The sequence below is a fragment of the Flavobacterium sp. N1719 genome (assembly GCF_025947045.1).
GTDB classification, from domain to species: domain Bacteria; phylum Bacteroidota; class Bacteroidia; order Flavobacteriales; family Flavobacteriaceae; genus Flavobacterium; species Flavobacterium stagni.
Genome location: NZ_CP109993.1, coordinates 2,249,185 through 2,306,855, shown reverse-complemented (window position 1 = coordinate 2,306,855; position 57,671 = coordinate 2,249,185). Strand labels below are relative to the sequence as shown.

Annotated in this window: 52 protein-coding genes and 1 pseudogene (2 of these 53 only partly in view); 30 read left to right on the top strand and 23 right to left on the bottom strand. The window is 38.2% G+C overall.

Annotated features, from left to right (window positions below; all coding sequences use genetic code 11):
* The 4 genes in view from OLM45_RS09810 to OLM45_RS09795 are tightly spaced (at most 8 nt apart) and all read left to right on the top strand, a layout consistent with a single transcriptional unit that may run on beyond the window.
* Positions 1 to 631 carry the end of a glycoside hydrolase family 32 protein gene (locus OLM45_RS09810; RefSeq protein WP_264509782.1) on the top strand. It extends 842 nt beyond the left edge of the window, so the window shows 631 of its 1,473 coding nt (coding positions 843-1,473); its start codon lies off the left edge, out of view; its stop codon occupies positions 629 to 631.
* A gap of 8 nt (positions 632 to 639) precedes the next feature.
* A complete protein-coding gene (locus OLM45_RS09805) occupies positions 640 to 1,962 on the top strand; it encodes a sugar porter family MFS transporter (protein WP_264509781.1) in 1,323 nt (440 codons plus the stop codon).
* A 3-nt stretch (positions 1,963 to 1,965) separates the two neighbouring features.
* Positions 1,966 to 2,853: a carbohydrate kinase family protein gene (locus OLM45_RS09800; RefSeq protein WP_264509780.1), complete on the top strand. Its 888-nt coding sequence runs from the start codon at positions 1,966 to 1,968 to the stop codon at positions 2,851 to 2,853.
* The gene (locus OLM45_RS09795) at positions 2,850 to 3,521 is read left to right on the top strand and encodes a GDSL-type esterase/lipase family protein (protein WP_264509779.1); all 672 of its coding nucleotides are present in this window, start codon (positions 2,850 to 2,852) and stop codon (positions 3,519 to 3,521) included. The genes OLM45_RS09800 and OLM45_RS09795 overlap by 4 nt, the downstream gene beginning before the upstream one ends.
* Before the next feature lie 56 nt (positions 3,522 to 3,577).
* Here OLM45_RS09795 and acs read toward each other — a convergent pair whose 3' ends face one another.
* The 12 genes from acs to OLM45_RS09735 all read right to left on the bottom strand — a co-directional run bounded on the left by acs (position 3,578) and on the right by OLM45_RS09735 (position 19,629).
* The gene (gene acs, locus OLM45_RS09790; RefSeq protein WP_264509778.1) at positions 3,578 to 5,485 is read right to left on the bottom strand and encodes an acetate--CoA ligase; all 1,908 of its coding nucleotides are present in this window, start codon (positions 5,483 to 5,485) and stop codon (positions 3,578 to 3,580) included.
* 138 nt (positions 5,486 to 5,623) lie between these two features.
* On the bottom strand, positions 5,624 to 7,519 hold the full coding sequence (locus OLM45_RS09785) for an acetate--CoA ligase (RefSeq protein WP_264509777.1): 1,896 nt from the start codon (positions 7,517 to 7,519) through the stop codon (positions 5,624 to 5,626).
* A 20-nt stretch (positions 7,520 to 7,539) separates the two neighbouring features.
* Positions 7,540 to 7,902, bottom strand: a complete 363-nt coding sequence (locus tag OLM45_RS09780; protein ID WP_129461207.1) for a response regulator transcription factor — start codon at positions 7,900 to 7,902, stop codon at positions 7,540 to 7,542.
* Positions 7,903 to 7,907: 5 nt separating this feature from the next.
* Positions 7,908 to 10,592, bottom strand: a complete 2,685-nt coding sequence (locus OLM45_RS09775; RefSeq protein ID WP_264509776.1) for an ATP-binding protein — start codon at positions 10,590 to 10,592, stop codon at positions 7,908 to 7,910.
* A complete protein-coding gene (locus OLM45_RS09770) occupies positions 10,585 to 10,779 on the bottom strand; it encodes a hypothetical protein (RefSeq protein ID WP_264509775.1) in 195 nt (64 codons plus the stop codon). The genes OLM45_RS09775 and OLM45_RS09770 overlap by 8 nt, the downstream gene beginning before the upstream one ends.
* 65 nt (positions 10,780 to 10,844) lie before the next feature.
* Complete coding sequence (locus tag OLM45_RS09765; RefSeq protein ID WP_264509774.1) at positions 10,845 to 11,069, bottom strand: DUF6814 family protein; 225 nt, start codon at positions 11,067 to 11,069, stop codon at positions 10,845 to 10,847.
* 11 nt (positions 11,070 to 11,080) lie between these two features.
* Positions 11,081 to 12,619 (bottom strand): MFS transporter, encoded by a 1,539-nt coding sequence (locus OLM45_RS09760; RefSeq protein WP_129461211.1) that lies wholly within the window; start codon positions 12,617 to 12,619, stop codon positions 11,081 to 11,083.
* A gap of 28 nt (positions 12,620 to 12,647) precedes the next feature.
* Positions 12,648 to 13,919 (bottom strand): hypothetical protein, encoded by a 1,272-nt coding sequence (locus OLM45_RS09755; RefSeq protein ID WP_264509773.1) that lies wholly within the window; start codon positions 13,917 to 13,919, stop codon positions 12,648 to 12,650.
* 98 nt (positions 13,920 to 14,017) lie between these two features.
* Positions 14,018 to 14,437 (bottom strand): terminase gpP N-terminus-related DNA-binding protein, encoded by a 420-nt coding sequence (locus OLM45_RS09750; RefSeq protein WP_264509772.1) that lies wholly within the window; start codon positions 14,435 to 14,437, stop codon positions 14,018 to 14,020.
* Positions 14,438 to 14,658: 221 nt separating this feature from the next.
* Entirely contained in the window at positions 14,659 to 16,848 is a 2,190-nt protein-coding gene (locus OLM45_RS09745) for an ATP-binding protein (protein WP_264509771.1), read from the bottom strand.
* Between the two features lie 223 nt (positions 16,849 to 17,071).
* The gene (locus OLM45_RS09740; protein WP_264509770.1) at positions 17,072 to 18,298 is read right to left on the bottom strand and encodes an aromatic hydrocarbon degradation protein; all 1,227 of its coding nucleotides are present in this window, start codon (positions 18,296 to 18,298) and stop codon (positions 17,072 to 17,074) included.
* Positions 18,295 to 19,629 (bottom strand): DUF4270 domain-containing protein, encoded by a 1,335-nt coding sequence (locus tag OLM45_RS09735; RefSeq protein ID WP_264509769.1) that lies wholly within the window; start codon positions 19,627 to 19,629, stop codon positions 18,295 to 18,297. Before OLM45_RS09735 ends, OLM45_RS09740 begins: the two co-directional genes overlap by 4 nt.
* 234 nt (positions 19,630 to 19,863) lie before the next feature.
* On the opposite strand from OLM45_RS09735, the gene OLM45_RS09730 reads away from it, so the two are divergent.
* The 14 genes from OLM45_RS09730 (at position 19,864) to OLM45_RS09665 (ending at position 33,571) form a co-directional block, all read left to right on the top strand.
* The gene (locus tag OLM45_RS09730) at positions 19,864 to 20,688 is read left to right on the top strand and encodes a hypothetical protein (protein WP_264509768.1); all 825 of its coding nucleotides are present in this window, start codon (positions 19,864 to 19,866) and stop codon (positions 20,686 to 20,688) included.
* Positions 20,689 to 20,703: 15 nt separating this feature from the next.
* Complete coding sequence (locus OLM45_RS09725) at positions 20,704 to 21,699, top strand: Kelch repeat-containing protein (protein ID WP_264509767.1); 996 nt, start codon at positions 20,704 to 20,706, stop codon at positions 21,697 to 21,699.
* 9 nt (positions 21,700 to 21,708) lie between these two features.
* Complete coding sequence (locus OLM45_RS09720; protein WP_264509766.1) at positions 21,709 to 22,011, top strand: DUF4907 domain-containing protein; 303 nt, start codon at positions 21,709 to 21,711, stop codon at positions 22,009 to 22,011.
* The gene (locus tag OLM45_RS09715) at positions 22,004 to 23,089 is read left to right on the top strand and encodes a sensor histidine kinase (RefSeq protein ID WP_264509765.1); all 1,086 of its coding nucleotides are present in this window, start codon (positions 22,004 to 22,006) and stop codon (positions 23,087 to 23,089) included. Before OLM45_RS09720 ends, OLM45_RS09715 begins: the two co-directional genes overlap by 8 nt.
* 1 nt (position 23,090) lies before the next feature.
* Positions 23,091 to 23,822 (top strand): LytR/AlgR family response regulator transcription factor, encoded by a 732-nt coding sequence (locus tag OLM45_RS09710; RefSeq protein ID WP_264509764.1) that lies wholly within the window; start codon positions 23,091 to 23,093, stop codon positions 23,820 to 23,822.
* Positions 23,823 to 23,931: 109 nt separating this feature from the next.
* Complete coding sequence (locus OLM45_RS09705) at positions 23,932 to 24,540, top strand: flavin reductase family protein (RefSeq protein WP_264509763.1); 609 nt, start codon at positions 23,932 to 23,934, stop codon at positions 24,538 to 24,540.
* A 1-nt stretch (position 24,541) separates the two neighbouring features.
* The gene (locus tag OLM45_RS09700; protein WP_264509762.1) at positions 24,542 to 26,827 is read left to right on the top strand and encodes a bifunctional salicylyl-CoA 5-hydroxylase/oxidoreductase; all 2,286 of its coding nucleotides are present in this window, start codon (positions 24,542 to 24,544) and stop codon (positions 26,825 to 26,827) included.
* 6 nt (positions 26,828 to 26,833) lie between these two features.
* Positions 26,834 to 28,432 carry an AMP-binding protein gene (locus tag OLM45_RS09695; protein ID WP_264509761.1) on the top strand — a complete coding sequence of 533 codons (1,599 nt, stop codon included), beginning with the start codon at positions 26,834 to 26,836 and terminating at the stop codon, positions 28,430 to 28,432.
* Positions 28,433 to 28,541: 109 nt separating this feature from the next.
* A complete protein-coding gene (locus tag OLM45_RS09690) occupies positions 28,542 to 28,961 on the top strand; it encodes an acyl-CoA thioesterase (RefSeq protein ID WP_264509760.1) in 420 nt (139 codons plus the stop codon).
* A 4-nt stretch (positions 28,962 to 28,965) separates the two neighbouring features.
* The gene (locus OLM45_RS09685; RefSeq protein WP_264509759.1) at positions 28,966 to 29,613 is read left to right on the top strand and encodes a hypothetical protein; all 648 of its coding nucleotides are present in this window, start codon (positions 28,966 to 28,968) and stop codon (positions 29,611 to 29,613) included.
* Entirely contained in the window at positions 29,603 to 30,574 is a 972-nt protein-coding gene (locus OLM45_RS09680; RefSeq protein WP_264509758.1) for a carbon-nitrogen hydrolase family protein, read from the top strand. Before OLM45_RS09685 ends, OLM45_RS09680 begins: the two co-directional genes overlap by 11 nt.
* Positions 30,575 to 30,629: 55 nt before the next feature.
* Positions 30,630 to 31,745: a cupin domain-containing protein gene (locus OLM45_RS09675; RefSeq protein WP_264509757.1), complete on the top strand. Its 1,116-nt coding sequence runs from the start codon at positions 30,630 to 30,632 to the stop codon at positions 31,743 to 31,745.
* Positions 31,746 to 31,767: 22 nt separating this feature from the next.
* A complete protein-coding gene (locus tag OLM45_RS09670) occupies positions 31,768 to 32,676 on the top strand; it encodes a fumarylacetoacetate hydrolase family protein (RefSeq protein WP_264509756.1) in 909 nt (302 codons plus the stop codon).
* Between the two features lie 142 nt (positions 32,677 to 32,818).
* Positions 32,819 to 33,571 (top strand): Asp/Glu racemase, encoded by a 753-nt coding sequence (locus OLM45_RS09665; protein ID WP_319799972.1) that lies wholly within the window; start codon positions 32,819 to 32,821, stop codon positions 33,569 to 33,571.
* Positions 33,572 to 33,619: 48 nt separating this feature from the next.
* Here the strand turns inward: OLM45_RS09665 and OLM45_RS09660 are convergent, their stop codons facing one another.
* Positions 33,620 to 34,255 (bottom strand): matrixin family metalloprotease, encoded by a 636-nt coding sequence (locus OLM45_RS09660; protein WP_264509755.1) that lies wholly within the window; start codon positions 34,253 to 34,255, stop codon positions 33,620 to 33,622.
* A 73-nt stretch (positions 34,256 to 34,328) separates the two neighbouring features.
* Positions 34,329 to 35,348, bottom strand: coding sequence for a serine hydrolase (locus OLM45_RS09655; protein WP_264509754.1), 1,020 nt, complete (start codon positions 35,346 to 35,348; stop codon positions 34,329 to 34,331).
* A 212-nt stretch (positions 35,349 to 35,560) separates the two neighbouring features.
* On the opposite strand from OLM45_RS09655, the pseudogene OLM45_RS09650 reads away from it, so the two are divergent.
* The 4 genes and pseudogenes from OLM45_RS09650 (at position 35,561) to OLM45_RS09635 (ending at position 39,199) form a co-directional block, all read left to right on the top strand.
* Positions 35,561 to 37,112 (top strand): annotated as a pseudogene (locus tag OLM45_RS09650) (PglZ domain-containing protein).
* 5 nt (positions 37,113 to 37,117) lie between these two features.
* Complete coding sequence (tsaE, locus tag OLM45_RS09645) at positions 37,118 to 37,528, top strand: tRNA (adenosine(37)-N6)-threonylcarbamoyltransferase complex ATPase subunit type 1 TsaE (protein ID WP_264509753.1); 411 nt, start codon at positions 37,118 to 37,120, stop codon at positions 37,526 to 37,528.
* Positions 37,529 to 37,564: 36 nt separating this feature from the next.
* Positions 37,565 to 38,758, top strand: coding sequence for an alanine dehydrogenase (locus OLM45_RS09640; RefSeq protein WP_264509752.1), 1,194 nt, complete (start codon positions 37,565 to 37,567; stop codon positions 38,756 to 38,758).
* A gap of 45 nt (positions 38,759 to 38,803) precedes the next feature.
* Positions 38,804 to 39,199, top strand: coding sequence for a DUF4258 domain-containing protein (locus OLM45_RS09635; RefSeq protein ID WP_129461236.1), 396 nt, complete (start codon positions 38,804 to 38,806; stop codon positions 39,197 to 39,199).
* A 34-nt stretch (positions 39,200 to 39,233) separates the two neighbouring features.
* Here the strand turns inward: OLM45_RS09635 and OLM45_RS09630 are convergent, their stop codons facing one another.
* Entirely contained in the window at positions 39,234 to 40,274 is a 1,041-nt protein-coding gene (locus tag OLM45_RS09630; protein WP_264509751.1) for a PLP-dependent cysteine synthase family protein, read from the bottom strand.
* A 79-nt stretch (positions 40,275 to 40,353) separates the two neighbouring features.
* Entirely contained in the window at positions 40,354 to 42,411 is a 2,058-nt protein-coding gene (locus tag OLM45_RS09625) for a S9 family peptidase (protein ID WP_264509750.1), read from the bottom strand.
* Positions 42,412 to 42,536: 125 nt separating this feature from the next.
* On the opposite strand from OLM45_RS09625, the gene OLM45_RS09620 reads away from it, so the two are divergent.
* Positions 42,537 to 42,860, top strand: coding sequence for a YbaB/EbfC family nucleoid-associated protein (locus OLM45_RS09620; protein WP_264509749.1), 324 nt, complete (start codon positions 42,537 to 42,539; stop codon positions 42,858 to 42,860).
* A 3-nt stretch (positions 42,861 to 42,863) separates the two neighbouring features.
* Here OLM45_RS09620 and OLM45_RS09615 read toward each other — a convergent pair whose 3' ends face one another.
* Positions 42,864 to 43,889 (bottom strand): threonine aldolase family protein, encoded by a 1,026-nt coding sequence (locus OLM45_RS09615; protein ID WP_264509748.1) that lies wholly within the window; start codon positions 43,887 to 43,889, stop codon positions 42,864 to 42,866.
* 48 nt (positions 43,890 to 43,937) lie between these two features.
* Here OLM45_RS09615 and prfB point away from each other — a divergent pair.
* A protein-coding gene (gene prfB, locus OLM45_RS09610) for a peptide chain release factor 2 (protein ID WP_264509747.1) occupies positions 43,938 to 45,036 on the top strand; the annotation gives its coding sequence in 2 pieces (ribosomal slippage) (positions 43,938 to 44,000 and positions 44,002 to 45,036; 1,098 coding nt in all).
* Positions 45,037 to 45,062: 26 nt separating this feature from the next.
* Here prfB and OLM45_RS09605 read toward each other — a convergent pair.
* The 4 genes from OLM45_RS09605 to OLM45_RS09590 all read right to left on the bottom strand — a co-directional run bounded on the left by OLM45_RS09605 (position 45,063) and on the right by OLM45_RS09590 (position 49,260).
* The gene (locus tag OLM45_RS09605) at positions 45,063 to 45,830 is read right to left on the bottom strand and encodes a dienelactone hydrolase family protein (RefSeq protein WP_264509746.1); all 768 of its coding nucleotides are present in this window, start codon (positions 45,828 to 45,830) and stop codon (positions 45,063 to 45,065) included.
* A gap of 108 nt (positions 45,831 to 45,938) precedes the next feature.
* The gene (locus OLM45_RS09600) at positions 45,939 to 47,168 is read right to left on the bottom strand and encodes an OprO/OprP family phosphate-selective porin (RefSeq protein WP_264509745.1); all 1,230 of its coding nucleotides are present in this window, start codon (positions 47,166 to 47,168) and stop codon (positions 45,939 to 45,941) included.
* A gap of 111 nt (positions 47,169 to 47,279) precedes the next feature.
* The gene (locus OLM45_RS09595; RefSeq protein ID WP_264509744.1) at positions 47,280 to 48,605 is read right to left on the bottom strand and encodes an inorganic phosphate transporter; all 1,326 of its coding nucleotides are present in this window, start codon (positions 48,603 to 48,605) and stop codon (positions 47,280 to 47,282) included.
* 10 nt (positions 48,606 to 48,615) lie between these two features.
* A complete protein-coding gene (locus tag OLM45_RS09590) occupies positions 48,616 to 49,260 on the bottom strand; it encodes a DUF47 domain-containing protein (protein WP_264509743.1) in 645 nt (214 codons plus the stop codon).
* A 172-nt stretch (positions 49,261 to 49,432) separates the two neighbouring features.
* Between OLM45_RS09590 and OLM45_RS09585 the strand changes: the two genes are divergently transcribed.
* The 4 genes from OLM45_RS09585 to OLM45_RS09570 all read left to right on the top strand — a co-directional run bounded on the left by OLM45_RS09585 (position 49,433) and on the right by OLM45_RS09570 (position 55,082).
* Positions 49,433 to 51,061 carry an acyl-CoA carboxylase subunit beta gene (locus OLM45_RS09585; protein WP_129461246.1) on the top strand — a complete coding sequence of 543 codons (1,629 nt, stop codon included), beginning with the start codon at positions 49,433 to 49,435 and terminating at the stop codon, positions 51,059 to 51,061.
* A 274-nt stretch (positions 51,062 to 51,335) separates the two neighbouring features.
* A complete protein-coding gene (locus OLM45_RS09580; protein ID WP_264509742.1) occupies positions 51,336 to 52,985 on the top strand; it encodes an RluA family pseudouridine synthase in 1,650 nt (549 codons plus the stop codon).
* Positions 52,986 to 53,023: 38 nt separating this feature from the next.
* Positions 53,024 to 53,452, top strand: a complete 429-nt coding sequence (locus OLM45_RS09575) for a hypothetical protein (RefSeq protein ID WP_264509741.1) — start codon at positions 53,024 to 53,026, stop codon at positions 53,450 to 53,452.
* A gap of 4 nt (positions 53,453 to 53,456) precedes the next feature.
* Positions 53,457 to 55,082 carry a M1 family metallopeptidase gene (locus OLM45_RS09570; protein ID WP_264509740.1) on the top strand — a complete coding sequence of 542 codons (1,626 nt, stop codon included), beginning with the start codon at positions 53,457 to 53,459 and terminating at the stop codon, positions 55,080 to 55,082.
* A 27-nt stretch (positions 55,083 to 55,109) separates the two neighbouring features.
* Here the strand turns inward: OLM45_RS09570 and OLM45_RS09565 are convergent, their stop codons facing one another.
* Both OLM45_RS09565 and OLM45_RS09560 read right to left on the bottom strand, forming a co-directional pair.
* A complete protein-coding gene (locus OLM45_RS09565; protein WP_264509739.1) occupies positions 55,110 to 56,153 on the bottom strand; it encodes an AMP-binding protein in 1,044 nt (347 codons plus the stop codon).
* Positions 56,134 to 57,093 carry a CPBP family intramembrane glutamic endopeptidase gene (locus OLM45_RS09560; RefSeq protein ID WP_264509738.1) on the bottom strand — a complete coding sequence of 320 codons (960 nt, stop codon included), beginning with the start codon at positions 57,091 to 57,093 and terminating at the stop codon, positions 56,134 to 56,136. The genes OLM45_RS09565 and OLM45_RS09560 overlap by 20 nt, the downstream gene beginning before the upstream one ends.
* 54 nt (positions 57,094 to 57,147) lie before the next feature.
* Here OLM45_RS09560 and arsC point away from each other — a divergent pair, with 54 nt between their 5' ends.
* Both arsC and OLM45_RS09550 read left to right on the top strand, forming a co-directional pair.
* Positions 57,148 to 57,489, top strand: a complete 342-nt coding sequence (arsC, locus tag OLM45_RS09555; protein WP_264509737.1) for an arsenate reductase (glutaredoxin) — start codon at positions 57,148 to 57,150, stop codon at positions 57,487 to 57,489.
* Between the two features lie 93 nt (positions 57,490 to 57,582).
* Positions 57,583 to 57,671: the start of an outer membrane beta-barrel family protein gene (locus OLM45_RS09550; RefSeq protein ID WP_264509736.1), read on the top strand. Its footprint extends 2,398 nt past the window's final position; the window shows 89 of its 2,487 coding nt (coding positions 1-89); it begins with the start codon at positions 57,583 to 57,585; its stop codon lies off the right edge, out of view.

The window sequence follows — 57,671 nt, the reverse complement described above, 5'->3', positions numbered from 1 at the left end:
AGCCGTCACTTTTTCCAATGTACCCGATAACCAACGTATTCTTTTAGGATGGATGAGTAATTGGCAATATGCCACCAAAGTGCCCACTGAGGTTTGGCGAAGTGCCATGACAGTGCCGCGTCAACTCGAATTGGTCGCTTCAAAAAATCAATTTTTCCTAAAGCAATCCCTATTGCCTGTTTTCCAATACAATCAAAACGAATTGTATAAAGCCATCATTGCCTCTTTGCCTTTTGAGAAAAAGCGATTGGAATTGGAACAAGCTGAAATTTCATTTGCTACTGAGGCATCCGACTTTAGAATCACTCTTTTAAATAGTGCTAAAGAACAATTTCAGATCACTTTTGCCAATGGCGTAATTCAAACGGATCGATCCCAATCGGGACAAGTTGGATTTAGTGCAATTTTTGGTACAAAAATCCAAACCATGGCGGTGCCTGAAAAGATTACTTCCGTTCAAATGCTATTGGATGCATCGTCGATTGAACTGCTTATTAATGACGGGAAATATTCCATGACCAATTTATTTTTCCCTATTCAACCCTATTCGGATATTTCAATCACTTCGAATTCAGTTCAAAAAATCAAAAATTTAACCATCAACGCAATTCCTTCTATTTGGAAAAAATAACTATCACTATGAATTATCGTAAAATATTTTATTGGTCCATTGTCGTGGCCTTGGCCGGATTTCTGTTCGGATTTGATACTGTTGTGATTTCAGGTGCTGACAAACAACTTCAAACCTTATGGAATAGCTCCAATTTATACCATGGTTTGGTGGTCATGTCATCAGCACTTTGGGGAACTGTTGTTGGAGCAGTTTTCGGTTCGTGGCCCACCAATCATTGGGGACGTAAAAAAACATTAGTTGCTATCGGTGTGCTCTTTTTGCTTTCGGCTGTGGGAACTTGTATGGCAAATGATCCCGTTTCTTTTGCGGTATTTCGGTTTTTAGGCGGACTCGGGATTGGAGTCTCTACCATTGCTGCTCCGGCTTATGTCTCTGAAATTGCTCCTGCTGCGAAACGGGGTCAATTGGTTGCCTTGTACCAATTCAATATTGTTTTCGGAATATTGGTCGCTTTCGTTTCTAATTATTTTTTACGCGATATTGGTGAAAATGCATGGCGATGGATGCTCGGAATCCAAGCAATTCCTGCTTTGCTCTATACAATAATGGTTTTGGGTATTCCCGAGAGTCCGAGGTGGCTGTTAGAATATAAAAACGATACTGAAAAAGCAGTGCAAATACTTAAAGCGATTGACCCAACAGTTGATCCTCAGAACAGTATTCATGCCATTTTAAATGAAAAAAAGAATGACCCAACTTCTGAATCTCTATTTTTAAAAACCTATCGCAAACCCCTACTCCTCGCCTTTTTTATCGCTTTTTTCAATCAAGTTTCAGGAATTAACGCATTTTTATATTATGCGCCTCGAATTTTTGAATTGGCGGGTTTAGAACAGTCGGCGTCTTTTTTAAGCAGTATGGGAATTGGATTAATTAATTTAATTTTTACCATTATTGGTGTCGGACTCATTGACAAATATGGGCGAAAAACATTGATGTATGTCGGTTCAATTGGTTATATCATTTCCCTCGGATTAGTAGCCATCGCTTTTGCTTTGGAATGGAAAGGTATGTTGGTGCCGCTTTTCTTTTTTGTCTTTATCGCGGCTCATGCTATCGGACAAGGTGCGGTAATTTGGGTATTCATTTCTGAAATATTTCCCAATAAATTACGCGCTGCGGGACAATCCTTTGGTTCTTCGGTGCATTGGGTTCTAGCGGCCATAATTCCCGCCTTTATGCCTTTTACTATTGAAAAAATTGGAGCAGCTTCTGTGTTTACCTTTTTCTGTATCATGATGATCGGGCAATTGGCTTGGGTATATTTAAAAATGCCCGAAACCAAAGGAAAATCCTTGGAAGATGTTTCGGAAAGTCTAAAAAGTTAGATCATGAAAAAGGTAGTTTGTTTTGGAGAAATATTATGGGATGTTTTGCCAACGGGTGCTATTGCCGGTGGAGCCCCTATGAATGTAGCCATTCGTTTGCAATCGCTGGGGGTTTCTTCCCAAATTATAAGTAGAAAAGGAAATGATTCTTTGGGTGAAGAATTGATTGCTATTCTAGCTAAAAAAGGAGTTTCCACAGCATTAATCCAAACGGATCCCGATTTGAAAACCGGTGAAGTATTGGTTCATTTGGATGAAAAAGGGCATGCTTCCTATGAAATTGTATATCCGGTTGCGTGGGATAAAATTGCTGTTGAAGATGTTGCTATTGAGGCTGTTTGCCAATCGGATGCCTTTGTATTTGGTTCATTGGCCACCCGCGACGAAACGTCAAAAGCAAGTTTGCTCACCTATTTGAAACATGCAAAATACAAAGTGTTTGATGTAAATATTCGTCCGCCGTATTACGACATTGATGCCTTGGCAGCGTTGATGATCCATGCGGATTTATTAAAATTAAATGATGACGAACTCTTTGAAGTTTGTCCTGCATTGGGTTCGGGGCATCATACCCTAGAAGGGCATATACAATTTTTATCGAACTATACGGGGGTCGAAAATATCTGTGTGACTTTAGGTGCGAAAGGTGCGGTGTTTTATACCCAAGAAAAATTTTATTATTCCCCAGGATTTGCAGTTGAAGTTGTGGATACCATTGGTGCAGGAGATAGTTTTCTAGCCGGTTTACTTTCCGTGTTTTTGAATGAAAATAATCCGCAAAAAGCCGTAACTTTCGGTTGTGCTGTTGGCGCATTGGTAGCTGGGAAACAAGGTGCCAATCCTGAGCTGTCCCAACGAGAAATTGAAATATTTATTACGAATCAAAAATGAACATCAAACCCTATTTTATCCTTCTATTCGCTTCTTCATTAATTGCGCAAACAAAAGTGAGTGATTTTGTTGATTATCAAAAATATGACTCCGAAAATAAAATGATTATGTTGGAATCCAACTTTCAAGGAAAAACAGTGTTAATGGGTGATTCTATTACTGAGTTTTGGAAAGTGAATGACCCCCAATTTTTTGAACAAAACCAATTGATTGATCGTGGAATAAGTGGACAAACCACAAGTCAGATGCTATTGCGTTTTCGACAAGATGTTATTGCATTGCAACCTAAATCGGTGGTTATTTTAGCTGGAATTAATGATATTGCCCAAAATGCCGGTCCGATTTCTGTTCCTCAAATTTTTGACAATATTAAATCAATGGTGGATTTAGCAAAAGCGAATAAAATCCAACCCATTCTTTGTTTATTGGTTCCCGCCAATCGATTTCCCTGGCATCCTGAAATTATTCCAACAGAAAAAGTGACTGAATTAAATGCTTTGATTCAAAATTATGCACTTAAAAATGCGCTTCCTTTGGTGGATTATTATACGCCTTTGAAAGATAGTGATTCTGGATTAGCTAAGAAATATGGTGAAGATGGAGTACATCCCAATTTAGAAGGATATAAAGTGATGGAGAAAACACTAATGGCTGTGCTTAAAAAATAAAAAAACTGCCTTCATAAGAAAGCAGTTTTCAACCAATAAACTAAATAAACTAATAACTAAACGCGATCGTTTTTAATTTCTTCAACGATTTCCGGGTTTAATAACGTTGAAATATCACCGAAGTTACTGAAGTCACCTTCTGCGATTTTACGCAATATTCTACGCATAATTTTTCCTGAACGGGTTTTGGGTAAACCGCTCACAAACTGTATTTTATCCAATTTGGCAATCGGGCCAATTTGATCCGAAATTAATTGGTTGATTTCTTTCGCTAAATTTTCACGATTACGGGTCTCTCCTATTTCTTTCAAAATAATAAATCCGTACATCGCATTACCTTTAATGTCATGTGGGAAACCTACAATTGCACTTTCTGCCACTGCGGGATGTTCGTTAATTGCATCTTCAATAGGTGCGGTACCAAGGTTGTGCCCTGAAACAATGATGACATCATCTACCCGACCGGTGATTCGGTAATAGCCCACTTCATCACGTAAAGCTCCATCACCCGTAAAATATTTTCCAGGAAAAGCCGAAAAATAGGTCTCTTTATACCGTTGATGATCGCCCCAAATGGTTCGCGCCATACTTGGCCAAGGGAATTTGATGCACAAACTTCCGGTCACTTGATTGCCTTCAATTTCATTGCGCAATTCATCCATTAATACGGGCTGAATTCCGGGTAAAGGTAAAGACGCATAAGTTGGTTTTGTAGGCGTTACAAAAGGAACGGGTGAAATCATAATTCCTCCGGTTTCGGTTTGCCACCAGGTATCCACTAATGGACAACGTTTACCACCTACATGATCATTGTACCAGTGCCATGCTTCTTCATTAATTGGCTCACCTACTGAACCAATTACTTTTAATGAAGACAATGGATATTTTTGCACGTAATCCAAACTCTCTTTCGCTAACGCACGAATGGCAGTTGGAGCCGTATAAAATTGATTGACTTTGTGTTTTTCTATGACTTCCCAAAAACGACTGAAATTGGGATAGGAAGGAACACCTTCAAAAATCACTGTTGTAGCGCCATTTAATAATGGGCCGTATAAAATGTAAGAGTGACCTGTAATCCAACCTATGTCGGCCGTACACCAATACACATCATTTTCTTCATAATTGAAAATGTTTTTAAACGTGTAAGCGGTATACACCATATATCCTGCAGTCGTATGCAGCATCCCTTTGGGTTTTCCAGTTGACCCCGAAGTGTACAGAATAAATAAGGGATCTTCAGCATCCATGATTTCCGCTACATTATTTGGAATTGCAACATCCAATAAAGGTTGCAACCATAAGTCACGTCCTTCTTTCATGGGGACATTCTGATTGGTGCGACGTGCTACTAATACGGTTTCAATCGTGGGACATTTTTCCAAGGCCTCGTCAACAATACCTTTTAAATTAATGGTTTTATCACCACGATACCCTCCGTCAGAAGTAATCACCATTTTGGCTTCACAATCCTGAATACGTGCCGCAACAGCAGAGGCTGAAAATCCGGCAAACACCACAGAATGGATAGCGCCAATTCGGGCACAAGCCAATACAGCTACTGCCAAATCAGGTATCATCGGAAGGTAAATACAAACGCGATCCCCTTTTTTGATGCCTTGATCCCGAAGTACGTTCGCCATTCGAGCTACACGAGCATATAATTCGTTATAGGAGATATGTTGCGCGGCCTCGTTGGGGTCATTGGGCTCAAAAATGATGGCCGTTTTCTCCCCTCTTTTGGCTAGATGCCGATCTATACAATTTTTGGTAATATTTACTTTAGCATTCACAAACCATTTGAAGTCGGCTTCCTGCATATCGAACTCTAAAACTTTGTCCCATTTTTGGTACCAAGTAAAATTCTCATCCGCGATTCGGTCCCAAAATTTTCGGGGTTCACGAATGGATTTTTTATACATTTTAAAATAATGTTCGAGATTATTTATTTTATAATAACTCATTTCCTTATTTTTTTATTAATCTGATTACAAATCAAAAGTAAAGATAAAAAAGATGCAAAATTGATTTTTGTTGCTAAATTACTATAGCTAATTAAAGCAGGCTTTATTTTCAGCTTATGATTTAATTTACAATAATATTTATTTAAAACTTCCTATTTTACAATGACTTAACACTTCTTCTATTTCAGGAATAATAGCTTCATCATCTATAGTAGAAGGGATTTGATAATCGGCGCCATCAACTATACTTCGCAATAATTTTCGCAATATTTTTCCGGAACGCGTTTTGGGTAAGCGTTGCACTACGATGACATCTTTCAAAGAAGCTACGGCTCCAATTTGTTCCCTCACTTTTTGAACGATCTCATGTTGCAATTGAAAATGTTCAATCTCTTCGCCTGATTTAGTAACTACTAAGGCCAAAGGAATTTGTCCTTTTAAATCATCATTAATTCCGATCACGGCACATTCTGCAACCGAATGATGTGCTGCCACAATTTCCTCCATTTCGGCTGTAGACAAGCGGTGCCCTGCTACATTAATCACATCATCTACCCTACCCGTGATGAATAGATAGCCCTCATCATCTTTAAATCCGCCATCACCTGAGAAATAATATCCTGGGAATTTGGTTAAATAACCCGCTTTAAATCTGGGGTTGTCGTTCCAAATATCCAATAAAGTTCCTGGAGGCAACGGCAATTTAATCACCACATATCCTTCTTCATTCGGACCCAATTCTTCGCCATTTTCAGAAAAAATACGGATGTCATAACCTGCCACCGCTTTGGAAGCTGATCCTGGTTTAATTGGAAGTTGTTCCACGCCCATCATATTGGAAATCATGGGCCAACCTGATTCTGTTTGCCACCAATGGTCAATAGCAGGCACCGGAATATGTTCGTTATACCATTCCAAAGTCGCCACATCGCAACGTTCCCCTGCTAAAAACTGAGTACGTAAACACGATAAATCGTATTGTTTGATGAATTCACCATTGGGATCTTCTTTTTTAATGGCGCGAATTGCTGTGGGTGCCGTAAACATCACGCTGACATTGTGTTCTGAAATCACACGCCAAAAGGTACTCGCATCTGGAGTACGAATCGGTTTTCCTTCAAAAAGAACTGTTGTATTACGATTTATTAACGGACCGTAAACAATATAACTATGTCCGACTACCCATCCCACATCCGATGCAGCCCAAAAAACTTCACCCGGTTGTGCACCGTATATATATTTCATCGAGAATTTTAAAGCCGTTGCATAGCCACCGGTATCTCGAACAATTCCTTTGGGTTTTCCTGTTGTACCTGAGGTATATAAAACATATAAGGGATGTGTAGCATTTACAGGTACACAAGCCGCTTCTTCTGAGCCATAAACTAAAGCGTCGTAGTCCACATCGTATTTTTTAAAGGGAATCCGAGCTCCCAGTTTACGATTCAAAACCACCACTTTTTTAGGTTTATGTTCGGCCAATTCAATGGCTTCATCCACTAAAGGTTTATACGCAATCAGTCGATCAATTTCGATGCCCGATGACGCAGTAATCACTACTCGAGGTTTGCAATCATCGATGCGTATGGCTAATTCATGAGGAGCAAATCCGCCGAAAACCACTGAATGCGTAACGCCAATTCGTGCACAAGCCAACATCGCAAATGCAGCTTGAGGAATCATGGGCATGTAAATTACGGCCGTATCGCCTTTTTTCAAGCCCAATGCTAAAAGTCCGCCCGCCAATCGTGCAACTTCCGATTTTACTTCGTTAAAACTATATTTCTTAAGGGTTTGGGTAACCGGAGAATCGTAAATGATGGCGACTTGATCACCATATCCGGCTTCGATATGTTGGTCCAATGCCAAGTAACATGCATTGGTCTCACCATCGGCAAACCACAAAGGATAGCCGTTAGCATCTTCCGATAAAATGGTTTTGGGTGGTGTAAACCAAGGCAGTTCGTTGCTTTGTTTTTTCCAAAAGGCTTCCTTATTACCAAGGCTTTCCTGGTAAAATTCGTTGTAATTCATGGTATTTGTTGGTTGTTGTTTTACGCTAAAAGAACATGTACTTGTTCGACTACTTTTTTCAAAGAAAAGGGTTTGGTTAAATAGGCATCAGCGCCCAAGGCCAAACCTTTTTCAATGTCACTTTCTTTATTTTTTGCGGAAAGGAAAATCACTTTACAATGATTCAAGTTTTCATTTTGGCGAATCTGTTGTAAGGTTTCAAATCCATCTACTAAGGGCATCATGATATCTAATATGATAACATCGGGAAATTGTGTTTTTAAAATCTCTAATGCTTCTTGACCATCACGCGCGATAAATACTTCAAAATTATTTTTCTTGAAGGTATATTCCAGCGTCATTACAATGTTGGGTTCGTCATCAACGATTAAGATCTTTTTCATGGTTGCTATTTTTTGGGTAATGTAAAATTGAGACATGCGCCGCCGTTTGCGCCATTGGTTGCCCAAATTTTACCTTTATGAGTTTCTATAATTTGTTTACAAATGGCGAGTCCGAGTCCGCTGCCTATCGGTTTTTTGAAGTTTTGATTGGTTGACTGGTAAAATTTATCAAAAATATTTTCAAAATCACCTTTGGTAATTCCTTTGCCGTTGTCTCTAACTTGGACTTCAATGAAATCCGCTTTATCGTGAACGGCAATGACAATCAATCCGTCTTGTTCGGGGCAGAATTTAATCGCATTGGACACCAAATTGGTAACTACTTGGAAAATGCGATCTTCATCAAAAAGTGCTTTTATATTTTCCTTACCTTCGACATGAATCGAAATTTGCTTATTTGTCAGTAATTGTTGGAGCGGTTCAATCGCATTTTCAATGGTTTCCATAATTTGATTTTCGGAGACATTGATTTTTTGTTTTCCCGTTTCGAATTTCTCCAAATCCAAAACCTTATCAATTAAACGATTCAATCGATCGGATTCAGATATTATATTTTGTAAAAATTGTTTTCGGAGTTCTTCAGGGATTTCGTCGTCTTCGATTAAGATCTCACTCGCCGCTCGAATGGCGGTAATAGGTGTCCGAATTTCGTGGGTCACCGTATCCAAAAACTCATCTTTTTGTTGGTCTTTTTGGATTAAGGAATCGTTGGCATCTTTAAGTTTTGCCGATAATTCTTGTAATTCACGTGAAGTCTCGGTTAGTTTTTTATTGATAATAATATTCTCTTTGGATTCCTCTAAGATTTTCAACACTTCGGGTAATGTAATTTTTTCCTCTTTCACTACACTGGCGATTAGGATTCGGGCTGAAGCCGTTCCAATATGACCGGTCAAAAGATTCTCAGCAAATTTGATCAAACGGGCATCGGCCAATTCTTGATTTTTATCCACATTGTATTTGAGGTTAAAAATATTCATGGCTCGTCGGGTGCGTTCTTCTCCCAAGAAACGGATTAACACTTTTTCAATATCATTGCGATAGGCTGTCCCTTTCCAAATAAAGGCATTCTCATGATTGGTGATATATTTGTTGATGTCGACAAACATTTCTGCATAATTGCGTTCGCGGTAATTCCCTTTAAAACTCACCGAAACACCAAAATAGGTAATGAAATTGAAGAACAAACTCCAAAATAAAGCATGCGGTACCGGTTGCAAATAATCCAATCCAAACAATTGAAAAGGTTTGAGTAAATGTATCCCCATGAATCCTTCTGAAATCAAGGAATTGGCAGCATTGCTGGCACCTAAAGCATACGGAATTAATAAGGTGTATATACAAACGGCAAAACCAATGATTATTCCCCAAACGGCACCGAGACGCGAACCTCTTCGCCAGAATAAAGCACCAAAGAATGCCGGCGCCAATTGAGCGATGATGACAAATGCCACGAGTCCGATAGACACCAAGCTGTAATCCAAACCAAAAAAACGGTAGATAAAATAGGCCAAAATGATGAGAGAAAAAATCCCAATTCGGCGGCTATTTAAAATTCGGGTACTATTGATGGTTTGCTCCTCCCCTTTGAGTTGGCCAATAAAATTGTATGGAATTAATACGTTATTAGTGACCATCGTGGCTAATCCAATAGACGAAACGACAATCATGGAAATGGCTGCGGAGAATCCGCCCAAAAAAACCAATGCGGTTAATAGAACATTTTTAAAATGCATCGGAATCAACAAGGAATACGCATCCGAATTGACATCTTGTCCTTCAAACAAAATATTGCCACCCCAGGCAATGGGATAGACAAAAAGATTGAAAATCAAAAGGTACAAAGGAAAAAGCCAAACTGCGGTATTGATATGATTTTCACGGTTGTTTTCAATAACGGCTACTTGAAATTGACGCGGTAAAAGGAAAATTGCAAACATGGAAAGCACACATAGCAATCCCCAATTAATCGCTTGAGGCAATCCACCAATGGTATTTCGTTTTACAAAGTCAGGGAGTTGGGATGCTTTTTCGTAAATATCGCCAAAACCGTTGAAAACACTGTAGGTAACATAGATTCCAATAATGACAAAGAAGACTAGTTTTAATACACTTTCCAAAGCCACAGCGGTCACTATTCCTTTTCTTTTTTCAGAAGCATCGACATAACGCGTTCCGTAATAGGAAGCAAATAGCGCTAAAGCAATGGCGATAAAAGTGGTATTGTCTTCAAAAATATTGGTACGAATGGGTGTATTGGAAACAATATGAAACGTTTCGGCAATCGCTTTCAGTTGTAACGCGATATAGGGAATAATTCCGGTCAAACAAATTATCGTAACCAAAGCACCTAGGAAACGGCTATTCCCATAGCGGAGGGAAATAAAGTCGGCTATACTCGAGATTTTATTGATTCTAGAAATGCGAATAATTTTTCGCAAAATAATGATCCAAGTAGGTGCAATAATAACGGGGCCGAGATAGATAGGTAAATAGTTCAGTCCGCTCTCTGCAGCTACACCAATGCTCCCGTAATAGGTCCATGCAGTACAATAAACCGCAAGTGATAAGGTATAGATATAAGGATTGTTGGTCCATTTCGAATTGTCTTTCTTTTCGGCCCAATGGGCGATATAAAATAAGACACCCAAATACAAAACCAATATGGCAATTAATACAATACTATTCATTGTAACGGCGAACAATTAAAAGAGAGAGTAGTATTGCTAAAATCCATAAGGAGAAAAAATACACATAAATCAACGGAAAACCGCCCATGTTTTGAGCGGAATCAAATAGCAAAACCAAGGGAAGGTTGAATCCCATCCATAGGATTAAAGCTATGATGATTAGTTTCTGTTGGTGTCTTTTTTTCATATTTTTTATAAAAACACCCAAAGCCCTTAGGATATAAGAGCTTTGGATTATTTTAGTATTGTCTATTAATTATAATCTTCATCGTATTCGCTGGTAATACAATAGTAACCAAAAAGGCCTAAACCTGATACTACCAAAGGTAATAAAATAAAGAAGATAATAATCCCGAAAACCAGGTCATCCTGTTTACCGGAGGATAATTTTCCACCAAAAATGGAGATACAAAAGTAGGACACTACTGCGGCGAGCAAAATCCAAATAAATCCTAGAAATTTCTTTAATGCATTCATAATCCTATATATTATTCGTGAAGCGTATTAATTTTTTTGTCGATATAAATGACCCCGATGACAAAACAAACGGCGGCAATAATGATAGGATACCATAATCCTTCCAAATAGAATTCTGTATCACCAGCGTCTTTTGCGGTAGTAACCAGATAGGTTGAAATGGCAGGAAGTAATCCACCAAAGATACCATTACCCACGTGATACGGTAAGGACATGGACGTGTACCGAATTTTCACTGGGAACATTTCTACTAAGAAAGCAGCAATCGGTCCGTATACCATGGTTACAAATATCACCTGGATGAACACTAAGAAAACCAACATCCAACGATCGCTATCATTGATTTTTTTCGTGATTTTGGTTTCCACTTTATCTTTTCCTTTATCATCGACCATCACTTTACCGGCCTCCATGTGGATGGTTTTGATTTCTTCCACAGTAGTTCCATCGGTATACGCTTTGTTGGTCGTGTAAATCGAATCGATTTTAGTACCTTCGATTTCTTTCATAGAAGGAACTGTAGTTGTTTTTTCAACAATTTCCGTTTTCTTGGTTAAGTCAGTTGTATTATACATCGCACGATAAATCGGACGGTAAGAGATAATCGCAATCAACATCCCTAACATCATGATGTTTTTACGTCCAATTTTATCACTTAATTTACCAAAAACCACGAAGAAAGGCGTACCTAAAACAAGTGCAATTCCCAAAAGCGTATCTACTTGTGAAGCATCGATATTTTGAACAGTTTTCAAGAAGTTCATCGCATAGAACTGACCCGTATACCATACTACCCCTTGTCCCATAGTCGCTCCAAATAAAGCCAACAAGACAAATTTGAGGTTGTATTTATGTCCAAAAGATTCTTTTAACGGATTTGAAGCGGTTTTACCTTCTGCTTTCGCTTTGGCAAAAACAGGAGATTCATGCATTCCTTTGCGGATATAATACGATACAACAACCATTAAGATTGAAACCCAAAATGGAACTCTCCATCCCCAATCTTCAAATGCTTCTTTGGTCATCATTTGTTTCGTGATCAAAATTACCATTAACGAAACAAACAAACCAACCGTAGCCGTAGTTTGAATCCAAGATGTCCAATACCCACGCTCGCCTTTAGGGGCATGTTCGGCCACATAAGTAGCCGCTCCACCATATTCTCCACCTAAGGCTAAACCTTGTAATAATCGGAGCACCAAGACTAATAACGGTGCCATAAATCCGATGGTTTCATAACTCGGAATACACCCAATCAAGAAGGTAGCCCCTCCCATTAGCATTAAAGTTACCATGAACGTATACTTACGTCCGATCAAATCGCCCAAACGTCCGAAGAATAAAGCTCCGAAGGGACGAACAACAAATCCAGCAGCAAAAGTAGCCAGTGTTGACAAGAAAGCGGCAGTGGGATTATCCGCTGGGAAGAATTTGGTTGAAATAACAACCGCTAAACTTCCGAAGATGTAAAAATCGTACCACTCGATCATGGTACCCATAGAGGAAGCAGAAATGACTTTCCAAATCCCTTTTGATGATTCTTTGCTCATAAGTTATAATTTTATCGTTGGTTAATTATTAAAAAGAATATACACATGAAACCATGAATCGGATGTTGCTTACATCTTTTGCATTGGTATCTGCTTCTCCATTTGCTTTACTGCTCAAATCGCCCCAAGTTGCTTTTGTATATTCAATTTCAGGGGTCACTCTAAATTTATTTTGTTTGAAATCTACACGTCCAGATACTCGCATTACGTTATCTACTACACGAGTTCCACTTACACCACGCATATAATATTTCACAGTTTCTCCAGCAGCTAAACCATTCTTGTCAGTACCATTATTTTGGGTTAAACCAACAAAAAGTCCGGGAGCAATATTTTTCCCATTGCTCGCAATGTCTACCCAGAAAGCAGAAGTTTTAGAAGCTTTGTATTTTTCAATTCCGTTTGAGGTATAACCTGCATATCCACCAAGCATCACTTGACTATACATATCTCCTCCTGAAATACCGTAAGCTTTTACAGAGAATTTGTCATTAGAGTATTTGAAATACCCAACAACCAAGGTACTGTTTACTTTTTCATCCGTATTTTTTCCGCCAATTTCGGTTAGTGGTTGTAAGGATTTATATTCTAAACCAAGACCAGCAATCCAACTTTTATTTTTGAATTGGAATTGTCCATGAACGGTTGGAAGTGGCGAATTGATTGCTGCCGCGTTTTGTGTTCCGGGACCAGAAACGGTAAATTCTCTTTCTTTGTAAGCAGTTAGTGCAAATGAAAAGTTTTTTCCTAGACTTTGTTTGAATCGAACTTGTGTTGCCCATCCAAATGGGTTGAACATGATTCCTGTGTTAAAGTTGGCTACCCCAGGAAAAACTTCAGGAATGAAGGTTGGGTACCAAGTTTGACCCATCGTTAAAGACGATTTCGACCAATCCATTTGAACAAAGGCATGACGTAAACGCAATAAACCAATCGAACTACCGGTTGCTGCTGATTCTGAATTTCCAAAGAAATCACCTTCTAAATTTCCTGAAATTTTTGCTCCCCAAACATTGGGTCCTTTTGCTTTTACGCCAAAACGAGAGACAATGGATAGAAAGTTGGATGCAGAATTGGCATTCAAGTCGACACCATTAGCATCTTTCACTTCATCCAAGGGATACAAGTTCAATTCGTTTTCACGAACATTGGCGGATTTACGTGTATCAAAGATGTAATCGGTACGAACAAATCCGTAAAGATTGACATCCCATTCTTTTTCAGCCGGAGCGGCTGGAGTGGTTTGGGAATATCCCCATAACGAGGCTAAAGCGCACGTTGTTAAGAATATTTTTTTCATAATTTAAAATTTGGTTAGTAATACATTTTTGCTTGACCAAATTCTAAAATTTTGTTAATGAAAAAAATATCTATATATATTTATGTAAATGATATAGTTTAATCTTTAAAGCGCTCCCATTTAATGAGCATGAACTTATCCCCTAGTTCGGTAATAATCATACCCGCTCCTTTTAATTGATCTTTGTTTTTTAGGAATTCTACTAACTCTAAGTGGTTATAAATCTTATAGGTGGGGTGATAATCGGTATGATTGGGTTTTGTCACTTTAAATTCTTTTACCCAATTACTTACTGTGACATGGGAAACCCCGATAATACGCTCAATTTCCCGAAAACTTAAACCTTCTAAGTATAATTGTAACGCCTTAGTTACATAATAGCTATCGATCTTTTTTCCTAATTTATTGACGGTAAAGTAGTAATTGCAAGATTTGCATAAATACCGCTGTCTTTCTTTGATTACACCACTTTTGACAATGGTTGTATTTTGACATTTAGGACATGAAGGAATTTCCATATATATAAATTTTGCATAAATATACTAATTTAGCAATTATACAAAAATAATATTCAAAAAAAAATTCACTTATTTTTTAAGTATATCTATTTTTTGACTTAAATGATTGCGAATAGTGCTGCAAATGATGTAAAACATCAATTTCGTTTGGAATATTAATACAGAATTTGATAAAAATAAATAATTAAAAAAAAGAGCTAATTAATTGAATTAAAAAGTAGTTATATTGATTTTACAAGTACCTGTTTTAATCGATCTACTTCCAGGGGTTTGTATAAAAATCCGGTGAATAATTCCTGGTATTCTGTATTGTCTTTCGCTGAAACGTCTGCTGTAAGTCCGAATATTGGCGTTTCTTGATTTAGATTTTGGGTTTTACGGATATACCGAGCGGCCTCAAAACCATCCATTTCGGGCATATGAATATCCATCAATATAAAATCATAAACTTTTTTATTGGATTCCATCACGGCTTCTTTTCCATTCAAGACATGAAATACGGAAAATCCCCATTTCGATAAGAGTTTGTCGGCAATCATCGCATTGATAGAATTGTCTTCGACCAATAAAATCGATTTTCCATCAAAATCTACGGTATGAGTTTTGTAATTTACCTCACAGGATTGTAATGATTTTTTAAGAGGGATGGAAAAGTAAAATGTACTCCCTTTACCGTATTCACTAGTAACTTGAATTGAACCTCCATACAATGCTACCAGATTTTTCACAATGGCCAATCCTAATCCTGTGCCGCCTGCTTTTCGGGTTCGTGTATTTTTAACTTGGGTAAAACTTTCAAATACTTGATGCAATTTATGGGATTCAATCCCTTCCCCAGTATCACTGATTTCAAAATTTAAAGTATCCACTTTGTCTGCTATTTCAGCTAATTCCACTTTCAATTTTACGGTTCCTTTTTCAGTGAATTTGATGGCATTATTCACTAAATTCCCTACAATTTGAGTCAATTTAGTGGCGTCAATCTCATAGGAAGTCAAAATGTTTTCATCCAGATCTAAAACCAAATTAATGGCTTTGTCTTCGGCCATCGGATAATAAGTTTGGTGTAGATTTTGCATTAACTCCCGCAAATCACAATCGTGTAAATCCAACTCTACTTTTCCCATATCCAATTTGGTGAAGTCGAGAATGTCATTAATGACCATCATCAAGTGATTGGCAGAAAACTTTAAGGGTTCCAACATAGGATTGCTGCTCAATTCATGTTCTTCTCCCAACATATTAATAATAGTTGTGATGGCGTTAAGCGGTGTCCGAATTTCATGACTCATGGTGGAGAGAAATTCTTGACGAACACGAGCCGCTTCCTCTACCCGATTGTTTCGCTCGATCATTTCGGCGCGTTCGCGTTGCAATTCAGCTTCGCGTTCCATGGTTTTCATTTTGACTAAAATGTCGTATTTATCGATTACTTTCAGCGTTTCCGTATTTAAAACCGCCTCTTTTTCTCGCATAAAATATTCTAAATAGTTTAAAGCTTTGGAAATATCACCTTCAGATTTATAAATCTTATAATAGAGATAATAACACTTAAATCGAACTAATGTAATGTTGTGTTTATCAATAATAGCAAAGGCCAAATCCAAGGTTCGCTTGGCCATTTCCATATTGTTTGTACTGTAATATAATTTGGATAATTTATGATACGCCATTGATAAACCCATCTTTTCCCCCATGCGCGTGTGAATTTCAATGGACTTATGGAAGAGATTTTCGGCAGATTCAAATTGTTTTTGGGCGGCTAATACTTTTGCTTTACCATATAAGGCAAATGCCAATCCGCGAACATCATCTGCTTTATTTTTCATGATAATCGAAGCTTCAATATAGGCTTCCGCTTTTTCCAAATCATTTTGCTTAATCCAAATACTGGATAAATTAGTTAAAGCATTGGATTCAAGTTTAATGTCATTTATTTTTCGCGCGGCTTCAATGGCATTTTCATAGGATTCTACGGCCTTTTCAATGTCTTCAAAATACTCATAAATAGTGCCCAAGGTTTTTTCGCAACGGGAAATGTTATGGTAATCGTCGTACTTTTTATAAATCCCTAAAGCATCCACCATGTAGACTAAACCTAAATGATAGTTATTGGTTTTATACATTACACCTGCGATGGAATACTTCGCATCTGCAATTCCGCGATCGTCTTCTAATTCTTGATATAATTCAATGCTAATGTTGGCATATTCCGTGCAAGTATCATTATCTCCTTTAATCATATGAAAAAGAGATAAATGGGAATACGATTTCGCAATAAGTTCTTTGCGATGATGAAATTGGGCGAGTTGAAGGGCTTCGTTCGCCAATTGGATACTTTGTTCCAAATTGTTAATGCGAGAAACATACGACTCGTCCAGTAGTTTGAGAATACCGGAGCGAATTTCCATGGTTGATTGTTTGGGTTTGTTAAAAGTAACAATAATAGAGTATCAATGATGTAATTTGTTTATAATTAATCATTTCTACTAATTTGAATTACTTTAATTCAAGGTAAAAGTATAAACAATCAAGCTGTATATTACCCTACTGTAAAAAAAAACGGATGAGACAACAGCCTCATCCGAAAAGAAACCTAAAATTCCTTTATTGTAAAAACAGAAACAAACATGATTAATCATATTTTCTTTTAGCAAACCAAAATGCATTATAGCTCAAATTGATTCCTATTTTGTGATAGTTTTCACGGATTAGATTATTTTCTACTGTTCCTTTTATTCCATACGAATACGTAATATTTAATTTGGTTTTTGTTCGTTCCAAAGGAATTCCCAATCCCATACTTAAAGCATAATTTCGAATAGGCTGATTATTTACAAGTAGGTATCCTGAATCATATTTCAAGCCTGCACTGTAGGTTAAATGCCAGGAATTTCGATTGGGTTCGGTTTTCTGATACGTCAACCCCATAGCCACTATATCTTGTGCTTTGAATTGACCATAACTGGAATTATTTGAACTATAACCCCAAAAAGAACGGGAATAATCCAAGGTGAAATTCCAATCTTTTTTGACCTCATACTGCAGACCTGTACCTGTAGATAAAGGGAAATAAAATCTAGCTACATTTTCGTTTTCATTCGTAAGTATTTCGGTGGTTTCACTGCTGTCAGTCGAACTAATACTCCGGTATTTAGCTGCTTTCATTTGTGTTGGAAATTGAATTGTATTTCCAATAGTGAGTTTTTGATTTATTCGCCATTGTGAACCTAATTTAAATTGAAAACCATGATAATTTCCTGATGTTGAAAAAGTAGAAACGGAATTGGATATTTGATAGATATCATTGGTTTCAATATTTCCAAATAATATACTACATGTTACTCCCCAACTCCATTTATCAGTTTGTCTTTTACCGAAAGATACCTCCATCTTTGATATTCCTCCAGTATTATTGTAATAATACAAATACGACTCATCACTATTGCCAATATCCATTTCATATTTATTGATTTGGAAACGGGTATTTGTATAAGGCATCAACGCTAGCGAAAACCCCGACTTCTTCCCCAAGGGAAAACCTAGACTAACATGTGAAAATTGAACATTATTGCGTTTACTTTTACTTTGAAAATCTTTGGCTATAGTTTGGTAGGCATTTCCACCTAATTCGAAGAAAAAATCATTTCTACTCATTTCACTTAAGGATGCTGGATTTAGGTTATTTATAAAGTTTTTCGAACTCAATGCAATTCCTGAACCAGCCGTTGACGGAATAGAACCAAAATCAGTTTCATAAAAACTTCCTAAACCAAATTGAGAGTAACTCGAACTGCTAACGCTTTGCGCCCAGATACTTTGCACACTTAAGTACACTCCTATTATATACAATCGCTTCATTCGTATGGTAAATAATACACTTTTAAAATTATTCGGTCTTCACTATTGTTCTGACCACCAATAGCAATTCGATTCACTGTTTTTTGATAATCGGGTAATGTAATTATTAATGAGTACGGATTATTTCCATCTTTACTCAATTCTTTATTTAAGAAAGTTCCAATAGAGAAGGTGTAATAAACATTATCCCCAAATTCGTTACTCACATCATTCAATTGCCCGAGTAAATCGTCACCGGTAGCCGTGTATAATTTTGAATTGATCCTGTTTAAATGATCAGCACTGTAAATACGTAAAGAGTCTTTCAGTGGATATTGCTTGTTGTGGGAGGTTCGAATAGGTTTTAAAATCAACTTGGCATCCACAATTATTCCTTTATGGTCAATAGAATATAAACTCTTTAAATAAGGAAAATCAATTCGGCAAGCCAATCCCGTTCCAGATTGAATAAAGGCTGCATTATTAGTTAATGTACTATTCAAATAAGAATTTGAATTGGGTAAATTTTGGAGTACTGTTCCTGTTCGATCAAGAGAAATTCGATTAAATTGTTTTGCAACATCAGTAATAGCAAAATCTTTAGTTAAGCCATCATTCTCATCAGAATCGTCATTGATAGAATAATATAAACGTAGAACAGAAGAAGTGTTGTATCCACAAACCGATGCTGGAAGCAACGACTCATCCGCTTGAATAAGTAACCCTTTAAAGTAATCATGAAATTGATTGATATCACCAAACTCAAAATTTTTCAACTTTAAAAAAACATCTTGACCAAAAGTATCATTCAAGCGAATGGATAATGAATCATTTTCCTTTGGACGGGGATAAAAACTTTTATTTCCTAAGGCGGAAGGGTCATAGTTTAGGGTATTGGTATTGTAAAAAGCGGTAGTTGTCTCTGCCGGTGATTTTACTTTTTGTGTAAGTTTAAAAACCTGTAATCGTTGCAATTGAGTTGTATCTCCATAATAATAGCGATCATTTTTTAAAATAAGTACAATGGAATCAAACACATAATTTGGGGTGTAAGTATCTGAATCGCTTGAGCCTAGTTTTAAACTGGTTGGTGAATACTCGAAATAACTTTGTGATCGCACTTTGCCGTATATAGGATCGGTGTACCCTCCAATCAGTAATCGACTGGTTGAGGATGTTTGTAATGAATCAAAATTAATTGTTGAAACCCTGACACTGAGGGTGTCCAACATGACAATTTTATCATTAATCTGCATCACGCCTGTTCCAGTTTCTGAAATTTCATCTAAAACATCCGAATCACAAGCAATACATCCAAGAATGATAATGAAAACCCATAGCATTTTTTTCATACAGTCTGTTTTTTACCAAATGTAATGGCAGGTAAGTTTCAGCATAAAATTTATTATACCAATTACAGAAATTAATCTACGAAATTGACTATTCAATCGATAATCCCTTTTGAGAGGACATTATGCCCTTTAATCGATATAATATCTGTTTCTATAGATTGTTTTTTCAGGTTGATATAACTTATTTTCAAGGTCAGAAATCCCGATTTACTTTTGGTTCATTCGAAATAATAGATGAAAAAAACAGTAATTCAATTTCTCATATTGGGGAATATTTTTGCACAAGCGCAAACCAAAATGTCGGCTACTTTTCAGGGTAGTTATGATTGGAGTAAAAAATTCACTTTAACTAATTGTCAAGGCACGTATTTAACGGAATTGCATTGGTTACCGCGAGTTAAAACTTCATTTGAATTGGGATTTGAATACAGTCAACCTCAATTTCGTTCGTATACTTTATCGAGTATGGAACTAGATATCTTTCGGAAATCCATAAACCTACTAGGGATACAATATGAGCAACAAAATTGGGAATTGTCTGCCCGTATCCAACCTGAATGGAGTTCCTACAACAATTCAGGGATGCGTTGGAATCAGTTATTAGGTGGGGTTGCTATCAAATTTAAATTTTTAAAATCCAACCAACTCCAACTTGGTATTCAAAAATCAACGCTTTGGGGTGCTGCAAAATGGTATCCTCAAATTGCGTGGTTAGGTCATCAAGGACATTGGAAATGGGAAATCGGATTTCCCAAAACAAAACTTACCTTTTATGATGCAATTAACCGATGGGAAATCATAGCACAACAAAATGGTTCCCGATTTAAATCAACGAATGACGATGCAAATGGAATAATTCATGGCGACTATTTTTCCTATTCAAGTACCGCTGTAAAAGGAAGTTTTCAACATCAATTTGACCGTTATTTTTTTGTTGAATTACATGCAGGATATCTTTTTAATCAAACATTTTCAACATGGAATGCATCTTCTGAAGCAACCCAATTGGTTAAAGAAAATGGATTAACAACAGGAGTAAGTATAAAATTTAAATATTAACAAAAACAATCAATCATGATTAGATGTAAAAAGAATGTAATTTCATTATTAGTAGTTGGAATCGCCCTTGTGGGATGTAACAATGATGATAACGACGATGAATTATATGGTAATTGGGTTAGTCGATCCGCTTTTGATGGGGTTGCACGAACAGGTTCCGTAGGAATTGTTATTGATAATTATGCCTTTGTGGGAACGGGATATAATGGAGATGAATACCTTAATGACTGGTGGATTTATGATTCAGAGAATGATTTTTGGGAACAAAAAGCAGATTTCATAGGATCGAAACGAACTTCGGCTTCAGCATTTGCAATTAATGGCAAAGGTTATGTAGGATTGGGTTACGATGGTACAAATAAGTTGAAAGACTTTTATGAATACAATCCGGAAACCAATATATGGATTCAAAAAGCAGATTTTGCAGGAACAGCTAGATACGGTGCCGTAGGTTTTCAAGTGGCTAATACGGGCTATATGGGCACTGGATATGATGGGAATTATTTAAAAGATTTTTACAAGTATAATCCAACAACAGATACTTGGACTGTTTCAAACGGTTTTGGTGGAAACAAACGAAGAAATGCAACAGTTTTTACAATTGGAGATAAAGCCTATTTAGGCACTGGATTAAATAACAGTGTGGCACAAATCGACTTTTGGGAGTTTGATGGATCAACAGAAACATGGACACAAAAAAGGGATATAAATAATGGAGATGATGGCGAGTATAATGCTGATTATTCAATCATTAGAGGGAATGCATGTAGCTTTTCTGTCAATGGGAAAGGATATATTACTTGTGGAGGTAATGGAACATCAACATGGGAGTATAACCCTTCAACCGATTTATGGGTACAGGTTACAGGTCTTGAGTCTTCTGGTAGAAATGATGCCGTGGGATTAACAATAAATAATCGTGGATTTGTATTGTTAGGAAGAAATGGTACTTCTTATTATGATGATGTATGGGAATTTTTGCCTGGTGTGACTCAAATAGATAATGATTAGAATTAACAAATGAAAAATCAATTCATCTTATTCTTAATAATAGTTTGTCTAATAGGCTGTCGAAAAGAACCTCAATTTTCGACAGCCGCATTTCAAACACGTAATGGATGGGGCTATACCATTGCAATCAATAAAAAGGTAGTGATTAAACAATCAATTATTCCAACAGTTGTTGGAAACCAATCTTTTGTAACGAAAAAGGAAGCCTTGAAAACTGCTGCAGTAGTTTTAAGAAAACTTAAACGTTTTGGTAACCCTACGCTAACAAAAAATGAAATAGATTCGCTTCAGATCACCTACCAACATGAATAAACAATCAAGAAGTATAGTAAACAAAGACTTTATTCTCCATGGAACACTATGGGTAATCATAAGTCTACTTCTGGGGTTACCGAATTATTTAAACCAACATTTTTCGTTGGGAATTTTTATTGCAGAATGGATAACCTATGTAGTACTCTTTTATTTTAACTACTTATTTCTTGTCCCAAAATTTCTTTTAAAAGGGAAATACTTCTTTCATTTTATCCTCTTATTGGGGTTAATTGTTTTCTTCACTGAAGTGCGAATTCATTTTTTTCTGGATGATTTAAAATTGATGCGTCCCCCTAATTCTGTTATTGTTGAAGGAAAGAAAATACTACTTCAACCCATGAAACAACCTCCTGAACCTCCTTTTTTTTTAAATGTTGCCATGTCATTTTCGTACATATTTATTGTCTTGATAAGTACAATTATTAAAGTCTTGTACGAATACAATCATAACTTTCAAAATCGATTATTAGCAGAAACAGAGCGTAAATCCGCTGAATTAAATTACTTACGGAAACAAACAAATCCTCATTTTTTATTTAATAGCTTAAATAGCATTTATTCTCTAGCAATAAAAAAATCAGACCAAGTCGGAGATGCTATTGTCACGCTATCAGAATTGATGCGGTATATGTTGTATGAAACTGATCAACGAGTTGTTTCCTTAGAAAAAGAAATCAATTACATCGTGAATTATATCGAGCTCCAAAAGCTTCGAATTCACGATATTGAAAATGTAAGGGTGAATATTACGGGAGAAATGAAAGAAAAAATGATCGAACCGTTGCTTTTGATTTCGTTTATCGAAAATGCTTTCAAATACGGTACCGATTACAAAGGCAAAACCCATGTGCGATTAAAAATAAGCCTTGAAGAATCTTGGTTGAATTTTTATATCGAAAACACAATAAGTCGACAAACTGAAGACCTAGTGAATTCAGGAATTGGTGTACAAAATATTCAATCACGACTTGAATTGCTTTATCCCAAATCACATCTACTGAAAATTGAAGAAGTTGATGGTTTTTATAAAGTTAATCTGCAATTAAATTTAGACGAAAATAATCCTGTATTTTAATATGAAATGTATCATTGTGGACGACGAACCCCTTGCTGTAGACTTATTGGTTGATTTTTGTGGCAAAATGGATGCTTTAACATTGGTCAAAACATTCAATAACGCGATTGATGCCATTTCATTTGTCAATCAAAATAAAATTGACCTCATTTTTTTGGATATTGAAATGCCGCAATTCACGGGAATGGATTTTATCAATACATTGGAATCAAAACCGATGATAATTTTTACTACGGCCTATTCCAATTATGCGGTAGAAGGTTTTGATAATGGGGCACTGGATTACTTACTTAAACCCATTCCATTCAGCAGGTTTGTAAAGGCCGTTTTACGAGCCGAACAACAATTTAAACTGGTACAAAATAATCCTTCAGCACAAACAGAAGCACCACTATTAGTTCAAGAAGAGGAGGCAAATTTTATGTTTATTAAGGTAGGATATGAAACGATGAAAATTGATTTCAAGGATATTCTTTTTATTGAAGGCCTCAAAGATTATGTCAAAATAATTTTCACGAATAATACCAATGTATTATCCTTAATGAGCATGTCAAAACTCGAAACTACTCTTGAAAATAAAGGATTTTGTCGAATTCATCGTTCGTATATTGTCAATCTAAAGAGCATTCAATCCATTCAGCGAAATCGAATTCTAATCGCTGACAAAAGGTTGCCTGTTAGTGATACATATCGGGAATCTTTTTTTAAAACAATACAATTAAAACAGCGATAAAGTAAAGGGAATCAACTCGTTTAAAAAGTACATTTATCCATAAAAATATTACTTTATGCACTCTTTTTTTTAAGGATATTTTATCTATATTGTGTCAAAATTAAACACAATGCAATTTGATCCTGAAAATCTGGAACAATCCGCAATTTACAAGCTATTAACAGGTACCATTATCCCTCGACCCATTGGTTGGATTTCTACCGTTGATGCAGATGGTGTGAACAATCTCGCACCATTTTCTTATTTTAATCTTTTGGGAGATGATCCGCCGCATGTGATGTTCTCCACCCGACGGGATAATGATTCCAATAAAGACACCCTAAATAATGTTTTAACTACAAAGCAATTTGTGGTGAATATGGTGACCGAAGCGGTGGTCGAACAAATGAATGCTACCTCGGATAAATTACCCCCCGAAGTAGATGAATTTGTTCATGCCGGACTCACTCCTATTCCTTCCCTTAAAATTAAACCCATGCGGGTTAAAGAGAGTCCGATTCACCTCGAATGTGAACTCGTACATCATTACTTTTTGGAAGAACATCAACAAGGGGGTGCCTGTGTACTTATTGGTCGTGTAATTATGATGCATTTTGATGATGCTGTATTACTTGATAATTACAAAATTAATCTCGAGAACTACAAACCCGTGGCACGTCTTGCAGGAGCCAACTATTCTAAATTAGGTGAACAATTTGCCATAAAACGAAATTCTTAACATGAAAATTACAGTAATCGGGGGAGGTCCCGGCGGTTTATATTTTTCAATTCTAACCAAGAAAGCATTACCCCATTGTGAAATTGATATTTACGAACGCAACCGTCCTGATGATAGCTTCGGCTTTGGCGTCGTTTTTTCCGATGAAACCTTGGGCGAATTCCTCAAACGCGATATGGAATCCTATGAATTGATTCGCTCTAATTTTGCCTATTGGGACGATATCATCATTGCGCGTGACGGACAAGAAGTGAGTATCGCAGGTAACGGATTTTGCGGCTGTTCCCGAAAAACCTTATTGAAGCTGTTACATCAACGCTGTTCAGAAGAAGGTATTCGCTTGCATTTTGAACAAAATGTAGACGATTTATCCCAATTTGCTGATTCAGATATAATCTTGGCATCCGACGGAATTGGAAGTGCGATTCGATCGCAATATGAAGCAGAATTTGGAACACAAATCGAACTCAAAAGCAACCGCTTTGTGTGGCTCGGTTCGACCAAACCCCTCGACGCTTTTACCTATTTCTTTCGCTCTACGCCGCACGGAACCATCGTTGCGCATTCCTACCAATACGAACCCGGAATGAGCACGTGGATTTTTGAATGTTCCAATGATACCTGGGAAAAACACGGTTTTGAAGTGACTAATGAAGCGGATACCATTGCCAAAATCGAAGCACTATTCAAAGAAGAACTCGACGGTCATGGCTTGATATCGAATAAATCACACTGGCGGCAGTTTCCCCATGTGACCAATAAAAAATGGTTTCATAACAACATTGTATTGTTAGGTGATGCTAAAGCTACGGCCCACTACTCTATTGGCTCAGGAACAAAATTGGCCATGGATTGCGCCATCGGACTCTCTGATGCCGTTATTGCGAATTCCAATAACGTGCAAGCGGCTTTTCAGCAATACGAACAGTCGCGTCGTAATACGGTCGAAATGATTCAATATGCGGCAACGGTCTCCTTGGATTGGTTCGAAAACATGGATCGTCACATGCAGCATCCCTTCTACCAATTTGCTTTTGGTTGCATGACGCGTTCGAAAAAAGTGACTTTTGAAAACTTAATGATGCGCGACAAATCGTTTACCGATAAAGTGTTAGCCGAATTTAATGGTAATCAGGAAGCCAAACCCGCTGCTTTTCACGATTTCAAACTCCGTGATTTAGTACTCCCAAATCGAATTGTCATGGCACCCATGGGACAATATCACGCTGAAAATGGCGAAGTTAATGATTGGCATTTTCAACATTACACCTCGCGCGCTGTAGGCGGTGTCGGACTCCTTTTAACCGAAATGACGGCGGTTTCTGAAACAGGTCGTATCACTTTAGGTTGTGCAGGTTTATATACTCAAAATCAAATGGATAAGTGGAAACGAATCACAAATTTTATCCATCAAAATACCGCTGCCAAAATTGGTGTTCAATTGGGGCACTCTGGACCCAAAGGCGCAACCAAACGACCAAGCGAAGGAGCCAATCAACCGCTTGAAAATCCTTGGGAATTGATTGCGGCTTCTTCTATTCCTTTTGCAGTAGGAATGCCTAGACCAAAAAGCATGACCATCGCTGACATGGATGCGGTTACAGCACAATTTGTGCAAGCCACTCAAAATGCAGAAGCGGCTGGATTTGATCTTGTCGAACTCCAAGCCCATCATGGGTTTTTATTAGCTTCTTTCCTTTCTCCCTTAACCAATCAACGAACGGATGAGTTTGGTGGAAGTATTGAAAACCGCTTAAAGTTCCCGCTTCATGTATTTAAAGCTATGCGTGCCGTTTTTTCAAAAGAAAAACCCATGTCGGTTCGTATCTCCGCATGCGATTGGGCCGAAGGTGGAATCACCGAAAATGAAGTGCTTACTATTGCTAATGCCTTTAAAGAAGCAGGTGCCGATTGCATCAATGTTTCTACCGGAAATACCGTAAGTCATCAAAACCCGCTAGTCGGACGCATGTGGCAAACTCCATTTTCGGATGCCATTCGCAATACCGTTCACATTCCGACCATTACCGCAGGCTATATTCAAAATATCGACCAAATCAATACCATTTTATTAAATGGGCGTGCCGATCTTGTGGCATTGGGCCGACCTTTATTATTGGATCCTTATTTTGTGCGTAATGCGCAAGCCTATGAGAATTTTCGCCCATCCGATATCCCCGACTCCTATTTTGCTGGAACGTCGCATTTGTATCCCTATCAAGCGACCGAACGCAAACAATTGGAATCGATGAAGAAGGCTTTAAAACCGAAGAGTAATAAAAAATAAACTGTCATGAAACACTACACCGATACGTTTGCTCATGATCATTTGCCCGAACTTTCGGCACAACCGGGCTATTCCTTTTTAAATGTACCCCAGTTTCAACGTCCTGAAATGCTCAACTGTGTCGATCGATTGTTGGACCAACACATTCGAGAAGGGCGCGGACAACAACCGTGTTTGCATACGTTTGAAACCACTTGGACTTACCAAGACTTGTATGAAAAGAGCAACCAAATTGCGCAGGTATTGGTGCACGATCTCAAACTCCAATCCGGAAATCGGGTGTTGATTCGTTCCGCCAATTCGCCCATGATGGTCGCTTGTTGGTTCGCCATTCTCAAAGCCGGCGGAGTCGTAGTTGCCACGATGCCATTGTTACGCTCCAAAGAACTCACTACGATTATCGATTGTGCCGAAATTTCCCATGCTTTTTGTGCTGCCGATCTGGAAGAAGAAATGCATTTGGTGAAAAGCGATAACCTACAATCGGTTTGCTATTTTGGAAACAGCCAATTGGAAGCTTTAATGGCAAAATACGAACCCGTTTTTGACAATTACCACACGCATTCCGAAAGTGTAGCATTAATAGGGTTTACCTCGGGAACCACAGGTTTACCCAAAATGACGGCTCATTATCATAAAGATATTCTCAATATCTGTGAAGCTTTCCCCGCCTACTCGCTCCAACCCACTGCTGATGATATTTTCATTGGAAGTCCGCCCATCGGATTCACCTTCGGTCTCGGCGGATTGGTGCTGTTCCCGCTCTATTACGGTGCATCAACATTTTTAATTGAAAAACCGAGTCCGGACCTGCTTCTGCAAGCGATTCAAGACCATAAAATCACCATTTGTTTTACAGCACCTACGGCTTGGCGGGTCATTACAACTAAAGTAAACGATTACGATATCTCCAGTTTACGCAAATGCGTATCTGCTGGAGAAACGCTTCCGTTGAAAGTTTGGCAAGACTGGTTTGACGTGACCGGACTTAAAATTATAGACGGTATTGGAGCCACTGAAATGTTGCACATTTTCATTTCGTCCAATGAAACGAACATGAAACCTGGCGCAACAGGATTACCAATAACCGGTTATGAAGCCAAGATTGTGGATGCAACGGGTACCGAAGTCATTGATGGAACTGCTGGTCGTTTGGCTGTTCGCGGCATCACAGGCTGCAAATACCTCAATCGTCCCGACAAACAAGCGGAATATGTGCAATACGGTTGGAATCTTACGGGCGATGTTTTCCGAAAAGACGAAGACGGCTACTATTGGTTTGTGGCGCGTGGCGACGACATGATTATTTCCTCGGGCTACAATATTGCGGCCATTGAGGTTGAAAGTGTGTTGATCGGGCATGAAGATGTGGCGGAATGTGCAGTGGTCGGACTCCCCGACAACGAACGTGGTATGTTGGTTTGTGCCTATATTGTATTGAACGATGCAACTAAAGCATCCGATGTATTGAAAAACCGTATTCAGCACTGGTTCAAAGAAGTAGCGGCTCCCTATAAATACCCACGAGTGATTCATTTTGTGGAAGCGCTGCCCAAAACCGAAACGGGAAAAATTCAACGTTTCAAACTTAAAAATCAAGATTAATGTATATTTGAATAGCTTTTATTTTTGGAGCTATTTCCTGCTTTCCGCTGTATCTCTCCGCTACGCTACGAGGATGCCGCTTCAATCAGGGCTAAAACAAGTACTACCAATGAACTATTTTACTAAAGAAGAAAAAATTCGTTTCCAACATATTGACTACGCCGGGATTGTTTTTTATCCCCGTTTTCTCGAAATGCTCAACGCCCTTGTCGAAGACTGGTTTGAAGAAGCGCTCGATCGCCCCTTTCATTTGATGCATGAAACCAATGGCATCCCGACGGTCGATTTAAAAGTACAATTCAAGAGTCCGGCCCGCCTTGGAGAAACCATCACCAAGCATTTATGGGTCAAAGAATTGCGCAATTCGTCTATGCTTTGTGGTTTTAAATTTGAAAACGCCCAACAAAAAACGGTGCTTGAAGGCGAAGTCACCTTAGTGAATGTGAAAATCGCAGACGATCGAAACAGCATTAGTTCGGAAGCCTTTAACGAAACAATGAAGTCAAAAATCCAACCCTTTCTGCAATAAAACTATGGAGTTTAAAACATTTATGACCTTTCCGAATCGCTCGCAAGTAGATGCGATAGTGACAGTATTGAATGAAAATTCCATCCCTTATAAACTTCAAGATACTTCAAAGGATTTTGACGTAACTTTTTCAAATGATGTTTTAAAAAACACTTTTCTAATTATGCTATTAGAAACCGATTTTGAAAAAGTAAATCAACTTTTGGAAAAAAATTTCCCTTTTGATAGTAGTACTTTGGATAATAACCATCCCTTTTATAGTTTTACTATTGAAGAATTAATAGAAGTAGTTAAAAATTTTGATGAATGGTTTCCAACCGATGTAAAATTAGCAAAGGAATTACTTTCAAAGCAACATATTGAAGTTTCACAAGAAGCCATAGAACAACATCAATTAATAAAGCAAAAGCTAAGCGAACAACCTGAAAAATCAAGTCTACTCACACTTGCCATGGGCTATACTTTTTGTGTTTTTGGGGGACTTGCAGGAATTGGAATTGCTCTTTACTTATCATTTGGTAAACGTAAATTAGCCAATGGAGGACGAGTATACCTTTTTTCTAGAAATGATCGAAATCATGGATTAGCAATGTTAATTTTAGGATTAATTGGATTGCTAATTTTTACATATAGATATCAATATGAATTTTAAAAAATTTAAAGCCGCTACTGTACAAACGTCACCCGTTTTTCTCAATGTTTCCGCAACAGTAGAAAAAGCCATTCGTTTTATCAAAGAGGCGCATGACAACGGTGCTACATTAATTGCATTTCCCGAAGTTTTTATTGCGGGCTATCCGTATTGGAATTGGGTAATGACGCCTGTGCAAGGCAGCGCATGGTACGAAAAGTTGTACCGGAATTCGGTAGCTGTAAACGATACTGAAATGCAGCCTTTATATCAAGCAGCTCGCGACTACAACATGCATATCGTCATTGGTATCAATGAACGCGGTACAAGTTTTGGCGAAATTTACAACACCAACTTAATCATCAATAACCAAGGAGAAATCATTGGAAAACACCGAAAATTAGTCCCTACCTGGGCTGAAAAATTAACCTGGACCTCAGGTGACGGTTCGTCCCTTAAAGTATATGATACCGAAGTAGGTCCGCTGGGTACTCTCGCTTGTGGTGAAAACACCAATACTTTGGCGCGTTTTACCTTATTATCACAAGGCGAATTAGTGCACATTGCCAATTACATTTCGCTTCCCGTTGCCCCACCTGATTATGACATGGCAGAAGCGATTAAAATTCGGGCGGCTGCCCATTCTTTCGAAGGGAAATTGTTCACAATCGTTTCCTGTTCAACCATATCCCAAGAAATTAAAGATGCATTGCGAAAAGATGTTCCTAATATTGATGCTTTATTGGATCGCAAAAGTTCGGCCTTCTCTGGATTCATTGGACCCAATGGTGCAGTGATTGGCTCACCCTTAATTGACGATGAAGGCATTGTGTATGCCGAAATCGATTTGGCAAAATGTATCCAACCCAAACAAATGCATGATATTTTAGGACATTACAACCGCTTTGATATTTTTGATTTGCGAGTGAATGTGGCGCCAACGCGAAAGATTACTTTTGTGGATGGGACAGAAAATGAATAAATAATACAGACCTAACAGGTTTTTAATACCTGTTAGGTCTCCAAAATAAAAAACCATGGAAGAGCAACACTATTCCGATGATGTATACGGTAGAGCGCGCGTGAATGATACGCCCGAACTCGAAGCGTATTACAAAGAATTAGAAACCTTAGGCGCCGGTGCTTTATGGACCGTTGCTAATGATATCGAACCTTGGGAACCGCGACCCAATTCCGTTCCCATGTTATGGAAATACGACGATTTACGTGCTCTAGTACTCAAATCGAGCGAACTCGTCACGCCCGAACAAGCAGGGCGACGTGTAGTCTATTTGGTCAATGACAAACGAAAAGACGTTTCTGCGGCTGTGGGTTGGCTGTATACGGGAATTCAAGTAACTCGTCCCGGTGAATCGACATCGGCACACCGTCATCGCGCTTCTGCATTGCGTTTTATCATGGAAGGTAGTAAAGGATATACCGTGGTAGACGGCAATAAAATCATGTTGGAAGTCAACGATTTTGTCATCACGCCCAACTCCACCTGGCATGAGCATGGTGTAGAAGCCGACGGGCAAACTTGTATTTGGCAAGACGGTTTGGATATTCCGTTAGTGAATGCGCTAGAAGCCAATGATTATGCCGTTTTTGATGGTAAACAACCGTTGGACGTACCGTTGAATTATTCGCCGAAAACCTATAGTGGAGTCGGACTCATTCCCGCCGATGTACAGTGGGACAAGCCCTATTCTCCCCTATTCAAATATTCCTGGAGTAAAGTCTATCCTGCTTTGTTAGAGGCATTGGACGTAAATCCAATTGATCCATTTGATGGAATTCATATGCGCTACAGCAATCCGTTGACGGGCGGACATGTGATGCAAACCATGAGCGCCTCTATGCAATTGTTACCCAAAGGATTCAAAGGAAAAGCCCACAAACATACGGGGTCATTTGTGTACCAATGCGCCAAAGGAAGCGGCTATTCCATAATCAATGGGAAACGATTCAATTGGAAAGAACGCGATATTTTCTGTGTACCTTCTTGGGCATGGCACGAACATCATAATGCGTCTGAAACGGAAGATGCTTGCTTATTTCATTTCAATGACTTACCGGTTATTGAAGGATTAGGCTTATACCAAGATCGGGTTTACAATGAAAATAATGGACATCAAAATATAAAAGAATAATAGTTTAGAAAACTACAAAACAATGAAATTACTTACCTACACCCACCAAGACAACGAAGCACGCTTAGGGTTTTTATTTAACAATTTAGTGATAGATATGGAAGACTTTGGCGAAGTGGCCAATTTTCCTTTGCCCGATGATATGCTCGATTTGATTGATATGGGGATTGAAGTCATCGATGAAATCAACGATTTAATTGCGGATACGCCAGAAGAATATATCACAAAAATTGGGGTGCCTTTTGAAGAGGTCACCTTAATGGCTCCTATTCCAAGACCGCGAAAAAATATTATTGGTATTGGGTTGAATTATACCGAACATGTGGCGGAAAGTGCTCGTACTTTAGATACGACAGGCAAACTTCCTCAAAAACCCATCATCTTTTCAAAACCTCCAACTACGGTGACAGCAACAAACACCGAGGTGATTAAAAACACAAAGCTTACCGCGCAATTGGATTGGGAAGTCGAATTAGCCGTAGTTGTCGGAAAAACAGGGAAATATGTACCAAAAGCAGAAGCGATGGATTATGTATTTGGATATACTGTAATCAACGATATTTCTGCACGGGATTGCCGTCGTGAAGGGCAATGGATTGTATCCAAAGGACAAGATACGTTTGCGCCTATGGGTCCGATTCTAGTCACCAAAGACGAAATTGAGAATCCGCATAACTTGAATCTTAGTTTGAAAGTCAATGGCATTGAAAAACAAAATTCGAATACAAAATTCTTGCTATTCAACATTAATGACTTAATCGAAGATTTAAGTACTGTTTTTACGATTGAGCCCGGTGACATTATCGCAACGGGAACGCCTGCAGGTGTGGGTGCGGGTCGCGATCCACAGGAATGGTTGTATGATGGTGATGTGATGGAAGCTACCGTGGAAGGAATTGGTACGATCATTAATACCGTAAAAGAGATTTAAGCAGGAATTGCAATAGGGATCGAAGCAAGGTACAGCGTACCGCGGAGAGCCAGGGCCGAAGGCATTGCCCTTTTTCAGTGAACAGTGATCAGTATGCAGTGATCAGTTTTCAGTAATCAGTAAACAGTTGAAGAATTAAATAATGACAAAGAAATATAGAATTGGACAAATTGTGCCGTCGTCGAATGTGACGATGGAAACCGAAATTCCGGCGATTTTTAGAGCGCGTGAGACCGTTTTACCTGAACGTTTCACCTTTCATAGCAGTCGGATGCGCATGAAAAAAGTTACTCAAGAAGAACTTGCGGCTATGGACGCCATGAGTTTGAAATGCGCGATTGAACTCTCAGACGCTCATGTGGATGTAATGGGCTATGCTTGTTTGGTGGCGATTATGAGCATGGGACGTGGTTATCATTGTGTTTCGGAAGTCAATTTGCATCAAGAAACGATTGCCAATGGTTTCCCTACTCCGATTGTGACATCGGCGGGTGCGTTGATAAACGGATTGAAAGTTCTTGGGGCCAAACAAATTTCGATTATTACTCCATATATGCGTCCGCTAACCGATAAAGTAGTCGATTATATTGAACACCAAGGCATCAAAGTAAAAGAGAGTATTGCTTTGGAAATTCCGGACAACCTCGAAGTTGCAGCACAGAATCCGTTGAATTTGTTGGAAATCTACAAACAATTGGATTTGACCGATGTTGATGTTTTGGTAGTCTCGGCATGTGTGCAAATGCCTTCTTTGGAGGCGATTGATCAAATTCAAGCGGAATGTGGTATTCCAGTTACCTCGGCTGCTGTTTGTACGACCTATGAAATGATGAAGAAGTTGGGCATAGAAGCGAAGTCGACGATTGGTGGGGAATTGTTGAATGGCAGTTATTAGAAGTTATGAATTATGAATTATGAATTATAAGTTAAAGCCTGAAGAGATTCAGGCTTTAACTTTTAGGGCAATTTGCTTTTTACATTCTCTACACAAAAACAAGGATTCTTGGTCAATGGTACTTATTTTTTCATTGGCGGCGGTCATTACACAATGGGGATTTGGACAATGCGGTAATCCTAAGTTATGACCAAATTCGTGTATGGTTACTTTTTTGGCACGTTCGAGTTCTATTTTTGGTTGGGTGTGTTTTAGTCGGAAAGTAGAAACAATTGCCGAATTCCCAGGAAGATAAGCCAAGCCCATAATACCAAAATCAGTATATTTCCATTCGGGTTTAATTATCTTTCCTTGTTCATCCCTTTTTGTGATGCAAATATCTTGGGTAGTAAATCCCATGACATAGTTTAACGTATCCGGTAAATGCTGACGTTGTAGTGACAAGACTTTTGGTGCTTGAAATCTGGGCGATTTTATAGCTGTATAAGCCGCTTTTGGCATGGGTTTGCTGGGTAATTCAAACGTTTGAACTCCATAATAATTTTCTAGAACATACCGAAGCGAGTCACAATCAGATTTTGGAAATCCAGCATACGCGATAATGCCTACCTTCAACGGTTTTGGGTTTTGTTGACATGAAAGGCAACATTTCAAGATAATAATATATACAAGCCAATTTTTCATGGATTGTAAACCTCAAAAATCAAACCAAAAAAAAGCACAACGAAAGTTGTGCTTGGTATTTTAGTCAAAAAAATTAATCTTTAAGAGCTATTGTATCGGCTGTCATCTCACGGTATACCATACTTGAAATTTGTTTAATTACTTCGGGAAGTGTATCAAAACTATTCCCTTTTGTCATGATTGTGATCATATATGGACGTTCATCAACATAAACAATCGCTGTTTCATGCAATTGCTTTTCAACGGCATCACCCGCTTCACCAAATTTATGTGAAAAGGCAACACCTCGGGGAAGACTTGCCGCTATACCTAATTTAAAATCAGATTGTGTTAACAAAGATGTAGCATATTCCGAATCTGAGATTGATAAATAAGAGGCATTATAAAGGGCGCGCATAAATAAGGAAACATCTTTAACATTTACTGGGTAATCGGAGGCATTCCAATCGGGGGCATTTAATCCCAAATCGGTAAACACTTTTTTGAAAACATCCACATCCATGATTGAATTTAAGATAAAAGTGGCATTATTATCCGAATGTACAATCATGTACTTTAGGAGTTCACGAACAGTATATTCGTGGCCTAACTGAATTGATTTTGTAGTAAAAATGGGTTTCTTATCCGTTTTTAGCTCTTGATTAAAGAGGTATTTTTTATCCAATAAACCCGGATTTTTCTCATTCATTTTTAAAAACGTAATCAACTCCGGTATTTTCAACAAAGAACCCGGTTTGTATAGTTCGTCGGGATTGATGGCACTCCATCCATTAAGTTCATAATCTCTTATATAAACCGATGCCGAAGTGATGACTCCTTTATTTTTAAATTCAGTGATAACATTTTCAATCGAATTTTTCACCGATGAGAGTTCGCTGGATTCATTGGGAGCATCAACAAATAAAAGGGGCTTGATGTATTTATATCCATTTAAGCGCTTAACTTGAACTTCTTTATTTTCAGAAAGCGATTGTTCGGATTCAATATTAGCATTTTGATAGTGACTAACTAATAAATAAGTGCCTAGTATTGAAATAAATACAATTATTGGGATATATTTAAAAGTGATTCTATAGTTTAATATTCGAGTCATTATTTAGCTTATACTTAATTTCTCGCAAAATTAGCATATAAAAATTGATATATTACTGATAATTCTCATTGAAATCTGTCAATTTCTAATTTTAACAATAATTAACGCTTTCAATATAAATAACATTTTCATTTCGAAAAACCCTACCAATAAAATACTAAAGTAAATTTCAAATGCGTTATAACTTATAGTAAATTGCACAAAAATTAGATATGGCTCCAATTAAAATATTATGGGTAGACGACGAAATCGATTTGTTAAAACCCCATATCCTATTCTTAGAGAAAAAAAATTACGAAGTCACCACCTGTAATAATGGTCGAGATGCTTTAGATATATTCAACGAACAAAATTTTGATATTGTTTTTTTGGATGAAAATATGCCTGGAATATCCGGTCTCGAAGTACTTTCAGAAATGAAAGAAAAGAAATCAACACCTGTAATCATGATTACCAAAAGTGAGGAGGAATATATTATGGAAGAAGCGATTGGTTCTAAAATCGCTGATTATTTAATTAAACCGGTCAATCCCAATCAAATTCTTTTAAGTTTAAAAAAGAATTTGGATCATTCCCGTTTGGTTTCTGAGAAGACAACATTAGATTATCAAAAGGAGTTTCGAAAAATTGCGATGGACATGGGCATGGCCAATTCTTATGAAGATTGGGTAGAAGTCTATAAGAAATTGTTGTTTTGGGAAATTGAATTGGAACACACTGAAGATTCCAATTTGATCAATATTTTAGAGTCCCAAAAGCAAGAAGCTAATTTTCAATTTGGGAAGTTTATTGAGCGAAATTACGAAGATTGGTTTGATCCCAAAGGTGAAAAACCCATCTTATCGAATACCTTATTTCGGGAATTGGTGGTTCCCGAATTGGTAAAAAAAGACAAACCTGTTTTGTTTATTGTGGTTGATAACATGCGCTATGATCAATGGAAAGCCATGGAGTCCTCGGTAAACACTTATTATAAAGTGGAAAAGGAAGTCCCCTACTTTGCCATGCTTCCAACCGCAACGCAATATGCAAGAAATGCCATTTTCTCGGGTTTGCTCCCTATAGAAATGGAAAAGCAATTTCCGCAATATTGGAAGAACGATATTGATGAAGGTGGGAAAAATAATTTTGAAGCCGAATTCCTGACGGCACATCTCAAACGTTTAGGACTCAATTTAAAACAAGACTATTTTAAAATCACCAATTTTCAATCGGGTAAAAAGTTGGCCGAAAACTTCCGCGGATTAAAAGACAACCAATTGGTCACTGTGGTTTATAATTTTGTGGACATGTTATCCCATGCGAAAACGGATATGGATGTGGTTAAAGAATTGGCTTCTGACGACAAAGCCTACCGATCATTGACCTTGAGTTGGTTTAAAAATTCGCCCCTTCTCGAAATCATTCAACAAGCGCAAAAGTTGGGATTCAAACTCATTATCACCACCGATCACGGAACCATCAATGTTAAGAATCCAACGAAAGTGATTGGCGATAAAAACACGAGTCTTAATTTACGCTATAAAACAGGTCGTAGTTTGACTTATGAAGACAAAGATGTTTTTGTAGTTAAAGATCCTAAAAAAGTAGGTTTGCCTGCAATTAACATGAGTAGTTCCTTCATTTTTGCGAAAAAACGATTTATTTTTGGCCTACGTAAACAACTACAATCATTATGTGAGTTATTACCGCAATACCTATCAGCATGGCGGGATTTCTTTGGAAGAAATGATTGTACCGTTTATCGTCTTGAACCCAAGATAAATAAGATGGAATTTATTTTTGAACTACAAGAAATTCAACAGGTTGCTCAAAAAGTAGTCGCGGAACAACCCCAACGTGTCATCGTTTTTAACGGAATGATGGGGGCTGGTAAGACTACATTTATTAAAGCACTTTCCAACGAATTAGGTGTTAAAGACATGACCAGTAGTCCGACCTTTGCGTTGGTTAATGAATATGAAGCCGATGCCAATCAATTGGTGTATCATTTTGATGTATATCGGTTAAAATCGGAAACCGAAGCCATGGATATGGGTATTGACGAATATTTGTATTCGGGGCATTGGTGTTTTATTGAATGGGCCGAAAAAATTCCGAATTTACTTCCGGAAAAGCATTCGGTAATTCAAATCGAAATTTTACCCGACGGAAAAAGAAAACTGGCGTTGCAGGTCTGATTGATTTTTTATACTTTAGAAGAAAATTAATACGGTATGCCACTGACGCCTTTCAGTCCTGAACAATTGATTCCACAAGAGGAAAAACTCGAAATTGCTCGCCATAAAAGTGAATTATTTATTGGGATTCCTAAAGAAACAAGTTATCAGGAACGACGAATTTGTCTTACTCCAGATGCCGTAAATTCACTAACGAGTCATGGCCATCGTGTCTTACTTGAAGCGGGAGCTGGCGCTAGTTCTAGCTTTTCTGATAATGATTATCGCGATGCAGGTGCTGAAATCACGAACGATCCGCAAAAGGTATTCGGCTGCCCGATGCTATTAAAGGTAGAACCGCCTACCCTAGCTGAAATTGAAATGATTCAACCGGGAACCATTTTGATTTCTGCTTTACAAATCAAAACCCGAAAAAAAGAATATTTTGAAGCCTTAGCCAAGAAAAAAGTAACCGCCTTGGCCTTTGAATACATCAAAGATGAAGACGGATCCTATCCCGCTGTGAAATCGTTGAGTGAGATTGCAGGTACGGCTTCAATCCTTATTGCCGCCGAATTAATGATTAATAATGTCTTTGGTAAAGGCTTATTATTCGGGAATATTAATGGTGTTCCCCCAACAGATGTTGTAATAATCGGTGCAGGAACCGTGGGCGAATTTGCCGCGCGAACTGCCATTGGTTTGGGAGCTAATGTTAAAGTATTTGACAATTCAATTACCAAACTTCGCCGTTTGCAAAACAATTTAAGTCAGCGCGTTTTTACCTCTACGATCGAACCCAAAGCCCTTCAAAAAGCGCTTCGTCGTTGTGATGTTGCCATTGGAGCCATGCGCGGCAAAGATCGTTGTCCCGTTGTAGTCACCGAAACCATGGTGGAATTGATGAAAAAAGGGGCTGTTATTGTCGATGTTAGTATTGATACTGGTGGGTGTTTTGAAACTTCAGAAATCACCACCCATGAAAAACCAACCTTCATCAAAAATGATGTGATTCATTATTGTGTACCCAACATACCGTCTCGCTATTCCAAAACAGCTTCTTTGTCGATAAGTAACATTATAATGCCTTATTTGTTGCAAATTGCTGAAGATGGTGGTATGGAAAATGCCTTGCGCATCAGTAAAGGTTTAAAAAACGGGGTATATTATTACCATGGAATTTTGACCAACAAATCGATTGGCGACTGGTTTAATTTACCCGATAGCGACATTAATTTAATTGTCTTTTAATTTCCGGAAGCTATACTATTCGTTATTTTTGCAAAAAAGTTTACTATGAAGTTTTATCAACGCCTTGCCTACTATAGTTTCGGAGTGTTATTGGGAGCTGTTTTTGTGGGTTTTGTACTCAATAAAAAAGGAGCCCGCTGTAGTTATTTCCCTAATGAACGCGTATTGAATAATATCCGCACCAAACCTTTAAAGTACAGTCTAGAAGCGTCACGAAAATTGGCTGAAGATTGGATTGATACCATTGACATCAAAAACACACTGCAATATGGGGATGTCGATTTTGATAAAAGCAATGTAAAAATCCAAGATGGAAAATTATACATCATTGACGGTTTCACCACAAAAAAGGACACCATTCAATTGAAAATTATCAATTATGAAACACGCGCTGTGTTAGAAGATATTATCCGAATTAAAACAAAAAAGAACCGACCTTAAATAAAAAAGCTCCGAAAATCTCGGAGCTTTTTTATTATTTTATAAATTCTACTTTTTGCGTTTCTTCTACGTTGACGCTGTCAAAGAATCCTTGATCTTTCATCCAATCATCACTGAATACTTTGCTCATGTAGCGCGAACCGTGGTCAGGGAAAATAATAACCACATTACTTTCTGCAGTAAATTCTCCTTCTTCAGCAAACTGTTTAACCGCTTGAAAGGCAGCTCCGGAAGTGTAGCCTACAAACAAACCTTCACGTTTTGCAATTTCACGAGCCGTATGCGCACTTTCTTCGTCGCTTACTTTCATGAATTTATCAATTACGTCGAAATCTGTTGCCGTAGGAATTAAATTTTTCCCTAAACCTTCAATTCTATACGGATAAATTTCAGCGGGATCGAATTCTTTCGTTTCGTGGTATTTTTTCAACACTGAACCAAAAGCATCTACACCTAAAATTCGGATATTTGGATTTTTCTCTTTTAAGAAACGAGCCGTACCCGAAATGGTTCCTCCTGTTCCACTACAAGCAATTAAGTGGGTAATTGTTCCGCCAGTTTGTTCCCAAATTTCTGGACCGGTACTTTTGTAATGCGCATCAACATTTAAATCGTTAAAATATTGATTGATATATACAGAACCTTTGGTTTCTTCATGCAATCGTTTGGCTACAGAGTAGTAGGAACGATCGTCATCCGCAGAAACGTGAGCGGGACAAACATATACTTTAGCGCCCATGGAACGCAACATGTCAATTTTATCTTTTGAAGATTTGGAACTAACAGCCAAAATACAATCGTATCCTTTGATGATGCTTACCATAGCCAAACTAAATCCTGTATTTCCAGAGGTAGTTTCAATAATGGTATCGCCTGGTTTTAAAATCCCACGACGCTCCGCTTCTTCAATAATGAATAACGCGATACGATCTTTAGTGGAATGACCCGGGTTGAAAGCCTCAACCTTTGCGAAGAAGTTACCTGATAGGTTTTCAGTTATCCGGTTGAGTCGAACTAACGGCGTATTGCCAATCAACTCAAGGACGTTATTGTAGGCTTTTATTTCTTCTTTCATAAAAAATAAATTAGCGTCAGGGTTCGTTGCACGAATTGGATAATCCCCAAACCATGCAAATTTAATAAATTATTTTAAACTAGCTTTTAATTTTTTCCAAATCAAACAAAAAAGCAAACTCTTTAGCCACCTCTTTTAACGCTTCAAATCGTCCTGAGGCACCGCCATGACCCGCATCCATGTTGGTATCCAAAAACAAGTAGTTAGTATCCGTTTTCAAATCACGCAATTTGGCTACCCATTTTGCAGGTTCCCAATATTGCACTTGTGAATCGTGTAAACCGGTAGAAATGTACAAATGGGGATAATTTTGCGCCTTTACATTATCATAAGGTGAATAGGCCAACATGTAATCATAATATTCTTTCTCATTCGGATTTCCCCATTCGTCATATTCTCCTGTTGTCAATGGTATGGTGTCATCCAACATGGTAGTCACGACATCCACAAACGGTACTTGAGCAATCACACCATGATACAATTCCGGATTCATGTTAATTACTGCTCCCATCAACAGTCCGCCGGCCGAACCACCTTCTGCATACAAATGCGCTGGAGAAGTGTATTTTTCTTCAATCAAAAATCGAGAACAATCGATAAAGTCGGTAAACGTATTCATTTTCTTCAACATTTTACCGTCTTCATACCATTTCCGACCCAAATCCTCTCCCCCACGAATATGCGCAATTGCGTAAATAAATCCGCGGTCCAACAAACTCAATCGCGTCGTTGAAAAATAAGATTCGATGTTCACTCCATACGACCCATAAGCGTATTGCAACAAAGGGTTCGTTCCGTCTTTTTTACAATTTTTGTGATACACCAGCGAAATAGGAACTTGCACTCCATCACGTGCTGTAGCCCAAATGCGCTCTTCGATGTAATTGTTTTTGTCAAATTTTCCACCTAAAACTTCTTGCTCTTTCAAAATGTTGCGTTCTTGCGTAATTATATCGAAATCAATCACCGAAGCAGGCGTTGTTAAGGATTGATAAGCATACCTTAGGATTGTAGTGTCAAAATCCAAATTGGTCGTCGTATACGCCATATAGGTTTCGGAAGTGAAAGGCAAATAGTAATCTACACTCCCATCCCAGCGCATGATCCGAATTTTATTCAAGCCTTCAGAACGCTCGGATACCACTAAAAAATCTTTGAAAATATCAATACCTTCGAGTAAAACTTCCTCGCGGTGCGGCAACACATCCACCCAATATTCTTTTTCCGTTTTTCCCTCATCCGTTTTCATTAATTTGAAATTGGTAGCTCCATCTTTATTGGTTACGATATAAAAATGATTACCGTAATGCGAAACCGAATACTCCAATTCGCGCGTTCGTTTTTGAAAAATAGTGAAAGGTGCTGTGGGTTCACTTGCCAATACATATTGATATTCAGAGGTTAAAGTACTCTCCGAAGTTATCATAATGTATTTCTTGGATTTTGACTTGTATACAGAAACATCAAACGTATCGTCTTTTTCGTAATATACTTTTACATCATGGCTAGGATCAGTACCTCTTTCATGGCGGTAAATCGTATCGGCACGCAGGGTTTTCGCATCTTTTCTACAATAAAACAAATACTTCCCATCGGCAGACCACGTTCCGCCAGCGGTTGTATTTTCGATTTTGTAAGGTAGAATTTCTCCGGTTAGTAAATTTTTGATTTGGATCACATATTGACGACGGGATACCGTGTCCACGCCAAAGGAAATCCATTGGTTATCCTCACTCACACTCAAACCCGACATTTGAAAATAGGAATGCCCTTTGGCCATTTCATTGCAATCAAACAACAATTCTTCAACTGCTTCTAGCGAACCTTTTTTTCGGGCATAAATGGGATAATCTTTTCCCGCTTCAAAACGCGTAATGTAATAATAGCCGTTATAAAAGTAGGGAACCGAACTGTCGTCTTCTTTTATTCGACTTTTCATTTCGGCAAACAATTCCTTTTGAAAACTTTCCGTATGTGCAGTCATCGCCTTGTAATAGGCGTTTTCTTGATTCAAATAATCAATTACTTCTGGATTTTCACGGTCATTCAACCAAAAATAATCATCAATGCGAACATGATTATGGATATCTAAAGTATGGGGTATTTTTTTGGCACGAGGCGGAATGGGATTATTCATGGTTCAATTTTATATCCCACAAAGATACTCGCGGTTCAAAGGGATATTCAAGAGACGAAGTTTTATTTTTCAACTAAAAATTTAACAATGAAATAATTATTTTTGCCCACTTAAAATTGAAAATTATGTTCGGAGATTTAATGGGAATGATGGGTAAAATCAAAGAAACCCAAGCCAAAATGGAAGCCACAAAAAAACGATTAGATACCGTTCTAGTCGATGAAAAAAGCACAGATGGTTTATTAGCCGTGACAATTACGGCCAACCGTACTATTCGTTCTATCCAGATTGATGATTCGTTATTGAACGATAAAGAAATGCTGGAAGATTACTTAGTCAACGTTCTCAACAAAGCCATCACCAATGCCACGCAAGTGAATGAAACGGAATTGGGTGCTGTAGCCAAAGAAGGCATGCCCAACATTCCGGGAATGGACTTGTTTAAGTAAGTTTTAGAACACCATTTTGGCCAAATGTTCCATGACATAACTGTGCATCACCTGTTTGTAATCCAAATGGGTAACCATGCGGAGTTTGCCTTGGCCCATCGAACTGATATGTATGTTTTTCTGTTTTAATTTGTCGATGACCCATTTTTCTTCCAATGTTTTACGCACGGAGAAAATGATAATGTTAGTTTCAATCGGCTCTACTTTTTCAACCCAAGGAAGAGTCGCTAAAAGTGCGCCCAATTCTTGTGCCCGTTGGTGATCTTCTTCCAAACGTAAAATATTATTTTGTAGCGCATACATTCCGGCTGCTGCCAAATATCCGGATTGACGCATACCGCCGCCCAATATTTTTCGAATCCGTAAGGCACGTTTCATGTCTTCCTTCGAACCCAAAAGCAAGGAACCTACTGGTGCACCCAAACCTTTGGATAAACAAACCGAAATGGTGTCAAACAATTCGCCAAATTGTTTCGGATGCTGCTTTTTGGCGACCATAGCATTCCATAAACGTGCACCGTCCAAATGGTATTTCAAGTCATGCTCAAGACAAACTTGTTTAATGCGCTTCATTTCAAGGATTTCGTAACAAGCACCTCCTCCTTTGTTGGTCGTATTTTCCAAACTTACCAAAGCTGATTTAGGGGCGTGGTAAAATTCTGGATCGTTGATGTGTGTACGAACTTGTTCAGCCGTAATGAGTCCGCGAGTGCCGTCTACCAGCGAACAAGAGACGCCACTGTTAAAAGAAGCACCCCCGCCTTCATAATGATAAATATGGGAATATTTGTCGCAAATCACTTGCTCTCCCGGTTGGGTGTGCAACTTTATCGCTGTCTGATTCGCCATGGTTCCACTAGGAAAAAACAAAGCGGCCTCCATACCAAATAAATGTGCCACTGATTCCTCCAATTCGTTTACAGTAGGATCTTGTTTATAGACATCATCCCCTACTTTGGCACGAAACATATACTGTAACATTTCATTGCTGGGTTTGGTAACGGTATCACTGACTAAATTTATTTCCATATCTGTGTGAGAAGCTTTACTTTTGCGGCTACAAAACTACATTAATTTATGACAAATACCGAACAAATCAAAGGTATTGTAGAACGTCTTGGCGCGTTGAGGAGGTATCTTTGACATCGATGCTAAATTGATCGAAATTACCAACGAGGAAGAGAAAACCTTTGCGCCCGACTTTTGGAACAATGCCAAACAAGCGGAAGTTATTGTTAAAAACCTGAGATCCAAAAAGAAATGGGTGGAAGATTTTAATAAAGCAAACAATCTTTGTGAAGAATTGCAAATTACGTATGAGTTTTTCCGGGATGGCGATGCTTCAGAAGAAGAATTGGATGCTGCTTATGACTTGGCCTTTCAGCAAATTGACGATTTAGAATTCCGAAATATGCTATCTGATGAAGGCGATAGTATGAGTGCCGTTTTGCAAATTACTGCAGGTGCGGGCGGAACAGAAAGTTGTGATTGGGCTTCTATGTTGATGCGAATGTATTTAATGTGGGGTGAAAAACAAGGCTACAAAATCAAGGAATTGAATTTTCAAGAAGGTGATGTCGCCGGAATCAAAACGGTGACGCTTGAATTTGAAGGAGATTTTGCATTTGGTTATTTAAAAGGAGAAAATGGGGTGCATCGATTGGTGCGCATCTCCCCTTTTGACAGTAATGCCAAACGCCATACTTCGTTTGCATCGGTGTATGTATATCCTTTAGTGGACGATACTATCGAAATTGAAATTAGTCCTGCTGATATTGAAATCACGACCGCTCGTTCGAGTGGTGCTGGTGGGCAAAATGTAAACAAGGTGGAAACCAAAGTACAGTTGTTGCACAAACCTACCGGAATTCAAATTCAATGTTCGGAAACTAGATCCCAACACGATAACCGCGATCGCGCGATGCAAATGTTACGTTCGCAATTGTATGAGATTGAATTGAAAAAACGCATGGAACAACGTGCCGATATTGAAGCGAGTAAGATGAAAATCGAATGGGGTTCACAAATTCGGAACTATGTGATGCACCCTTATAAATTGGTGAAAGATGTGCGCACCGGACATGAAACGAGTGATGTAGATGCCGTAATGAATGGCGATCTGGATTCGTTTTTGAAAGCGTATCTCATGATGATGGGACAAAAAGAAGAAGAATAAAAAAGCGGTCAGTTGACCGCTTTTTTTTATAAAAATAATTCGTTGAGCAATTGTTTGAACGCTTCCCAAGAACGTTGGTCGGCTTTTTCATTGTAGGCCGCTCCTTTGGAATTATCCGTTCCGGCACCTTTATCGGTAAAGGAATGTACGGCATTGGCATAATACACCATTTCCCAGTCGGCTTTAGCTTGACGCATTTCATCTTGAAAAGCTGTAATTTCTTCTTTAGGAACATAGGGATCATCGGCACCATGAAGCACTAATACACGAGACGAAATTGGTGAAATAGTACGTGAAGCGTCGCGACCTAAACCCCCATGAAATGAAACTGCCGCAGCGATGGGCAAGTTCATGCGGGCCGCTTCCAATGCACCGGTTCCGCCAAAGCAATAGCCCATTACTACAATTTTATCTTTGGCTGCTCCCAATTGGATGAGCTGTTCATATGCCAATTGAATTCGTTTTTGGTATTCTAAGATATTCTTTTTGAAATACCCTGCTTTTTGTCCTGCTTCTTTATAATCTTTCGGTCGTTGGTCCACTCCATAAATATCGGCCACAAAAGTATAGTACCCCATTTTTTGTAATTGTTCAGCCGATTCTTTGGCATGAGTGTCAATTCCCATCCAAGCGGGTAAAATGAGAATACCCGGTTTTCCTTTTACCGCTTTTTGGGGAGTTCCCGAAAATCCGCTCAACACTTGGGATTCATCTTTATATTCAACCGCTTTCAGTTGGGCAAACGACATTGAACTGGCCAATAAGCCTGCTATTGCAACTAGTTTTATTTTCAATGGGTTTAATTTTTAATAATACTACTCCTTTTGAATAAAAACAGGTGTTAAAAAATCCGTAAATCAAATGAACGATTTACGGATTTCAAGACTTTTTTCAACTATTTCTTAGATGCCCATTTCGATTTGAAAACGGAAATACCAGTTGTTTTTTTCACTTTTATCCCCGTAATTAAGGGTGTCATAGGTAAATTCGGTTTGCAATTTAAAGGCATGTTCCCAAATGTATTTTGTCAATCCAATAGTATACTCTTTCGTGTCGGGTGTTTGATTTACAATATCTTTTCCTACTTTTTGAAGGGAATACCGAGCAATGATTTCATAGTTGGATTTTGTCAAATAACTCAATTGATAATCAAAGCCACTACCCACATACACATAATTGGATTGTGTCAAATCATCAGGATTGAAAGTGATTGCATTTTTTGTAGTAGTGCGCGACATATAACTAGTCATGGCAGCGAATCCTTTGTATTTGAACATTCCATCTAATAACACCGATTTTAATGTTCGTTGTTCATACAAATCATTTCCTAATTGTCCTTGTGTACGTTGGGCATGATTATTTTGTTGAAAAGCCCCTGACAACAATAATTTAGGTTTTTTTTCACGCATCAAGTCGCCTTCAAAATTAGTTCCATCTTTGGTAAACGAACCCAACGGCAAAAGTTCAATTTTCCCTGTAAAAGCTAAACCCGCATCTGGACCCTTAGTTGTATTTCGACCTTCTCCTGTTGAAACTGCTGCTTTAACATTATAGGAAAATTTGTCTTTGTATTCGTTTAAATTATGAATTTGAAAACCGAAATCACGATCGATATTAAAACGTGCATTATTGATGGATCGATCTGTCAATTGTAATCCACCTGAGGAATTCACCCGTTGGCGATTACCGGGTAGTTTCGTTTGTCCGAAACTAAAATTCCAATGGGTATTGGGACGATACATAATTACCGCATCACGAATAATATTGTAATTATCACCCTCTACCAAAGGACCTGTATCACCCGGAGCAAACGACAATTGAATCGCATATAAAAATTTTGGATTTCCCACAAAACCATCGAATCGCAAGCGCAAGCGACGAATTTGCCAATCGTAGCCACTTGACTCACCTTCGTTATCAATATAAGTTGCTCTATTTTGGATACGAAAACGAATATTTAATTGAAATAAACTGTCTGGTGCTGTCAATCCTAATCCTTTCCCATAACTATAATAGGGTAAGGTAGATAATAATAAGTCATTATCCTTTTTATTTTTTTCAAATGAAATTTGAGCGAATGAAGTACCGAAAAATAAAAGTGAGCAAATTATTACTGGGAATGTAATTTTCATTAAAGTATAATTTTTGTCTACTAAGTAGAATTTACATTTTAGAAACACTAACTTAACAGTTAGGGAGAAATCACAAAAAAAACCGACAAATAATGTCGGCTTTATATTGTATTAAATGAACAAATTTATGAGATAATAAGCTAACGCGGCCATTACTGCTGAAACAGGAATCGTCAAAATCCAAGCCCATAACAAATTAACTGTTACTCCCCATCGGACAGCGGAAACCCTTTTGGTCACTCCTACACCGATGATTGAACCCGTGATTGTATGCGTAGTTGATACTGGGATTTTAAAATGCTCTGTAGAGAATAATGTCAAAGCTCCAGCTGATTCAGCCACTACACCTTCAAATGCATTTACTTTGGTGATTTTGGAACCCATCGTTTTCACAATTTTCCAACCACCACTTAAGGTTCCAAGTCCGATGACGGTATAACAAGCTAGAGGAATCCACTCGGGCATCTGACTCTTGATTCCTTTTTCTTCATTGGGTAATACCACTTGTAACCATTCTGGCATTGAAATTACTTCTTGGTGCGTTGTATTTAAATAAACAGCAACTGCAGCAGCAATAATACCCATCACTTTTTGCGAGTCATTTCCTCCATGGCCTAAACTAAAAGAAGCTGAGGATAATAACTGCATTCGTTTTAGGATGGATTCTGCTTTAGAGGCAGAGAATCGGCTAAATACTAAATTGAAAAGGGCGAGACTATAGAAAATGATCGCTACTAAAAGCCATTTGATGTTATGGGGTTCAGTGACAACCGACCAAAAATGACTTTCAAATCGTGGTTTTTCAATTTTATCATACCCTTTCATTACAGTAAATAAAAACCAAAAGACTAAGGCCATTAATGCTACTGTAAAAATTTTAGGCCCGATTGCTTTGCGTGAGGAATACATCATCCACAAGGAAATACAATAGGATATGATCATTCCAATCAAAGGCGCTAATACTATAAATGAGATCACGATTACTACCCCACTGGGTAATAAATCCCCTTCTTTGGGAGCTTTATACCAAGATACAATTCCCCAACCAGTATGTGCTACGTCTTTTACTTTACCTGAAAAACCATGTGCAATAGCAGCTCCAGCAAATCCACCAATTAAGGTGTGCGATGAAGATGAAGGAATTCCTTTCCACCAAGTGATTAAATTCCAAATGATAGCAGCAATAATTCCCGCTAGTATTACCGTTAAATCGATACTGTCTGTTTTGGCCGTTTTAGCTACCGTATCAGCAACCCCAAAGCCAAAAACCCAATAGGCCAAGAAATTAAAGAAAGCGGCCCATAATACGGCTTGAAAGGGAGTCAATACCTTGGTCGCAACAATCGTAGCAATGGAATTGGCTGCATCATGGAATCCATTGATGTAGTCAAAGCCTAGCGCTAAAACGATAATAATTATAAGTAATGTAAATTCCATGGAAACGCAATTAAGAATGTTTCACAGAAATCTGTTCCATCACATTGGAAACACTTTTACATTTATCCGATGCCATTTCTAGAGAAGACAATACTTCTTTATACTTGATAATGTTTTTTGCATCGGTTTCATTTTCAAAAATATCAGCTACTGCTTTGTCAAAAACGGCATCCGCTTTACTTTCTAATTTATTGATTTTTTTACACGTATCTTTAATCGCCTTCGGGTTTTTCAAATCTTTTAATTCTTTGATTCCTTCTTGAATCAATTGACAAGCTTCTAAGTTGATCTCCGTCAATTTACGAATCGATTTCGTAATCTTTTCAACTTGATATAAACGTATACGACTTGCCGCTCCGTGCATATTGTCTGCTACGTTATCAATAGCTTTTATTAAGGAGTGAATATCTTCACGGTCAAAAGGCGTGATAAAATTACGGCTTAATTCCAAATGTGTTTTGTGTGCAATATCTTCGATAATTGCTTCTAATTCTTCCACTTTTTTGAACAATTCCTCTCGTTCACTTTTAGGTGCATTTACCGCATCGTGCAACGTACCTGCCATTAACGTTAAATGCTCAGAAGCTTTTTCAAAAAGAGGAAAGAATTTTTTATCTTTTGGGACAAAAAACTGAAATACACTATTTAAGGTCATTTTTTCTAAAATTTACCCCGCAAAAGTAATTTTTGTATGTTAAGCCAATATTAACAAATAAACAATTCCCCGTTATTTTTTTACATTAATTTAATATTACCAACCCTTCCTATTTGGCGGTTATGAAAACGTTTTCGTACTTTAGCGACACCAAAAACGAAATGACTGCCCTATGGACTTAAACTTCAATAAAAACGAAGATCACAACAAACTTTTACTCTCCGATCTCAAACAAAAATTTGCCAAAGTAAAACTCGGTGGCGGCGAAAAACGCATAGAGAAATTACATGCTGAAGGCAAAATGACGGCCAGAGAACGTATCGATTATTTACTCGACAAAGATAGCAAATCGATAGAAATTGGAGCCTTTGCTGGAGACGGAATGTATCTCGAACATGGCGGTTGTCCTTCGGGAGGTGTAGTTGTAAAAATAGGCTACATTCAAGGAAAACAATGTATCGTTGTGGCCAATGACGCTACCGTAAAAGCGGGCGCTTGGTTTCCCATTACTGGAAAGAAAAACTTACGCGCACAAGAAATTGCTATAGAAAATCGATTACCCATTATTTATTTGGTGGACTCTGCAGGTGTCTATTTACCAATGCAGGATGAGATTTTTCCGGATAAAGAACACTTCGGACGTATTTTTCGCAACAATGCCATCATGAGCAGTATGGGGATTACCCAAATTGCAGCCGTTATGGGGAGTTGTGTGGCCGGTGGAGCGTATCTGCCTATCATGAGTGATGAAGCGTTAATAGTAGACAAAACGGGAAGTATTTTCTTGGCAGGAAGTTATTTAGTAAAAGCAGCTATTGGTGAAAATATTGATAATGAAACCTTAGGCGGTGCCACAACCCATTGTGAAATTTCGGGCGTAACCGATTACAAAGCCAAAGACGACAAAGATGCTTTGGATCGCATTCGTTCCGTGGTAGGAAAAATTGGTGACTATGAAAAAGCCGGATTTAATCGTGTGAAGTCTGAAAAACCCGCTTTAGAACCTACCGATATTTATGGTATTCTACCCAAATCCCGCTCGGATCAATACGATATGATGGAAATTATCAAACGTATGGTGGATAATTCTGAGGTGGATGAATACAAAGCAGGCTACGGTCAGTCGATTATTACTTGCTATGCCCGTATTGACGGTTGGGCGGTCGGAATTGTAGCCAACCAACGAACGGTTTCCAAAACGAAGAAAGGAGAATTGCAGTTTGGCGGTGTGATATATTCTGATAGCGCCGATAAAGCCACGCGTTTTATTGCCAATTGTAACCAAAAGAAAATTCCGCTGGTCTTTCTACAAGATGTTACCGGATTTATGGTGGGTTCCAAAAGTGAACACGGCGGAATCATTAAGGACGGTGCCAAAATGGTGAACGCCGTTTCTAATTCGGTGGTTCCAAAATTTACCATTGTCATCGGAAATTCCTATGGTGCAGGAAATTATGCCATGTGTGGAAAAGCGTATGACCCAAGATTAATTGCGGCTTGGCCTAGTGCTGAATTGGCCGTTATGGGTGGTGCACAAGCGGCAAAAGTGTTGATGCAAATTGAAGCCGCTTCCCTAAAAGCCAAAGGTGAATTGGTTGACGCGCAAAAAGAACAAGAATTGTTTGATAAAATAAAAGCGCGCTATGATGCACAGGTTTCACCGTATTATGCTGCTGCCCGACTTTGGACGGATGGAATTATCGATCCATTGGATACCCGCACTTGGATTTCTATGGGAATTGAAGCGGCCAACCATGCGCCTATCGAAAAGAAATTTAATTTAGGAGTAATCCAAGTTTGATGAACAAAATACAAATTCGAATACTTGAAATCTTTGGAACGCTCCTCGTGGGTGTTCCTTTTTGTTTGTGGATATCTAATTTACTTTTCTTTGATGAAGGATATTGTATTGAAAGAAGTTTTCCCTTTTTCAACCCAATTTATGATCTTTTTTTTGAGGGGTATCACGACGATCCCAACGGTTATTTCTTTATCCTTATACTTATTCTAGGTTATGGTTGTTCAAAAATGTTCATCTTTGTACTGCGAAAGTTGTTTCGATTTTGAAAAAAAGAATGCCTGATTTATTCCAAAAGTTTGAAAAACCTTTCTCCGAACATCCTATTCCGGAGCGATTTACCTTTCCATTTTATTACGACCCTCATCCGCTGAGTCTTGAGGCAGCACGTTTGCTTCAAGAGTATTTGAAAAGCCAATCCGATTTTGAGCACAACTTCGGACTTGATGATGGACATACGGGAATGGTGATTGGCAAAATGTTTGGGGTTTTAGTGGTGCAAAATGAAGCAAACGAATTAGGCTATTTATGGGCTTTTTCAGGGAAACTAGCCGATAAAAATCATTGGCCCAAATTTGTCCCCACGGTTTACGACATGCTGGAAGATAATGGCTACTTTAAATCAGAAGAACGTATACTTAATAATCTTAATTCAAAAATTGAAACTCTCGAGAATTCAGTAGATTATAAAAATTTACTTGAAGCAACTAACAAAGTAGTAATAGATGCCAATGAAGCGATTGTAACCTATAAACAATCCATCAAAAAAGCAAAAAAAGAACGGGCTTTATATCGTGAAAGGCATTCTAACTTGAATGATGAAGAAGCGTTGCAATTAATTCAAGCCAGTCAATTAGAAAGTATTCGCTTGCGACAATTACAATTGGATTGGAAAGATAAAATTGCAAAAGTTACAACTGAACTGATGCAATTTGAAGATCAAATCAACCTACTCAAAGAAGAACGCCGAAACCGTTCCGCCGCCCTTCAACAAAAGTTGTTTTCTGATTATGCATTTTTAAATCAATACGGTGTCACCAAAAGTCTGCAAACCATTTTTCAAGGGAATCCACCTGCAGGTGCTGGCGAATGTGCTGCACCCAAATTGTTGCATTATGCATTTCAAAACAAATTAAGACCATTGGCCATGGCCGAATTTTGGTGGGGGCAATCACCCAAGTCTGAAGTACGCAAACACGGCCAATTTTATCCCGCTTGTACGGGTAAATGCGAACCCATACTTGGACATATGTTGGAAGGAATTCCACAAGAAGACAATCCGTTTTTGGTCAATCTAGGCGCCAATAAATCCTTGGAGATCATCTATGAAGACGAATGGATTCTGGCGGTAAATAAGCCCACTGATTTGCTTTCTACACCTGGAAAAAACATTACGGATTCAGTATATACACGATTAAAAGAAATGTATCCCCAAGCCACAGGTCCGTTAATTGTGCATCGTCTAGATATGGCCACCTCTGGGATTTTGTTATGTGCCAAGGATGAAGCAACTTATAAAAAACTGCAACATCAATTTATAAAACGGACTATAGAGAAAGAATACTTGGCTTTATTGTCTGGAACTCTCACAGAAAAGGAAGGCATCATCGAACTTCCTTTACGGGTTGATTTAGATAATCGACCCAATCAAATTGTATGTCATCAATTTGGAAAACCGGCGGTCACACATTGGAAAACCATTGAAATCAAAAATGGAAATACATTAGTTAGGTTCAAACCCATCACAGGTCGCACCCATCAATTGCGTGTTCACGCCGCCCATCAATTGGGTTTAAATTCACCTATTCTTGGTGATGATTTATATGGAGTAAAAGGAAGTCGATTGTGTTTACATGCCGCTTATTTGAAATTTTTTCATCCCACAAAAAAAGTGACCATTGAATTACAATCACCTATTTCATTTTAAAACTAGAGATTTTTTATATTTACAAAAAAAACGATTCTATGAAAAAACTAATTATTCTTTGTCTATCATTGGTGTTAACTTCCTGTGTTGACGGAGTCGATGAAGCCCCACAAGACGTGAGTAACTCCCCTTATATTTTCATGCGTGTAAATAACAATGACCGTACCTTTTCTCAGGTAAGCTATACGATTTACAATGCTGATTTATTAAATTTTTACGGTATCATTGATAGCAATAATCAATGCAACATATTTGTAAGTTCGTCAAACACTGGAGCAACGGCTATAGATTCCATTTCCATAAAATATTTAGGAAATTTATACCATGCCAAGTCCTCAACATTAAAAGATGTTCAAGTCAATAATGGGGAACGCATTGAAGGAACGTTTTCTGGACAATTTGAAAAAAATAACGATCCCAATGTTAATTTAAGTATTACTGATGGTTCTTTCCGCGTTATTAAATAAAACGATGAGAAAAGTTTATTTTTTTCTTGCTTTTGTAATTATCAATTCAATATTCGCCCAAGAAAAAGCTACCTATTCCCGTAAAGATTCGTTGATGGGGGGATTTTCAAAGGAACGCACTTGTTACGATGTCAAACATTACACCTTAAACATCACCCTAAATCCCGATCAAAAATTCATTTCAGGCAGCAACACCATCAATTTTGATGTCCTAAAAGCTACCCGCCGAATTCAGGTGGATTTGTTTGCTAATATGCAAGTCGATTCCATCATTTGGAACCAACAAAAATTAAAATACTCCCGTGAATTTAATGCCGTTTTTGTCGATTTCCCTAATGAGTTAACGCCTGAAACCAGTCAGTCCATCCAATTTTATTATTCTGGAAATCCACTCATTGCCAAACGTGCCCCTTGGGATGGCGGATTTGTTTTTACGAAAGATAAACAGGACCGACCTTGGATTGGCGTAGCGGTGCAAGGGACAGGAGCAAGTTTGTGGATGCCCATTAAAGACGGGCAAAGTGACGAACCCGATACCGGAATTGATATTAAAGTGGCTGTTCCCAACGGTTTAATGAATGTTTCAAATGGACGTTTTAAAGGTTCTTTCCCACAACCCAACGGTTATACTCGATGGGATTGGGACGTAATCAACCCGATAAATTCTTATGATATTACATTAAACATTGGTCATTACATCCATTGGTCGGATAAATTGGACGACCTTGATTTGGATTATTATGTTTTGGACTACAACCAATCCAAAGCTGAAAAGCAATTTGCAGAAGTGAAACCCATGCTAACTTGTTTTCAATCCAAATTTGGTCCCTATCCATTTAAAGAAGATGGGTATAAATTGGTGGAAACCTCCTATCTGGGCATGGAACACCAAAGTGCTGTGGCTTATGGTAACAAATATTTCAAAGGGTATTTAGGTTCTGATTTATCGGGAACAGGCGTAGGTTTACTCTTTGATTTTATCATCATCCATGAAAGTGGCCATGAATGGTTTGGGAATAGTATCACTTCACGCGATATCGCCGACATGTGGATTCATGAAGGATTTACCCAATACAGTGAGATGGTCTACATCGAATGTCAATTTGGCTACGAGAAAGCGTTACTCTACGGTAAGGGATTACAAAAAAATGTATCCAATGACCGACCCATAATTGGCGATTATGGTGTAAATGCCGAAGGATCTGGTGACATGTATCCGAAAGGTGCACTATTACTCAATACACTGCGTCATGCTTTACACGATGATGCCTTGTGGTGGAAATGGTTAGCCGCCTACACCTCTAAATTCAAACATCAAATCATTACAACACCTATGGTTGTTGATTTTTTTAACCAAGAAACTCAAAAAGAATGGACTTCCGTATTTGATCAATATTTAAAATATACCCGAGTTCCCGAATTGCAATTGCGCAAAAACGGAAAAAAATTAGAAGTGCGATGGATCGCTGATGTGCCCCAATTGAATTTACCCGTCTTTGTCACCATAAACGACAAAGAAGTACTTTTGAATCCAACTAATGAATGGACCACCACTGATTATAAAATCAAATCGTTGGATGAAGTCACAGTGGATTTGAAAAAGTTTTTTATTACAGTTTCGTATCAATAAAAAAAGGAGTCACCACGACTCCTTTTTTTATTGTTCTAATGTAGCTTTACGCAACACTTTTCCATTTTCAGTTTCTTTGAATTGAGGGACAAAAACCACTTCTTTTGGACGTTCGTATTTATCCAAGCTTTTATAGGTCTCTTCTGCAATTGTGAAGGGTTCGCCTTCGACAACCAATAGTACTTTTTCACCCAATTCTTCATCCTCTTTGGATGCAATAAAATAGCGACGGTCAATTTTACCATCCAATTTCTGTTCTACTTGTTCGGGCATTATTTTAACTCCGCCACTATTAATTACATTGTCAATTCTACCAATAAAATGAAATTGATTTTCGTTAATTAATTCCACCAAATCGTTGGTCACAACGGTCTCTTCAGCGATGATATGCGGCGCATGAATAACCAAACAATTGCGGTCGTCATACGATAACGTTACATGTGGGAGTACGGTAAATTCCTTCTCCCCGACTCGCTTTGCCGCGATATGAGTGATGGTTTCTGTCATGCCGTAGGTTTCGTAGACTTCCGTTTTTAATCCCATTAATTGTTGTTCTAAAGCCGCATTAATTCGGGCACCGCCTACAATCAATTTTCTAACTTGGTTCAATTTAGCTATCGAATGTTGGGCTTGTAACGGAACCATTGCCGCAAAATCATACGAATCATCCAATCGATCCATCGGATGCGAAGTCGGTGCTACATAATCCAAGTCCAATCCCAGAATAATGGACCGAATCAACATCATTTTACCGGCTACATATTTCACTGGTAAACACTGTAAAGCGCGATCTCCGGGTTTTAAATCAAAAAAATCGCCCGTTGCAAGTGCTGAATTCACCATGGCTTGTTTATTCACTCGAATGACTTTTGGAGCTCCTGTCGATCCTGATGTTAGCATTTCAATGGAATCGCTGTCATCAAACCAATCCAATAAAAATTCCCCTACCGGCTTTTCAAACTCTTCACCTTCTTTGATAAAACTATAAGCCACGCGGCACAAATCATCTTTGTCAAGATGGAAACCATTTAGTTTAAACTGGTTGTGAACGTTAAGATAGGTCGGATTCATACGTTTGATTTTTTAAAGTTGTGGGTATATCAATAGGTCCGGTTAATCGCATTTTCCAGTCCGTCCATTGGTATTTTTTTGAAAATATTAAAAGAAGTAACGGAAACAAAATCAGTAAAGGAAGGAATAATTCGAATCCCACTTGTGGTTTTGCCGTTTCTTTGAAAAGCGCATAGGTTTGAAAAGCCGACCAATGGGAAGTAACCAAAAGTGCGGTAAATAAATTGTTGGCCGCATGAAAACCGAGTGCCAACTCCATGCCCTCATCCATTAAGGTAATGATTCCCAAAAAGAGTCCTGTCCCGATATAATAGAACAGCACGATATAACCCATCTCTGCAATTTCTGGATTGGCAATATGTAAGAGTCCGAAAATCAGTGAGGTCCACAGCAAGGGAAACCATCGACGGGGATACAATTGGGCAAACCCTTGCATTAAATATCCTCTAAAAATATATTCCTCAACTGAAGTCTGAATCGGAATCATCAAAATTCCGATAACCGCAAGCAGCGCAAATTGTGACGGATTGAAATTCCATTCCATAGTGCTGTCCGAACTGTAGAAGGAAATCACTGTGGTGAGCACCGTTATCATTCCCCAAAGGCTAAATGAAAACAAGATGCGTTTCCAATCAATAGTTGGTCGCGATGTGGTTACAGCCGTAATAGTCTGTTTGTGCAAGTATTTAATCACCAAAACGAAAACACCAAAGGCAACAGCAAACGACAAAAGCATTAAGAACAACGAAAGATTCAGATCCAAGGCCTGCATTAAAGCAACGGAATCGCTAGGCATCCCTTTTCCTTTTTTTAATGTAGCCATCACAGCGGCAATACCAAACGGAATTTGACCCAAAAATGTCCCAAATAGGATTAAAACGGACCCTAATAAATACCAGCCAAATGTGACCTTTTTTTCTACTCCAAATAGTTTTTGCATTGTCTTATTTTATTGTCCCAATTTACTTATTTTCGTGAAATAAATATACAATTAATGATTACAATTTATCACAATCCCCGCTGTGGAAAATCACGCGAATGTGTAGCCCATTTTGAAAATACAAATGAATCTATTGAAATCATCAAGTATTTAGACACGCCGCTTTCAAGAGAACAAATTCAATCGATTCTGAAAAAACTTAACTATACTCCTATTCAACTCATTCGAGTGAAAGAATCCGTATGGGTAGAAAATTACAAAGGAAAATCATTAACTGATGAAGATTTGATTGAAGCCATGGTAACCTATCCAATTTTAATCGAACGACCAATTGTTGTTAAAGGGAATCATGCCGTGATAGCTCGACCCCTTGAAAACATTAACAAATTAAGGTAATTGTTGCAGGGTAAGATTAACAAAACTTTGTGAAAGTACGGTTAAACGTTCGTTTATTTTTGCAATCCAAACAGGAAAGCAAAATAAATTTACATGAAAATTTTTAAAATTGTACTCACACTCTTCGTATTTACCTCACTTACCACATGGGCGCAACCCCGATTAGGTACACAAGGTGGTGG

Bases quoted from the DNA above. Each gene is read 5' to 3' on its own strand.
- OLM45_RS09680 (WP_264509758.1), top strand. From the start codon at position 29,603: ATGAATTTTAAAAAATTTAAAGCCGCTACTGTACAAACGTCACCCGTT.
- OLM45_RS09580 (WP_264509742.1), top strand. From the start codon at position 51,336: ATGCCTGATTTATTCCAAAAGTTTGAAAAACCTTTCTCCGAACATCCT.
- OLM45_RS09760 (WP_129461211.1), bottom strand. From the start codon at position 12,619: ATGAGCAAAGAATCATCAAAAGGGATTTGGAAAGTCATTTCTGCTTCC.
- OLM45_RS09570 (WP_264509740.1), top strand. From the start codon at position 53,457: ATGAGAAAAGTTTATTTTTTTCTTGCTTTTGTAATTATCAATTCAATA.
- OLM45_RS09690 (WP_264509760.1), top strand. From the start codon at position 28,542: ATGAACTATTTTACTAAAGAAGAAAAAATTCGTTTCCAACATATTGAC.
- OLM45_RS09640 (WP_264509752.1), top strand. From the start codon at position 37,565: ATGCCACTGACGCCTTTCAGTCCTGAACAATTGATTCCACAAGAGGAA.
- OLM45_RS09805 (WP_264509781.1), top strand. From the start codon at position 640: ATGAATTATCGTAAAATATTTTATTGGTCCATTGTCGTGGCCTTGGCC.
- OLM45_RS09765 (WP_264509774.1), bottom strand. From the start codon at position 11,069: ATGAATGCATTAAAGAAATTTCTAGGATTTATTTGGATTTTGCTCGCC.
- tsaE (WP_264509753.1), top strand. From the start codon at position 37,118: ATGGAATTTATTTTTGAACTACAAGAAATTCAACAGGTTGCTCAAAAA.
- OLM45_RS09785 (WP_264509777.1), bottom strand. From the start codon at position 7,519: ATGAATTACAACGAATTTTACCAGGAAAGCCTTGGTAATAAGGAAGCC.
- OLM45_RS09575 (WP_264509741.1), top strand. From the start codon at position 53,024: ATGAAAAAACTAATTATTCTTTGTCTATCATTGGTGTTAACTTCCTGT.
- OLM45_RS09780 (WP_129461207.1), bottom strand. From the start codon at position 7,902: ATGAAAAAGATCTTAATCGTTGATGACGAACCCAACATTGTAATGACG.
- OLM45_RS09620 (WP_264509749.1), top strand. From the start codon at position 42,537: ATGTTCGGAGATTTAATGGGAATGATGGGTAAAATCAAAGAAACCCAA.
- OLM45_RS09705 (WP_264509763.1), top strand. From the start codon at position 23,932: ATGCAATTTGATCCTGAAAATCTGGAACAATCCGCAATTTACAAGCTA.
- OLM45_RS09590 (WP_264509743.1), bottom strand. From the start codon at position 49,260: ATGACCTTAAATAGTGTATTTCAGTTTTTTGTCCCAAAAGATAAAAAA.
- OLM45_RS09735 (WP_264509769.1), bottom strand. From the start codon at position 19,629: ATGAAAAAAATGCTATGGGTTTTCATTATCATTCTTGGATGTATTGCT.
- OLM45_RS09675 (WP_264509757.1), top strand. From the start codon at position 30,630: ATGGAAGAGCAACACTATTCCGATGATGTATACGGTAGAGCGCGCGTG.
- acs (WP_264509778.1), bottom strand. From the start codon at position 5,485: ATGAGTTATTATAAAATAAATAATCTCGAACATTATTTTAAAATGTAT.
- OLM45_RS09725 (WP_264509767.1), top strand. From the start codon at position 20,704: ATGATTAGATGTAAAAAGAATGTAATTTCATTATTAGTAGTTGGAATC.
- OLM45_RS09740 (WP_264509770.1), bottom strand. From the start codon at position 18,298: ATGAAGCGATTGTATATAATAGGAGTGTACTTAAGTGTGCAAAGTATC.
- OLM45_RS09600 (WP_264509745.1), bottom strand. From the start codon at position 47,168: ATGAAAATTACATTCCCAGTAATAATTTGCTCACTTTTATTTTTCGGT.
- OLM45_RS09560 (WP_264509738.1), bottom strand. From the start codon at position 57,093: ATGCAAAAACTATTTGGAGTAGAAAAAAAGGTCACATTTGGCTGGTAT.
- OLM45_RS09775 (WP_264509776.1), bottom strand. From the start codon at position 10,592: ATGAATAGTATTGTATTAATTGCCATATTGGTTTTGTATTTGGGTGTC.
- OLM45_RS09715 (WP_264509765.1), top strand. From the start codon at position 22,004: ATGAATAAACAATCAAGAAGTATAGTAAACAAAGACTTTATTCTCCAT.
- OLM45_RS09585 (WP_129461246.1), top strand. From the start codon at position 49,433: ATGGACTTAAACTTCAATAAAAACGAAGATCACAACAAACTTTTACTC.
- OLM45_RS09655 (WP_264509754.1), bottom strand. From the start codon at position 35,348: ATGACTCGAATATTAAACTATAGAATCACTTTTAAATATATCCCAATA.
- OLM45_RS09660 (WP_264509755.1), bottom strand. From the start codon at position 34,255: ATGAAAAATTGGCTTGTATATATTATTATCTTGAAATGTTGCCTTTCA.
- OLM45_RS09730 (WP_264509768.1), top strand. From the start codon at position 19,864: ATGAAAAAAACAGTAATTCAATTTCTCATATTGGGGAATATTTTTGCA.
- OLM45_RS09795 (WP_264509779.1), top strand. From the start codon at position 2,850: ATGAACATCAAACCCTATTTTATCCTTCTATTCGCTTCTTCATTAATT.
- arsC (WP_264509737.1), top strand. From the start codon at position 57,148: ATGATTACAATTTATCACAATCCCCGCTGTGGAAAATCACGCGAATGT.
- OLM45_RS09770 (WP_264509775.1), bottom strand. From the start codon at position 10,779: ATGAAAAAAAGACACCAACAGAAACTAATCATCATAGCTTTAATCCTA.
- OLM45_RS09635 (WP_129461236.1), top strand. From the start codon at position 38,804: ATGAAGTTTTATCAACGCCTTGCCTACTATAGTTTCGGAGTGTTATTG.
- OLM45_RS09565 (WP_264509739.1), bottom strand. From the start codon at position 56,153: ATGAATCCGACCTATCTTAACGTTCACAACCAGTTTAAACTAAATGGT.
- OLM45_RS09745 (WP_264509771.1), bottom strand. From the start codon at position 16,848: ATGGAAATTCGCTCCGGTATTCTCAAACTACTGGACGAGTCGTATGTT.
- OLM45_RS09700 (WP_264509762.1), top strand. From the start codon at position 24,542: ATGAAAATTACAGTAATCGGGGGAGGTCCCGGCGGTTTATATTTTTCA.
- OLM45_RS09595 (WP_264509744.1), bottom strand. From the start codon at position 48,605: ATGGAATTTACATTACTTATAATTATTATCGTTTTAGCGCTAGGCTTT.
- OLM45_RS09800 (WP_264509780.1), top strand. From the start codon at position 1,966: ATGAAAAAGGTAGTTTGTTTTGGAGAAATATTATGGGATGTTTTGCCA.
- OLM45_RS09755 (WP_264509773.1), bottom strand. From the start codon at position 13,919: ATGAAAAAAATATTCTTAACAACGTGCGCTTTAGCCTCGTTATGGGGA.
- OLM45_RS09625 (WP_264509750.1), bottom strand. From the start codon at position 42,411: ATGAATAATCCCATTCCGCCTCGTGCCAAAAAAATACCCCATACTTTA.
- OLM45_RS09720 (WP_264509766.1), top strand. From the start codon at position 21,709: ATGAAAAATCAATTCATCTTATTCTTAATAATAGTTTGTCTAATAGGC.
- OLM45_RS09685 (WP_264509759.1), top strand. From the start codon at position 28,966: ATGGAGTTTAAAACATTTATGACCTTTCCGAATCGCTCGCAAGTAGAT.
- OLM45_RS09665 (WP_319799972.1), top strand. From the start codon at position 32,819: ATGACAAAGAAATATAGAATTGGACAAATTGTGCCGTCGTCGAATGTG.
- OLM45_RS09750 (WP_264509772.1), bottom strand. From the start codon at position 14,437: ATGGAAATTCCTTCATGTCCTAAATGTCAAAATACAACCATTGTCAAA.
- OLM45_RS09695 (WP_264509761.1), top strand. From the start codon at position 26,834: ATGAAACACTACACCGATACGTTTGCTCATGATCATTTGCCCGAACTT.
- OLM45_RS09630 (WP_264509751.1), bottom strand. From the start codon at position 40,274: ATGAAAGAAGAAATAAAAGCCTACAATAACGTCCTTGAGTTGATTGGC.
- OLM45_RS09710 (WP_264509764.1), top strand. From the start codon at position 23,091: ATGAAATGTATCATTGTGGACGACGAACCCCTTGCTGTAGACTTATTG.
- OLM45_RS09670 (WP_264509756.1), top strand. From the start codon at position 31,768: ATGAAATTACTTACCTACACCCACCAAGACAACGAAGCACGCTTAGGG.
- OLM45_RS09615 (WP_264509748.1), bottom strand. From the start codon at position 43,889: ATGGAAATAAATTTAGTCAGTGATACCGTTACCAAACCCAGCAATGAA.